General features: G+C 71.1%; 40 protein-coding genes, 1 tRNA gene and 3 pseudogenes. 27 read left to right on the plus strand and 17 right to left on the minus strand.

Annotated elements, in window-relative coordinates:
- The first annotated feature begins 131 nt into the window (after window positions 1-131).
- Together LADH09A_RS29910 and LADH09A_RS29915 are read left to right on the plus strand one after the other, a co-directional pair.
- On the plus strand, window positions 132-2,312 hold the full coding sequence (locus LADH09A_RS29910; RefSeq protein WP_238649015.1) for an SseB family protein: 2,181 nt from the start codon (window positions 132-134) through the stop codon (window positions 2,310-2,312).
- The gene (locus LADH09A_RS29915; protein WP_238649016.1) at window positions 2,309-2,674 is read left to right on the plus strand and encodes a UCP033725 family protein; all 366 of its coding nucleotides are present in this window, start codon (window positions 2,309-2,311) and stop codon (window positions 2,672-2,674) included. Before LADH09A_RS29910 ends, LADH09A_RS29915 begins: the two co-directional genes overlap by 4 nt.
- A gap of 4 nt (window positions 2,675-2,678) precedes the next feature.
- Here LADH09A_RS29915 and LADH09A_RS29920 read toward each other — a convergent pair whose 3' ends face one another.
- From LADH09A_RS29920 to acs, 5 genes are all read right to left on the minus strand, one after another.
- Window positions 2,679-3,611 carry an alpha/beta fold hydrolase gene (locus tag LADH09A_RS29920; protein ID WP_238649017.1) on the minus strand — a complete coding sequence of 311 codons (933 nt, stop codon included), beginning with the start codon at window positions 3,609-3,611 and terminating at the stop codon, window positions 2,679-2,681.
- A gap of 105 nt (window positions 3,612-3,716) precedes the next feature.
- Complete coding sequence (locus LADH09A_RS29925; protein ID WP_238649018.1) at window positions 3,717-4,193, minus strand: hypothetical protein; 477 nt, start codon at window positions 4,191-4,193, stop codon at window positions 3,717-3,719.
- A 110-nt stretch (window positions 4,194-4,303) separates the two neighbouring features.
- Window positions 4,304-6,736 (minus strand): immune inhibitor A domain-containing protein, encoded by a 2,433-nt coding sequence (locus LADH09A_RS29930; protein ID WP_238649046.1) that lies wholly within the window; start codon window positions 6,734-6,736, stop codon window positions 4,304-4,306.
- 332 nt (window positions 6,737-7,068) lie between these two features.
- Window positions 7,069-9,864, minus strand: a complete 2,796-nt coding sequence (locus LADH09A_RS29935; protein WP_238649019.1) for an immune inhibitor A domain-containing protein — start codon at window positions 9,862-9,864, stop codon at window positions 7,069-7,071.
- A gap of 269 nt (window positions 9,865-10,133) precedes the next feature.
- Window positions 10,134-12,098: an acetate--CoA ligase gene (acs, locus tag LADH09A_RS29940; protein ID WP_238649020.1), complete on the minus strand. Its 1,965-nt coding sequence runs from the start codon at window positions 12,096-12,098 to the stop codon at window positions 10,134-10,136.
- Between the two features lie 527 nt (window positions 12,099-12,625).
- On the opposite strand from acs, the gene LADH09A_RS29945 reads away from it, so the two are divergent.
- A complete protein-coding gene (locus LADH09A_RS29945; protein WP_238649021.1) occupies window positions 12,626-13,372 on the plus strand; it encodes a Fic family protein in 747 nt (248 codons plus the stop codon).
- A 7-nt stretch (window positions 13,373-13,379) separates the two neighbouring features.
- Here the strand turns inward: LADH09A_RS29945 and LADH09A_RS32015 are convergent.
- Window positions 13,380-13,567, minus strand: a pseudogene (locus LADH09A_RS32015) (TetR/AcrR family transcriptional regulator); the annotation flags it as partial.
- Between the two features lie 2 nt (window positions 13,568-13,569).
- The gene (locus tag LADH09A_RS29950; protein ID WP_238649022.1) at window positions 13,570-14,376 is read right to left on the minus strand and encodes an HAD family hydrolase; all 807 of its coding nucleotides are present in this window, start codon (window positions 14,374-14,376) and stop codon (window positions 13,570-13,572) included.
- Between the two features lie 1,029 nt (window positions 14,377-15,405).
- Here LADH09A_RS29950 and ssd point away from each other — a divergent pair.
- The 7 genes and pseudogenes from ssd to LADH09A_RS29985 form a co-directional block, all read left to right on the plus strand.
- Entirely contained in the window at window positions 15,406-16,509 is a 1,104-nt protein-coding gene (gene ssd / locus LADH09A_RS29955) for a septum site-determining protein Ssd (protein WP_238649023.1), read from the plus strand.
- Window positions 16,506-17,714, plus strand: coding sequence for a TadA family conjugal transfer-associated ATPase (locus tag LADH09A_RS29960; protein WP_238649024.1), 1,209 nt, complete (start codon window positions 16,506-16,508; stop codon window positions 17,712-17,714). Before ssd ends, LADH09A_RS29960 begins: the two co-directional genes overlap by 4 nt.
- A 467-nt stretch (window positions 17,715-18,181) precedes the next feature.
- Entirely contained in the window at window positions 18,182-19,006 is an 825-nt protein-coding gene (locus LADH09A_RS29965; protein ID WP_238649025.1) for a type II secretion system F family protein, read from the plus strand.
- Window positions 19,003-19,644 (plus strand): type II secretion system F family protein, encoded by a 642-nt coding sequence (locus tag LADH09A_RS29970; RefSeq protein WP_238649026.1) that lies wholly within the window; start codon window positions 19,003-19,005, stop codon window positions 19,642-19,644. Before LADH09A_RS29965 ends, LADH09A_RS29970 begins: the two co-directional genes overlap by 4 nt.
- 22 nt (window positions 19,645-19,666) lie before the next feature.
- Complete coding sequence (locus LADH09A_RS29975; RefSeq protein WP_081883916.1) at window positions 19,667-19,834, plus strand: DUF4244 domain-containing protein; 168 nt, start codon at window positions 19,667-19,669, stop codon at window positions 19,832-19,834.
- 68 nt (window positions 19,835-19,902) lie between these two features.
- Entirely contained in the window at window positions 19,903-20,274 is a 372-nt protein-coding gene (locus tag LADH09A_RS29980) for a TadE family type IV pilus minor pilin (protein WP_238649047.1), read from the plus strand.
- Window positions 20,274-20,675: pseudogene (locus tag LADH09A_RS29985) on the plus strand (Rv3654c family TadE-like protein); the annotation flags it as partial. The gene LADH09A_RS29980 and the pseudogene LADH09A_RS29985, both read left to right, overlap by 1 nt.
- 462 nt (window positions 20,676-21,137) lie before the next feature.
- Here the strand turns inward: LADH09A_RS29985 and LADH09A_RS29990 are convergent.
- The 3 genes from LADH09A_RS29990 to sftH form a co-directional block, all read right to left on the minus strand.
- A complete protein-coding gene (locus LADH09A_RS29990) occupies window positions 21,138-21,716 on the minus strand; it encodes an LURP-one-related family protein (protein WP_238649027.1) in 579 nt (192 codons plus the stop codon).
- A 142-nt stretch (window positions 21,717-21,858) separates the two neighbouring features.
- Window positions 21,859-22,068, minus strand: coding sequence for a hypothetical protein (locus tag LADH09A_RS29995; RefSeq protein WP_238649028.1), 210 nt, complete (start codon window positions 22,066-22,068; stop codon window positions 21,859-21,861).
- A 98-nt stretch (window positions 22,069-22,166) separates the two neighbouring features.
- The gene (gene sftH, locus LADH09A_RS30000; protein WP_372492380.1) at window positions 22,167-24,587 is read right to left on the minus strand and encodes a DEAD/DEAH box helicase; all 2,421 of its coding nucleotides are present in this window, start codon (window positions 24,585-24,587) and stop codon (window positions 22,167-22,169) included.
- 140 nt (window positions 24,588-24,727) lie between these two features.
- On the opposite strand from sftH, the gene LADH09A_RS30005 reads away from it, so the two are divergent.
- The 9 genes from LADH09A_RS30005 to LADH09A_RS30045 all read left to right on the plus strand — a co-directional run bounded on the left by LADH09A_RS30005 (window position 24,728) and on the right by LADH09A_RS30045 (window position 35,230).
- Window positions 24,728-25,084 carry an STAS domain-containing protein gene (locus LADH09A_RS30005; protein WP_088986718.1) on the plus strand — a complete coding sequence of 119 codons (357 nt, stop codon included), beginning with the start codon at window positions 24,728-24,730 and terminating at the stop codon, window positions 25,082-25,084.
- A complete protein-coding gene (locus LADH09A_RS30010; protein WP_172862142.1) occupies window positions 25,084-25,518 on the plus strand; it encodes an ATP-binding protein in 435 nt (144 codons plus the stop codon). The genes LADH09A_RS30005 and LADH09A_RS30010 overlap by 1 nt, the downstream gene beginning before the upstream one ends.
- A gap of 315 nt (window positions 25,519-25,833) precedes the next feature.
- Window positions 25,834-28,194 carry a sodium-translocating pyrophosphatase gene (locus LADH09A_RS30015; protein WP_238649029.1) on the plus strand — a complete coding sequence of 787 codons (2,361 nt, stop codon included), beginning with the start codon at window positions 25,834-25,836 and terminating at the stop codon, window positions 28,192-28,194.
- A 102-nt stretch (window positions 28,195-28,296) separates the two neighbouring features.
- A complete protein-coding gene (locus LADH09A_RS30020) occupies window positions 28,297-28,839 on the plus strand; it encodes a hypothetical protein (protein WP_238649030.1) in 543 nt (180 codons plus the stop codon).
- Window positions 28,840-28,880: 41 nt separating this feature from the next.
- Window positions 28,881-29,702, plus strand: a complete 822-nt coding sequence (locus tag LADH09A_RS30025; protein ID WP_372492381.1) for a hypothetical protein — start codon at window positions 28,881-28,883, stop codon at window positions 29,700-29,702.
- 423 nt (window positions 29,703-30,125) lie between these two features.
- Window positions 30,126-32,969 (plus strand): type I DNA topoisomerase, encoded by a 2,844-nt coding sequence (topA, locus tag LADH09A_RS30030; RefSeq protein ID WP_238649031.1) that lies wholly within the window; start codon window positions 30,126-30,128, stop codon window positions 32,967-32,969.
- A gap of 157 nt (window positions 32,970-33,126) precedes the next feature.
- The gene (locus LADH09A_RS30035; protein ID WP_238649032.1) at window positions 33,127-33,789 is read left to right on the plus strand and encodes a TetR/AcrR family transcriptional regulator; all 663 of its coding nucleotides are present in this window, start codon (window positions 33,127-33,129) and stop codon (window positions 33,787-33,789) included.
- 6 nt (window positions 33,790-33,795) lie between these two features.
- Window positions 33,796-34,098 (plus strand): antibiotic biosynthesis monooxygenase, encoded by a 303-nt coding sequence (locus tag LADH09A_RS30040; protein WP_238649033.1) that lies wholly within the window; start codon window positions 33,796-33,798, stop codon window positions 34,096-34,098.
- Window positions 34,099-34,120: 22 nt separating this feature from the next.
- The gene (locus LADH09A_RS30045; RefSeq protein WP_238649034.1) at window positions 34,121-35,230 is read left to right on the plus strand and encodes an SGNH/GDSL hydrolase family protein; all 1,110 of its coding nucleotides are present in this window, start codon (window positions 34,121-34,123) and stop codon (window positions 35,228-35,230) included.
- A 15-nt stretch (window positions 35,231-35,245) separates the two neighbouring features.
- Here the strand turns inward: LADH09A_RS30045 and LADH09A_RS30050 are convergent, their stop codons facing one another.
- Complete coding sequence (locus tag LADH09A_RS30050; protein WP_238649035.1) at window positions 35,246-36,562, minus strand: D-arabinono-1,4-lactone oxidase; 1,317 nt, start codon at window positions 36,560-36,562, stop codon at window positions 35,246-35,248.
- Window positions 36,563-36,788: 226 nt separating this feature from the next.
- On the opposite strand from LADH09A_RS30050, the gene LADH09A_RS30055 reads away from it, so the two are divergent.
- Window positions 36,789-37,394, plus strand: coding sequence for a TetR/AcrR family transcriptional regulator (locus LADH09A_RS30055; protein WP_238649050.1), 606 nt, complete (start codon window positions 36,789-36,791; stop codon window positions 37,392-37,394).
- 29 nt (window positions 37,395-37,423) lie between these two features.
- On the opposite strand, the gene LADH09A_RS30060 is transcribed toward LADH09A_RS30055, so the two are convergent.
- Entirely contained in the window at window positions 37,424-38,632 is a 1,209-nt protein-coding gene (locus LADH09A_RS30060) for an amino acid deaminase/aldolase (RefSeq protein WP_238649036.1), read from the minus strand.
- Window positions 38,633-38,940: 308 nt separating this feature from the next.
- Between LADH09A_RS30060 and tmk the strand changes: the two genes are divergently transcribed.
- The 6 genes from tmk to LADH09A_RS30090 all read left to right on the plus strand — a co-directional run bounded on the left by tmk (window position 38,941) and on the right by LADH09A_RS30090 (window position 44,922).
- Window positions 38,941-41,040 (plus strand): dTMP kinase, encoded by a 2,100-nt coding sequence (gene tmk, locus LADH09A_RS30065; RefSeq protein ID WP_308194716.1) that lies wholly within the window; start codon window positions 38,941-38,943, stop codon window positions 41,038-41,040.
- Window positions 41,040-42,305 carry a DNA polymerase III subunit delta' gene (locus LADH09A_RS30070; protein WP_238649037.1) on the plus strand — a complete coding sequence of 422 codons (1,266 nt, stop codon included), beginning with the start codon at window positions 41,040-41,042 and terminating at the stop codon, window positions 42,303-42,305. The genes tmk and LADH09A_RS30070 overlap by 1 nt, the downstream gene beginning before the upstream one ends.
- A gap of 149 nt (window positions 42,306-42,454) precedes the next feature.
- Entirely contained in the window at window positions 42,455-42,784 is a 330-nt protein-coding gene (locus LADH09A_RS30075) for a YbaB/EbfC family nucleoid-associated protein (protein WP_007454690.1), read from the plus strand.
- Between the two features lies 1 nt (window position 42,785).
- Window positions 42,786-43,091, plus strand: a complete 306-nt coding sequence (locus LADH09A_RS30080) for a hypothetical protein (RefSeq protein WP_238649038.1) — start codon at window positions 42,786-42,788, stop codon at window positions 43,089-43,091.
- Window positions 43,091-43,771 carry a hypothetical protein gene (locus tag LADH09A_RS30085; RefSeq protein ID WP_238649039.1) on the plus strand — a complete coding sequence of 227 codons (681 nt, stop codon included), beginning with the start codon at window positions 43,091-43,093 and terminating at the stop codon, window positions 43,769-43,771. The genes LADH09A_RS30080 and LADH09A_RS30085 overlap by 1 nt, the downstream gene beginning before the upstream one ends.
- 311 nt (window positions 43,772-44,082) lie before the next feature.
- Window positions 44,083-44,922 (plus strand): PSP1 domain-containing protein, encoded by an 840-nt coding sequence (locus LADH09A_RS30090; RefSeq protein WP_238649040.1) that lies wholly within the window; start codon window positions 44,083-44,085, stop codon window positions 44,920-44,922.
- Between the two features lie 103 nt (window positions 44,923-45,025).
- Here LADH09A_RS30090 and LADH09A_RS30095 read toward each other — a convergent pair whose 3' ends face one another.
- Complete coding sequence (locus tag LADH09A_RS30095) at window positions 45,026-46,768, minus strand: metallophosphoesterase family protein (RefSeq protein ID WP_238649041.1); 1,743 nt, start codon at window positions 46,766-46,768, stop codon at window positions 45,026-45,028.
- 145 nt (window positions 46,769-46,913) lie between these two features.
- On the opposite strand from LADH09A_RS30095, the gene LADH09A_RS30100 reads away from it, so the two are divergent.
- Window positions 46,914-46,987, plus strand: a tRNA-Thr gene (locus tag LADH09A_RS30100).
- 166 nt (window positions 46,988-47,153) lie between these two features.
- Here LADH09A_RS30100 and LADH09A_RS30105 read toward each other — a convergent pair.
- The 4 genes and pseudogenes from LADH09A_RS30105 to LADH09A_RS30120 all read right to left on the minus strand — a co-directional run.
- Window positions 47,154-47,870 carry an LPXTG cell wall anchor domain-containing protein gene (locus tag LADH09A_RS30105; RefSeq protein WP_238649043.1) on the minus strand — a complete coding sequence of 239 codons (717 nt, stop codon included), beginning with the start codon at window positions 47,868-47,870 and terminating at the stop codon, window positions 47,154-47,156.
- Between the two features lie 440 nt (window positions 47,871-48,310).
- Window positions 48,311-49,561: a glycosyltransferase gene (locus LADH09A_RS30110; protein WP_238649044.1), complete on the minus strand. Its 1,251-nt coding sequence runs from the start codon at window positions 49,559-49,561 to the stop codon at window positions 48,311-48,313.
- Between the two features lie 23 nt (window positions 49,562-49,584).
- Complete coding sequence (locus tag LADH09A_RS30115; RefSeq protein WP_238649045.1) at window positions 49,585-50,202, minus strand: tetratricopeptide repeat protein; 618 nt, start codon at window positions 50,200-50,202, stop codon at window positions 49,585-49,587.
- A 59-nt stretch (window positions 50,203-50,261) separates the two neighbouring features.
- Window positions 50,262-50,810 (minus strand): annotated as a pseudogene (locus tag LADH09A_RS30120) (hypothetical protein); the annotation flags it as partial.

The following is a 50,810-nucleotide window of genomic DNA, read 5'->3' on the forward strand; positions in this document are numbered from 1 at the left end:
CGGTGCCGCCCGCCGCGGTGCCATCTGCTGCGGTGCCGCCCGCCGCGGTGCCGTCTGCCGCAGTGCCGCCCGCTGCGGTCCCGTCTGCTTCGGCGTCCCCTCGGAGGCCCACGCAGGGCGCGGTTCCCCGGGTGGGCGCCCCGGCGTCCTGGACGCCCGGCCCCGCTGAACCGTCCCGCCGACCCGGCGAGGAGGACATGCCGGCCGCCGGTCAGCGCCACCCGACCGAGCCGCCGCGACCCGGTCTGCCGGGCGCCGGGGCTCTTCCCCGCAGCGGCCGGCCGTCCCGGTACACACCGTTGACACCCCCCGAGCGTCCCGCCGACCAGCCGAGGCCCGGCGCGGGCTGGCCGGGCGACGACGGCCCAGCCGGGGGCAACGGCAACGGCGGCCCCCAGGCCGCTCGGCGCTCCTTCTTCGAACCGACCCCCGTCCGGGACCGGGCAGCCGACCCGAACACGAGCGGGGGCCACCCCGGCGACCGGGCGGCACCACCGACGCGCTTCGGGCGAGGCAGCCAGCCCTTCCCACGCCGCCGTCCGGCCGACGCGCCGGCCGACGAGACCGCGACCCGGGCCTTCCCGATGGCGGATCCGGACGCCACCCGGCCACTTCGGCAGCCGGCGGGCGACCTCGGCACGTCCCGAGGGGTACGCGCGCCGGCACCCGGTGAGGAAGTCACCCAGCCGCTGCCTCCGCGCCGACCCGACCCGGCGGCGGAGGAGGCCACCCGTGCCTTCCGGATGACCGGCGAGCCCCCGCCGACCCGGTCGTCGGCACGGCCCAGCCCATCGGCGGACGAGACCCAGGCGATCCCACGCGACCTGCCGAGCCGGTTCGCCCCGGTGGAGGAGTTGTCGACCTCGGCCGCGGAGCCGGTCTCCGGCCCACCCGCACCACGCCGCGGCTTCACGCCCATCGTCATCGAGGGCACGATCATCGAGTCCCGTGACCTCACCGACCCGGTCGAGACCGGCGGCCCGGCTGACCCGTTCCGAGGGCCCCGTCCGGCCGAGGCCGCCCCGCCACTGTTCGGCTCGACGCACTCCGGGACGGGTCTGTTCGAGCCGTCATCGGCCGGTCCCCGTTCGTCCAGTCCGGCGTCGTTCATCCCCGCGCAGCCCGTTCCGAGCCCGCCCACCCCACGCCCCGCAGGTCCGGCGGAGGGCGACGACGCAAGCGGCGTGCGCGCCGACGCCCGCCCCGGCGACCCGGTCGGTGCCGACCGCGCCGACACCGGCAGCCCGTCGGTCGGTGTGACCAGCTCGGATCCGACCGTTGAGAGCGCCATCGGGGACGGCGACGGGCACCGCCCGCCGACCGACGAACCGGCGGTGGTCGAGTTCGACCCGGCCAACACGGTCGAGGAGGACCTGCTGGGCGCCGCCGGCTCCGGCAGCACCGACACGTTCCTGTCCACTTTGCTGCTGGCCCGGGTCCTGCTGCCGGCGGCACCCGAGTCACTGCGGGGCAGCCGCCCCGGCGATGCGGGCTTCGTCTGGCGTACGGCGCAACTCGACGGCGAGACGTACGTGGTGGTCTACACGTCGCCGGAGCGCCTCGCCGACCACTTCGAGGGCGACGTCGACACGGTCCGGGTGAAGTTCGCCCAACTGATCCGGCGCTGGCCGGCCGAAGACTGGTCGTTCGCCGTCAACCCGGGCACCCCGGTCGGTGCCAAGTTGCCCGGGGAGCAGATCATCGCGTTGGCGAACTGGGCCGCCGAGGTGGGGCTCGGTGACGACCTGGAGGTGGACCAGGAGGAAGCACCGGCCGTGGCGGAGCCCACCGCCCGCCCCCGGTACGCTCCGGCGGCCGTCGACCCGACCCGACCCACGGTCATGCAGAAGGCGATCGCGCCCAGCCAGCTCGCCTACTACCTGGATCGGGGGTACGACCGCGTCTCTGGGTTCGTGCACCGGGCCGGTGAGCTGGCGCACCTGACCACGCCGGCTCAGGTGCACGACGCGCTCGGTCTCAGCTACCCCGGTTCCCCGTTCTCCCGCGACGCCGAGGAGATCTACGTGCTGCGGTGGCCGGCGCACCGGCCGAGCCTCTACCGGATTCCGTACGGCGGTCAGAACGAGCCGGCGATGCGCGCCATGGAGGGCTGGGTCATCGAGCGCCCACCGTTCCGGGGCAACGGCTTCGCCCCGGGTGAGAGCAGCGACGTCGTGGCCGAGTTCAAGGTGGACAGCGCGCGTCTCCCGCACGGCGCGCAGCTGTGGCGGGTCGCCGCGGACGGCACCGAGCGGGTCATCGCGGAGCTCGACACCGACGCGGTGGTCTGGCGACGGGTCGGTGAGGTGTGATGCGCGACGGTTACGTGGCCCGTTGGCAGGGCCGGGAATACCAGGCCAGCCCGGACGGCGACAACATCCGCCTCTACCAGCCCGAGCCGGGCGAGGGCTTCGAGGAGGTTCGCGCGGGCCGGTACGTCCGGGTGCTGCCGGCGAGCGAGATCGAGGATCTGGCGTACGTGCGCACCACCTGCACGTGGCAGGGGCAGCCGTTCATCGTGCTCGGCGAGCACGACGCCTGGCTGCGGGTGGAATACACCGGTGGTCGCTGGCCGGTGGCGGAGGCGATGCGGCTGGAGGTCTTCGACTTCGGCGTCTACCAGGGCTGGGCGCCGGCCGCCGAGGTCAGCGACCTGCGGGAGCAGCGGGTCTGACCGGTCAGGTCTTGGCCCAGCGCAGGATCTCGCCGAGCACCAGCTCCGGTGCCTCCAGGTGCGGGAAGTGCCCCACCCCGTCGAGCAGCCGCCACTCGTACGGTGCGACGACGTAGCGGCCGGAGCCCAGGGCGGTGCGCGGCAGGGAGGCGACGTCCAGCGCGCCGTGCAGTTGCAGGGTCGGGGTGGACAGCGGCTTCTGCATCAGGCGGACGAAGCGGTAGCCGTGCAGCCGCAGCAGCGAGCGGAACGCCCACCGGTACCCCTCCAGGGCGCAGAACGCGGCCTGCGGGATGCACATCGCCTCCCGACACCGCTCGGCGTACGCCTCAAAGTCCGACCCGGCCACCCAGCGTGGGCCGCCCCAGCGGTGCAGGATCTCCCCGATGGCTGCCGCGCCGTCCCGGGTCAGCACGTGCTCGTAGCGGGGTAGTTGGAACTTCAGCGCCAGGGTGGAGGCGGTGAACTGCCCGCGCGGGTCGGCGAAGGTGGCGGTGCGCAGCCGCAGCGGGTGCGGTGCCCCCAGCACCACGAGCCGGCGGACCAGGGACGGGTGGAACGAGGCCACCGTCCAGGCGACCATGCCGCCGAGCCCGCTGCCGACGATCGTCGCCGACCGCTCACCAAGTGCGCGGATCAACCCGGCGATGTCGGCGGCGAGGGTGTAGCCGTCGTACCCCCGGGGTGGTTTGTCGCTGGCGCCGTAACCGCGCAGGTCGACGGCGACCGCCCGGAAGCCGGCGTCGGCGACCGCCGGGAGCATCTGGTGCCACGCCCACCAGTGCTCCGGGAAGCCGTGTAGGAAGAGCACCATCGGGCCGGTGCCGGCCTCGACCACATGGAACCGGCTGCCGTTGGCGCCGACGAAACGGTGTGTCCACGGCCCCTCGGTGAGGACACGGGACTCGTCGACGGTTCCGCCGCGCTGGTCGGTCATGGCAGACAGCCTAGGACCCGGGTGCCGCCGACGACCCCGGTGGTCGCGTTGAACAGGGAGAAGCCCGGGTTGTCCCCTACCGGCGGCAGGTGCCGGATCGCCGTGTCACGGCGCGACGATGCTGACGCGGATGCCGGGGCCGCAGTCGATGTCGGACGACCGGGAGGCGATGCGGAGGGTGACGAAGTTGCCCTCGGTCAGGTTTCCGTAACCCGGGCCGTGCAGGGCGTACGCGCGGCCGTCCTCGGCGACGAGCCCGTAGCAGGGGCCGGCACCGCCCCGGGTGACGTGGCCCGCGATCGTGTCGGTGGGCCGCAGGTCGGTGGGCGGTGTCGGCTTGGGCGGCTTCGGTGGAGTGCCGAGGGACGGCGGGAGCGTGCGCGACAGCGGCGGCGTGAAGGCTCCCGACGGCGGTGTTGCGGGTTGGGCGAGCCTGGGGGCCGCGGAGGTGGGTGCCCCCGGTGTCGGCGTGTCGGAGGCCGGGGGCGCCGCCAGGGGGCCGGCGCCCTGCGGGTCGGCGCACGCCGTCAGGGGCAGCAGGAGGAGCGCGGCGAGCAGGGTGACGCGTGAGGGGAGGGGCACGGCGATGGGACGTTCCAGCAGGTCGCCGGGTTCCGTCCGTTGGCGGGACAAAGGGCGGCGCCCGGGCAGGTGACCCGCCCGGGCGCCGCTGGGTGTTGCTGGATCAGTGGTCAGCTGACCCGGATCTTCATCGAGGTGCCGTCCTGCTCCAGAACCTTGATCTTGACACCGGCTGCGGGGAGCTTGACGCCGTGGTTCGGCAGCTCCTCGTAGAAGTACTTCTTGGTGTCGTCGAACAGCGGCTCGGCAGCCTGGCCACGGATGTACTGCGGCTGGCTGTTGAGGTGCAGGGTGAACGAGTCAGCCTTCTTGAGGCTGAACGGTGCGTCGTACACCTGGACGCGGGCGCGCCACGGTGCTCCGGTCAGGTTGTAGATCGGGCGCGGGTGCGCGTCGATGTACAGGTTCCGACCCTCACCCGGGTGACCACCCGGGTTGGTGGGCGACACCGGAGCGGTGTTGTTGTCCTCCCAGCGCAGGTTCCAGTACGAGATGAGCAGACCCTCCTGGTACGCGTAGTGGTCCACCCAGTCCGGGCGGGTGTTCGCGTAGCCGAAGAAGTACGGGCCCGTCTTCAGGTACTTGTCGTACGAGACGTACGACCGGTTGCCGGCGATGTAGTAGTTGTCGAACAGCTCGGTGTAGGTCGCGCCGACGACCTTCCACTCGTCGAGCGCCCAGCCCGCGTCGGACTCGGCACCGTCGCTGAACACCGTCTGACCGTCGGCCGTCACGGTGATCGCGTCACCGAAGAAGCCGCCCTCGGAGACACCACCGTCGGTGACGTAGTGCAGGCGGACCTGCGCCACCTTGCCGGCGAGGGAGTTGAGCGGGATGTTGATGTCCGCCCAGGCACCGTTGCTGGTGCCGTCGAGCGCCGGGCGGCCCGCGCCGTCGACGCCGATCGGCTGGCCGCCGACCGTGCCGTCCAGGTCGGTCCAGGTCTGACCACCGTCGGTCGACGCCTCGAAGTAGAGGTAGTCGTAGTTCTCCTCGATGCTGTACTTGCCCTTGAGCGACAGTGCCGCCGCGGACTTGCCGGTGAGGTCGAACGTCCTCGTCATGGTGCCGTCGAGGTTGTCCTTGTTACCGGTGAAGTACTGCTTGGAGCCCTCGAACGGCGTGCCGTAGTTGAAGGTGTATTCCCTCGGGGGCAGCACGACCACGACGGCCTGTGCCTTCTCCGAGTTGTACTCCTGCGGGCCGAGAGGCAGCGTGCGGGTCTGCCCCGCAACCACGACCTCGTAGTCGAGCCAGCCGAGCTGGAGCTTGTTCCAGGCGCCGAGGTCGCCGCCACGGTCACCGATGGCCGGGTCGTTCTTCGCACCGAGCCGGCTCTGGGCCATCAGGGTCCAGTGCTCGTTGCTGTTGTCCGCCGGGCCGTAGTCGTCCGGCAGGCCCAGGTCGTGGCCGTACTCGTGGTAGAAGACGCTGCGGCCGCCGTTTTCCGGCTGGATCGTGTAGTCGCGGATCCAGACGCCGGTGTTGCCGATCTGGGTGCCACCGATCGGGAAGTTCGGCGGGCCCACGGGCGAGCTGTTGAACGCCGACCAACGGTGGCTCCAGATCGCGTCCTCACCCTGCTGCGGGTCACCGTCGGCCTGGTCCCCGCCGGAGTGGACGATCTGGAAGTGGTCGATGTAGCCGTCCGACTCGTTGAAGTCGCCGTCACCGTCGAAGTCGAAGCGGTCCCACTGGTCGAAGGACTTCATCTCCGTGGCGATCTGCGCGTCCGTCCGGCCCTTGGCCTTCTGGTCGGCGACCCACTGGTTGGCGGCGTCGCGGATCAGGGCCCAGGTGTTCGAGCAGACGTTGTCGCCGCAGACGGCGGGGTCGCCGGTCAGGTCGTCGTCGGCCTTCGGGTCGTCGGAACGACCGTAGCGGGCCTCGTTGTACCGGACCTTGACCCAGTCGGTCACCTCACCCTCGACGGTGTAGCGACCCGAGGACTGAGCCTCGTAGTACTGCTTGAGCGACTCGTCGCCCGGGTTGGTGCCGAAGTAGACCTGGCGGAAGTGCTCCGGGCTGAAGTCCGGCTGCCAGATGGTGGAGTTGTCAACCGCCCGGTTCGGCTCCGGGATCTTGTTGTGCAGCGGACCCTCGAACGTCGCCGGTCCGGCGATGTCCGGGTTCATGTCCTTGTCCGGGTAGGACGGGTGCCGCTCGTCACCGAACTCGGCCAGGATCACGAAGATCTTGTCGGTGCGCTCACGCTTGAGCTCGACGTACTGATCCCTGGTCTCGCCGGTGCCGGCGGTGGTGCGGGCGCGGGCGTTGGTGCCCGTGCCGCTCGTCTCGCCGACCTTGACAACCGTGCTTCCGTTGCGCTCGATCGGCTTGCTCCGACCGCTCAGCACGTCGCTGAGACCCTGCTGACGCAGTGCGCGGCGCTTGTCCTCGAGCTTGTCGGGGAGTTCGTCCTGCAACGCCTGCGGTTCGGCAGCGGCCGGTGCTGCTACCGGCAGTTTGGGCTGAGGCGCCGCCGAGGCGGACGGGCCGAAAGCCAGGCCTGTCGCCGTCAGTGAGAGCCCGAGCAGACCCACTGCGACTTTGCGCACGTGGTACCTCCGGTGTGAGGGAACCGGCCCAACGGGGGTACGGGCCGGTGGGAGATCGATCCCACTAGTGGGACCAATGGTGAACATAGACACTGCTGGGACGGGTGGGAAGACGCCCGCGTCGATTTGTTGCAAGATTTTGTTGGGAATGCTTTTCACCGTCACACACCAGGGCTTCATCAGCCACGCTGACCAGCGAGGATTGGGCTGCCTCGGTATACAACGACCCATTTCGATCAATGTGATCGATGTACGACAGTGGGGCCGGCAGCGTCTCCGCCACCGGCCCCACCATCAGTTGTTGAACCGTGAAACCGTTACTTCCTCGCCGGGGTGACGAAGATCGTGGCGGACGAGTTGTCCCGCGCCGCCTTCTTGATGGTGAGCGAGACGCCGTAGTTCACGCCCTGGTCGCCGGGGTTACCGGTTCCCAGCACGATCGCGCCACCGCCGAGGGTCGTGCCGTAGAACTCCGGCGCCGGGCTGCCGTCCGGGTGGGTGACCCGGGTGGTGTACGGCGCGTTGTTCCGCGACGGCACGACCACCGAGGCGTCGTTGTCCCGCGCGTACGGAGCCCCGTCGCGCATCTCGATGCCCGGGTACCAGGTCTTGGCGTCGGTGAACGCCTTCACCGGCGCCTGCGCCTTGAACTTCGTGCAGTACGCGCTGTACGGCTCGTCCGCCGCCTCCAGGCACTCCGTGAAGGGGTACGTCCTGTTCAGCGAGAAGGCCGCGTTGGCCGACTGCGGACGGCTGGGCAGGTTGTCCGTCACCGACGGATCCTTCACCGCCGCCTCACCGGTACGCCGGTACGGGTCGAAGTGCGAGTCGACGATGAGCAACCCACCCTTCGCGCCGTAGCTGGGCAGTGCGGTCATCTGCCCGGTGACGTGGTTGACGTCGCCCAGAGCGCTGTCCCGGTACCAGACCAGCATGCCCGGCGCGTTGTAGGAGATCCGGTCGACCTTCCACGCGTCGTGCGAGTAGATGGTGTCGTAGGCGTACTTCAGGCCGTTGTCGAAGCCGTCGAAGTTGCGCCACTCCGCCAGGTAGAACTGGGCGTGGACCTCGGTGCCGGTGGAGACCTTCCAGCCCCCGCCGGTGGTGTCCACGAAGGTGCCGCCGGTGGCCGTCCACCCGTTGGCGCCGCCCTCGACGTCGTCACTCCAGGTGGTGGCGCCACCGCCGGTGACCGAGAAGTCGTCGACGAACCAGTTGCGCTCCTCGAACGCCTCGTCGGTGGCCTGACGCAACCGCAGCTGCACGGTCGTGCCGGCGTACGCCGACAGGTCGACGTAGTCGTGCCGCCAGCCGTTCGTGCTGCCGGTCAGGCCGTACTTCTTGCCGCCGAAGTCGTTCATCCGGCCGTTCGGGTCCGGGTAGCCGTCGGGCGTGGTGACCACGGTGCCACCCTCGTCGTACACCTTCTGCTCGGTCCAGGTCGTGCCGCCGTCGGTCGAGAGCTCGACGAAGCCGTAGTCCCAGTCCTCCTCGATGATGTAGTTGTTCCACATCCAGAACTTCGAGTCAGCTGCCGCCGGCACGTCCACCGAGCGAGTCAGCTTGACGTCGGCCCACTCCTGGTCGTTGTTGCTGTGCCACATCTTCGTGCCGCTGTGCGGCGTGGCCAGCGTCGTCACCTTGTCCGGCAGGTCGACCTTGATGCCGTCCTCGGAGTCGATCGGGGTACGCGACGTCTGGCCGAGCTTGACCTCACGCGGGTTCGACCCGGGACGGATGGTCAGCGGGTCGGCCCAACCGAGCACCCACTTGTCCCAGATGCCCATGTGCGTGGGCAGCGCCTGGAAGATCTCACCCGAGTGCGAGCCCGAGGCCATCAGGTCCCAGAAGTCCACGTCGGAGTCGGCGTTGCCGGACGTGTCGTAGAGGTCCGGCAGGCCCAGGTCGTGGCCGAACTCGTGGGCGAAGACGCCGACACCGGCGTCCTCCGGCTGCACGATGTAGTTCGACGCCTTGAGGTTGGTGCCCGGGATGGTGTAGCCACCCGCGACCGTGGAGGAGTGCGCCCACACGGCGTACACGCCCTCGGCGCCACCGCCGCGCGACTTGCCCTGACCGGCGTGCACCAGCACGAGGTGGTCGATCACGCCGTCCGGCTCGAAGACGTTGCCGTCACCGTCGCGGTCGGCCTGGTCCTCGATGTCGTAGTCGGCCCACGGGAAGCTCGGGTCCTTCGCGACGAGCGCGTCGATCGCGTCGGTCGCCAGGCGGCCCGCGCCGGCCGGGTTGTCCGGGTGGCCGTTCATCGACTGCTCACGGCCGGGGACCCAGGCGCCGGTCTCGTCCTGGAAGCAGCGGTTGGCGGCGTACCAGCCCTCCGAGTGCGGCACGGTGATCCACGGGCTGGCCTGCCCGTCCACCGTGTACGCGTTCTTGGACATCTCCAGGTACATGTTGTGCATGGTGCGACCGGAGAGGTCGACGCCCTTCTTACCGTCCGGGCCCCGCAGGTCGGTGCGGACCCGCTCGGTGATGCCCTTCTTGCTGTAGAGCATCTTGTTGTAGTGCGACGGCGAGAAGTCCGGCACCCACATCGAGTTGTTGTCCTCGTGGGACAGGTTCGCCGGGTTCGGGATGTTGTTGTGCTTCGGGCCGTTCTGCACGGTGCCGGGCACGCAGGTCCGGTCCTCGAACACCGTCTTCGGGACCATCACGCCGGTGAAGTCGTCGTTGGCCTTGTCGTTGAACTCCACCAGCAGCGTGAGCAGCTTCGCCGTCTGGGTGGTCGGCGCCTTCTTGAACTGCCGGGGGTTCTTGCCCGTCTTGAGCGACCGGGCTTCGTCCTTGGCGAGCTGCCGCGCGGTCACCGGGTTGCCCGGGGCGTGCTTCTGGTCGAACTCGCGCGCCGACTCCACGGCCGGGGTGTAGACGCCGCCCTTGCCCTTGACCTCACGGCCGGTGCTGTCCGGCTGTACCTCGGGCTCGGCGTAGTTGATGTAGTGCTCGTCGGCGCCGATCACCGCCCGGGGGGTGGGGGAGGACGACTGGGCGGCCGCACTGCCGGTCACGGTCAGTGACGTGGCCGCGAGGGCGATGGCGGGTAGCGCGACGAGTAGTCGTCGGCGCGCCCCGGACTGCGGTTTGTGGTTCATGCCGCTCCGTTTCTCGGGCATGGGGAGGAGGACGTTGGCGCGGCAGACCATCGATGTGATGGGTGTCGAACTCTGCCAACCTGCGTGAACCTAAATCACAACCGGCCGAAAGGACAGGGGTGGCCTGCCTCGTGTGTCCGTTCAGCTCTCCCAGCTCCACCCGACCGACCGATGTGACACTGGTCAGACCATGCGTGCCGTACCCGTAAGAAAATGACGGAGGGTGGCGGTCCGCGCGGACCACCACCCTCCGATGTGTACGCCTGCCGTCAGTCCTCGTCGGACTTGGTGCCACTCATCCCCGAGGAGATCATGTCCATCACCGACGAGTCCTGCAGGGTGGTGACGTCGCCCAGCGACCGGTTCTCCGCCACGTCCCGCAGCAACCGGCGCATGATCTTGCCGGAGCGGGTCTTCGGCAGCTCCGGCACCAGCATGATCTGCCGGGGCTTGGCGATCGGGCCGAGCGTCTTCGACACGTGGTTGCGCAGGTCGGCGATGAGCTGCTCACCCGCCTCGCCGGCGATGTCGGTGCTGCCGCGCGGGATCGCGAACGCGACGATCGCCTGACCGGTCGTCGGGTCGGTCGCGCCGACCACCGCCGCCTCGGCCACCGACGGGTGCGACACCAACGCCGACTCGACCTCGGTGGTCGAGATGTTGTGCCCGGACACCAGCATCACGTCGTCCACGCGACCGAGCAGCCAGATGTGCCCGTCGTCGTCCTTCTTCGCCCCGTCACCGGCGAAGTACATGCCCGGGAACCGCGACCAGTACGTGTCGATGAACCGGTCGTCGTCACCCCAGATGGTGCGCAGCATCGACGGCCACGGCTCACGCAGCACCAGGTAGCCGCCACCGCCGTTCGGCACCGACTGGCCCTGGTCGTCCACCACGTCGGCCACGATGCCCGGCAGCGGGGTCATCGCCGAACCCGGCTTGGCCGCGGTCACACCCGGCAACGGAGAGATCATGATGGCGCCGGTCTCGGTCTGCCACCAGGTGTCCACGACGGGCAGCTCGCCCCGGCCGACGAACTGCCTGTACCACATCCAGGCCTCGGGGTTGATCGGCTCACCGACGCTGCCCAGCAGGCGCAGCGAGGACAGGTCGAAACCGGCCGGGATGTCCTCGCCCCACTTCATCATGGTGCGGATCAGGGTGGGCGCGGTGTACAGGATGCTCACCCGGTACTTGTCGACGATCTCCCAGAACCGGCCCTTGTGCGGCGTGTCCGGCGTGCCCTCGTACATGACCTGGGTGGCGCCGTTGGAGAGCGGCCCGTACACGATGTAGGAGTGCCCGGTCACCCAGCCGATGTCCGCCGTGCACCAGTAGACGTCCGTCTCCGGCTTCAGGTCGAAGACCGCGTGCGTCGTGTACGACGCCTGGGTGAGGTAGCCGCCGGTGGTGTGCAGAATGCCCTTCGGCCGGGCCGTGGTGCCGCTGGTGTAGAGGATGAACAGCGGGTGCTCGGAGTCGAACGGCTGAGCGGTGTGCTCGGGCGACGCCGTCTCCACCGTCTCGTGCCACCAGTGGTCCTTGTCCGTCCACGCGACATCCTCGCCGGTGCGGCGGACCACCAGGACGTGCTCCACCGACGGGCTGTTCGCGACCGCCTCGTCCACGGTGGGCTTCAGCGCCGACGGCTTGCCCCGCCGGTAACCACCATCCGCGGTGATCACCACCTTGGCGCTGGCGTCCTGGATGCGGTTGCTCAGCGAGTCGGCCGAGAAGCCGCCGAAGACCACGCTGTGCGCCGCGCCCACCCGGGCGCACGCCAACATGGCCACCGCCGCCTCCGGGATCATCGGCAGGTAGATCGCCACCCGGTCGCCGGCGGTCACCCCCAGGTCGGTGAGCGCGTTCGCCGCCCGGCAGGTCAGTTCGTGCAGATCGGCGTACGTGAGGGTGCGCGTGTCGCCCGGCTCACCCTCCCAGTGGATCGCGACCTTGTCGCCGAGCCCCGCCTCGACGTGCCGGTCGAGGCAGTTGTACGCCACGTTGAGCTGCCCACCGACGAACCACTTCGCGAACGGCGGGTTCGACCAGTCGAGCACCTCGTCCCACTTCTTCGACCAGGCCAGACGGTCGGCCTGCTTCGCCCAGAAGGCGAGCCGGTCGGACTCGGCCTCGGCGTACGCGTCGACGGTGACGTTGGCGTGCGCGGCGAGTTCGGCCGGCGGGGGGAACTGGCGCGTCTCGTTCAGCAGATTTGCCAATGCCTCGCTCATGCCGTGACTCCTCGTCCTCGGGGTGACCTGGTCCTCGGGGTGACCTGCGTTGGCACGAGGGTAGTCGCGGGGCCCTCGACGGGCGACCGCTGCCCGCCACGTCGCGCCGAGCGGCCCTCACCACGCGCCCGACGGCCCAACCCGGTTGGCGAGCTGGGTTCGCGGGTTCGCCCGGCGCGCGGGCTTGCCGGGCCCGTAGGTTCGCCCGGCGCGGAGTCGTTAGTTAGGCCTTGATCAACACGGGTTCATTGAAATCGTGGTTTCGGGGTCGATGGGATACCCCGAGTTCACCAAACTCGTGTTGATCAAGGCGCGACGTCCGGCCGGGTCGGGTGCGGGGCTCAGTGGCGCCGGTCCGGTGAGACACCGGGTCGGGTGGGCCACCGGGTCGGGTGGTCCACCGGGTCGGGTGGTCCACCGGGTCGGGTGGGCCACCGGGTCGGGCGGGCCACCGGGTGGGGTGGTCCGGGTCGCGTTGCGGCCGGGTGCGACCCGACCGGTCCGGCCGGGTCGCTAGCGTGACGGGGGTGACCACCGACCCGCTCGCCCCGTTGCTCGCGCTCGCCGACATCACCGCTGCCGTCGAGCAGGCCCGTGAGCGGTTCGACCAGGCGCTCGGGCACCGCGCGCTGCGCCGGCACGGTGGCCAGGTCGCGGCCGAGGTCAGCCTGCGCTCCGCAGTGGCGAGCGCCGCCCTCGAAGGGGCTGTGCACGAACGCGAGGCGGTCCGCGCCGGCACGGTCACCGACCCGGTGCTCCAGGGGGCGCTGCGGGTCGCCGGTGCGCTCCCCGGCCTGAGTGAGCTCTGGCCGAAGGCCCCCCGGCAGGCGCTCGCGAAGCTGCACGTCCTCGCCGCCCGGGAGTTGGTGCCGGAAGCCGAGCTGGGCCGCCCGGTGGCCGACCCCGTGGTCGCCAGCAGGCTGGACGGGCTGGCCGGGCTGGTCGCCGGTGGCACCAAGGTGTCGCCGCTGGTGCTGGCCGCTGTCGTACACGGGGAGTTGTTGAACCTGCGTCCGTTCGCCGGGCCGTCGGGAGTGGTGGCCCGGGGGGCCGCCCGGCTGGTGCTGCTGGCCAGCGGCCTCGACCCGCGTGGCCTGCTCGCCGTCGACGTCGGGCACCGCGAGCGGGAGCCGGAGTACGTCGGCTCGGCGGGCGCCTTCGCCACCGGCACCCCGGACGGGCTGCGCTCCTGGTTGCGCCACTACATGGCGGCCGTCGAGGTCGGCGCCGACCAGCTCACCGTCATCGGCGACGAGATCCTCGCCGCCGCCTGAGCCGCGGTCAGTCTCGTCGGGTCGCCCGGTTGACCTTGGCCTGCAACGCCCGGCGGCGATCAGCCCGAGGTCGCCGACGATCTCCACGAGGAGCGCGAGCTGGTCGGGCGCGGCCATCGCCCGGTCGGCGCCGGCCGGGTCCACGCCGTCGTACAGTTCCAGCCCGATGAACGCGGCCGAGACCGCCTTGGTCAGGCTCAGGCGGTGGTGGCGGCGGCGCGGGTGCGACGGTGCCGGCCGTACCAGGCGATGCCGATGGCCACCCCGACCCCGACGCCGAGCGCCGCAGCGGCCACCGGGACAGCGGGTCGTTCCCGCAGTCGACGGCCCAGCGGAATCGGGTGCCGGAACTCCAGCACCGGCCACGCGTTCTCCGAGGCCAGCTTGCGCAGCTGTCGGTCCGGGTTGACCACGCTCGGGTGGCCGACGCACTCCAGCAGCGGACGATCGCTGTACGAGTCGGAGTAGGCGTACGAGTCGGCCAGGTCGTAGTCGCGGACGGCGGCCAGCTCATTGACCGCCTCCACCTTGCTCGGGCCGGCCGCGTAGAACTCGACCTCGCCGCTGTACCGGCCGTCCCGCACCGTCATCCGGGTGGCGATCACGTCGGTCACCCCGAGCAGCTCGCCGATCGGCCGGACCATCTCCTCACCCGACGCCGACACCAGGACCACGTCCCGCCCGGCCGCCTGGTGCTCCGCGATCAGGACGGCGGCTTCGGCGTACACATAAGGGTTGATCAGCTCGTGCAGCGTCTCCGCGACGATCTGGCGGACCTGCTCCACCTGCCAGCCCTTGCAGAGCGCAGCCAGGTAGTCCCGTGTTCGGGCCATGGTCTGCTCGTCGGTGCCGCCCAGCCGGAACATCAGCTGCGCGTACGCCGACTTGACCACGTCACGTCGAGTGATCAGCCCGTCCCGGTAGAACGGCCGACCAAACGCCAGGGCGCTCGACTTGGCGATGACGGTCTTGTCCAGATCGAAGAAAGCGGCACTTCGGCCCACGGCGCGAAAGTCTAGCCGGATGGTCTATCGTCGGCGGGTGCCCGGGGTCAGGCCACCCCTCAGACCTGCGGGCAGGCACCACCATCTCCGCTCCGCGTGATCGCGCTCACACTCCGCGAGGAGATTTTCGCAGTGAGTGGAGGCGGCACCACTCGACGTGACGGGCCCGCTCAGGCAGACTTGTCCGTACGACGAGATTTCACATCCTCGAAAACAGACAAGACCCTCAGCGGTTGCACCCCCCGTGACCGCTGAGTGGTTCGGCTCGACCCCCCCGGAGCCGAACCTTCGACGACCCCCGTCTCCCCCCGACGGGGGTCGTCCCTTTCTGCTGGAAACGCTCCACCGCTGGTCACAGGTCGTCCTCCGGTCCGTCCAGACCGTCGAGGGACGGCTTTTCTACGGTCGGAGGCAGCAGGGAGTCAGCAGAGCCTCGAACGCCTCCAGATTGCGGGCGGCGTAGTCCTCCGGGGTGTGGGTTGACCAGCCTGGTGGTAGGCGTGCCGTAGATCGTGGAACCACATCCCGCCTGCGGCCTTGGCCGCGACACAGGCAACGGCCTCCCGGCGTTCTGACCTCGTCGATCAGCGCCAGCCACAGGCTGACGCCCCGAGCAGGCAGCGGATCAGAGGATTCCTGAACCACGTGCCGATTGATCTGGCTGCTCCGGCACGCCGACACCATCACAGCGGGGCCCTCTCGACAGTAACGGCGACAGCAACCGGTCATGACGAGTACGGCCGGCAGTGACCTGACGCGGACAGCCGTCTGAGGTGGCGAACCGTCAGGGGCGAGGTTGAACCCGGCGAGCCTTCGATTTCCGGGGCTCCTTCCCCTGCCAACGGCCCCCTTCATGTCCGGCAGGCCGAGGAGCTGCGCAGCAGTCTTCGGGCATAGCAGATCAACCGCTTCAACGGGCGTTGTCCACAGGTCACCAAGTTGTCCACAGGCCACGCGGTTGGGGAGGCCGGCAGGGCGGATTCCGAGCAGGGTCGGCGGCATACCAGAGCCCGACCGCTGGAGGCCGCGATGCCACCCCGTACCTCCGTTCCGCCGATCCGCCGGCTTCCGCTGGTCGTCACCGGCGACGACGATCTGCTCGATGACGTGCTCCGGCTCGCCGCCGCAGGCGGGACCGAGGTTGACCTCGCCCGCGACCCGGCGGCCGCCCGCACCCGTTGGCTCACCGCGCCGCTGGTGGTGCTCGGCGCCGATCAGGCGCAGTCGTGTCTGCGTGCCCGGCTGCCGCAGCGGCCCCGGTTGGTGCTGGTCGGTAGGGCCGGTCAGCTCGACCCCGGCCGGCGGATCGCTGAGCTGATCGGGGCCGAGCATGTCGCCGTGCTGCCCACCGCGGAGCCGTGGCTGGTGGATCGGTTCGCCGAGCAGGCCCCGGACCGTCCGGACGGCGTTGGTGCCCGAATCGTCGCGGTCTTCGGTGGCCGGGGCGGTGCCGGTGCGAGTGTGCTGGCCGGTGGCCTCGCCGTGACGGCAGCCCGGGCCCGGTTGCGCACCCTGCTGGTCGACGCCGATCCGCTCGGCGGTGGCCTCGACCTCGTGCTGGGCTGGGAGCAGTTGGAAGGGCTGCGGTGGCCTGCCCTCACCGGTGCCGACGGGCGGGTCGATGCCCCGGCGCTCGTGCAGGCTCTGCCCAGCCGAGGTGACCTGGTGGTGCTCTCCTGGGACCGAGGCGAGATGCTGCCGTTGCCGGTGGCGGCGATGGCGGCGACCGTGGACGCCGCCCGCCGTGGGCGGGACTTCGTCGTGGTCGACCTGCCCCGACAGTTGGACGACGCCGCCGTGGTGGCGTTGCAGTCGGCCGACCAGGCGTTCGTCGTCGTCCCGGCCGAGCTGCGTGCCACGGCTGCGGCTGCTCGGGTCGTTGCCGCCGCCGCCCCACACTGCGCCGCGCTCTCGGTGGTGGTGCGCGGGCCCGCCCCGGGGCGGTTACGCGCGACCGAGGTGGCGCGGGCTCTTGGCCTTCCCCTGGCGGGCACGCTGCGTCCCGAGCCGGGGCTCTGCCGTGGGCTGGAACGGGGCGAGGCACCGGCCGCCGCAGGCAGGGGTCCGTTGGCCGCGCTCTGCCAACGGATCGTCACCGACCTCACCGGCTCGAAAGCCACGGGTGCGGCATGACCGGCCGGCCGGACGACGGCATCGCCGCCCGGGTGCGGCAGCGCATCGCCTCCGCCACCACCCCGGTCACACCGGCGGCGATCGTCTCCGCGGTACGCGCCGAACCCGCTGCTGCGGTGCTCGGCGACACCGCGGTGCTGCGGATCGCCGACCGGGTGCACGACGACCTCGTCGGCGCGGGACCGCTGGCCCCGCTGCTCGCCGATCCGGAGGTGACCGACGTCCTGGTCAACGGGACCCGAGTGTGGATCGACCGTGGTTCGGGGCTGCAACAGGTCGCGGTCCCGGTGGGCTCGGTCGAGGACGTCCGCCGATTGGCGCAGCGAATGATCGCGAGCGCCGGCCGGCGGCTCGACGACGGGTCCCCATACGCGGACGCCCGGCTCCCCGACGGCACTCGACTGCATGCCGTGCTGCCACCGGTGGCGACCGAGGGTCCGTACCTGTCCCTGCGAACCTTCCGGCACCGGCCGTTCACGCTCGATGAGTTGGTGCGCCAGGGCACCGTGCCGCGTCCGGTGGCACCGCTGCTCGCCGCCGTCGTCGCGGCCCGGCTGGCGTACCTGGTGACCGGGGGGACCGGGTCTGGCAAGACGACCCTGCTCAACACGCTGCTGGGCATGGTGCCGGCCACCGAGCGGATCGTGCTGGTGGAGGACGCCGCCGAGTTGCGTCCGGGGCATCCGCACGTGGTGGGGCTCCAGGCGCGGACCGCCAATGTCGAGGGCTCGGGTGTCGTCAGCCTCGGCGACCTGGTTCGGCAGGCGCTGCGGATGCGCCCGGACCGGCTGGTGGTCGGGGAGTGCCGGGGCGGTGAGGTGGTCGACCTGCTGGCCGCGCTCAACACCGGACACGACGGGGGCGCTGGCACGCTGCACGCCAACACCCCCTCCGACGTGCCGGCCCGGCTGGAGGCGTTGGGCATGCTGGGTGGGCTGCCCCGCGCTGCGCTGCACGCCCAGGTCGCCGCGGCGTTGCAGGTGCTGTTCCAGGTGCGGCGAGGCGCCCAGGGTCGCGTCCTGGAGTCCGTCTGCCTGCTGCTGCCCGAGGGGCCCGATCGGTTGGTGACCGTGGTGCCCGCCTGGGTGCGCGGCGGTGGGCTTGGGCTGGCCGCCCGTGCACTCGGAGCGCTGCTGCGGGCGCGCGGGGTCGCGGTGCCACCGATCCTCACCGAGCCGTGGCCCGGATCGGCAGGCCCGGAATGACGGGCGGGGCGCTGGTGGTGGCGGGGCTCCTTCTGGTCGCAGCCGCCCTGGTGGCGTGGCCTGTGCACAGCATTCGGGCCCGCCGACGTCGGGTGTTGACACCGGGACGCGGGAGCGCCGGTCCCGACCCGGACGACGCGCTGGTGGAGTGGATCCGGCAACTCGGTCGCACGGTGGACGGGCCGGTCGACGGTGCCGGGGACTCGCTGGCCTCGGGTCGTCCGATGGGCATCGCGAGCCAGCCGCAGCCCGGCGCGGGTTCCGGCGCGAGACCGACGGCGCTCGGCTGGCCTGCCCGGGACCTCACCGGGAAACCGAACTGGCCCGGAGCGCCGGGTGGGTCCGTGGGGTCGACGGGTCCGGCTGGGCCAACGCGTCCGCCGACCCGTCGGGATCCTCGGCGGCCTGCCGGCACCGCTCGGCCGGAGGCCACGGCCCTCGACGTGGGACCTGAGGGCGGTACGTCGGTGGCCTCGATCGCGACCGACATCGCAGGCGTGGAAGCGCCCCGCTGGGTCGACGCCCCAGGCTCGACGCCGACCGGTGTCCGCACCAACGCGGAGGCGGACAGCCGAGGTGGAGTGTTCGGCGCCGACGGGCGCGGCGACATCGACCGCCGCAACCATGCCGACCCGGCCGACGTGACGGCCGGCGAGCCGAGTGCGGTTGCGGCGGCGCCTGCCGTGCGACCGAGGGCACGTGTGTTACCGCTGGTCAGCCTCCTGGGAGGCGGTGTCGGTGCGGTGGTCGGCGGTCCGGTGGCCGCGGTCGTGCTGGCCAGCTACGGGACGCTGGGCGTACGCGCCGTGTTGCGCTGGAGGGCGAACCAGCGCACCGAGCGCATTCGACAACGTGGGCTGGATCAACTCTGCGGCCTCGCGGCCGACCTTCGGGCCGGTCTGCCCGTCCCGCACACGCTCGATGTCGCGCCCGGCGGTCCGAGGGAGTCGGACCGGCTGCGCCAGCTGACCTCAGCGGCGGTGCGACTGGCGGACCGCACCGGCGCACCGCTCGCCGAACTCGTTGAGCGGATCGAGGCCGACGCTCGGGCGACCGACCGAGGTCTGGCCGCCGCGGCGGCACAGGCGGCCGGTGCCCGGGCCACGGCCTGGTTGCTGGCGGCGCTGCCGGTCGGCGGTATCGCGCTCGGGTACGGGATAGGTGTCGACCCGGTGGCGGTGCTCCTGCACAGCAGGGTCGGGGGAGCCTGTGCGGTTCTCGCCGTCGCCCTGCAGGTCGTGGGTCTGCTCTGGGCAGAGCGGCTCGGCGCGGCACCGGGACGGGCCGGATGACGTCCCGGGCCCCGGCGACTCGACGCAGCCTGGTCAGCGGTCGCCGGCCGGATGCGATCCGGCTCGCCGCGGCGCTGTGCGGGCTCGCCGTAGCCGTGGTCGTCGGGGGGTGGCTCGGGCTGCTCGGTGCGGTCCCGACCGCATTCCTGCTGGACTTCCTCCTGCGTCGGATCGAGCCGCCGGCAGTGCGCAGGCGGCGGATCCAGGAGGCCGCCGACCTGCCGCTCGCCGCTGATCTGCTGGCTGCGGCGATGCGGGCGGGTGCCCCGGTGGATCGCTCGGTGCTGGCCGTCGCCGAGGCGCTGGACGGGCCACTGGCCAGCCGGTTGGCCCGGGTCGGCCGCACGCTGCTGCTCGGCGGCGGCCCGCCCGAGGCGTGGTCGGCGTTGGACGGGATCCCTGGCGCGGAGCGGCTGACCGCAGCGGCGTTGCGCTCAGCCAACAGCGGCGCCGCCCTGGCCGGTGCGTTGACCCGCCTCGCCGACGACCTGCGCGCCGACCGTGCCACCGCCGCCGAGGCGTCGGCGCGCCGGGCTGGCGTGCTCATCGTCCTGCCGCTGGGGCTCTGCTTCCTGCCGGCGTTCATTCTCGCCGGCCTGGTGCCGGTGATCGTCGCCGTTCTCGGCGACGTGCTCTGACCCATCGAGGAAGGGAACAGTCATGCGCAAACTCATCGCTCGCCTGCGCGGCGACGCCGGGATGAACACGGCCGAGTACGCCGTCGGCACGCTCGCGGCGGTCGCCTTCGCCGGAATCCTGTTGAAGGTGCTGACCTCCGGCAACGTCCAGTCGGCGTTGACCGCCGTCATCGACCGGGCGCTGAAGTGATCGGGCGCCGGCAGGCCGGTCGCGGTCCAAGGTCCGGGACCCCTGGGAGGGCAGGTGGTGAGCGGAAAATCCGCGTCGCCGAACGGGCCACTGGTGGGGACCGTGGGTCGTTCACCGCCGAACTGGCGGCCGGCCTGCCGGCGCTGCTCCTGCTCCTGCTGGCTGGGCTGACCGCGGTCAACGCTGTCACCGCGCAGGCGGGTTGCCTCCACGCGGCCCGGGAGGCGGCGCTGGCCGTCGCCCGTGGCGGTGACGGCAGCGCGGCGGCCGGGCGTGCGGCACCGCCGGGGGCGTCGGTGACGGTGTCCGTCGACGGCAACCGGGTGCTGGCGACGGTACGCGCGCCCGTCCGCACACTGGGCGGCCGGCTACCACGGGTCACCGTGGTAGCGACCGCCGTCGCCGCCGTGGAACCAGGCGCTGCCGAGGGGAGTTGGTGATGGGTTGGCGAACCCGCCTCGGCCACGGACCCGACGCCGAGCGGCTCCATGAGGGGCCGCCGGACGCGCAGCGGGGTGGAGCGACCGTCCTGCTGCTGGCAATCGGGCTGGCCCTGGTGCTGTTCGGGACGTTCGGCGCGGCCATCGCCGCCGCCGGCATGGCTGGTCAGCAAGCGATGGTGGCGGCCGATCTCGGTGCGCTGGCCGGGGCTGCCCGGGCGCTCGACGGCGACGCGATGGCCTGCGCGTCCGCTGCCGACATCGTCGGCCGCAACAGCGGTCGGATGATCGGCTGTCGAGTCGACGGGCTGGACGTGCTGGTGACCGTCGAGGTGGCGTTCACCCCTCTTCCCGGACTGACCCGGGTCGCGACGTCGACGGCCCGCGCCGGCCCAACTCGTGCGCCGGCTCAGCCTGCGTTCGCCGGCCCCGCGCCGGCCCAGCGCGCGCTTAACGGCTCCGCGCCGGCCCAGCGCGCGCTTGACGAGATCGGGTTGGGCGGTGCGTCGAGGAGCGCTGTGGAGCTGAATCGCTTACGACATCGGGCGCGGTGCGTTTACGACATCAGCTCCAAAGGGACCGCCGACCACCCGGGCTCCCGGCCGGAATTTCCGAACGCGGGCCCGAGCGGCGGCCCGAGCGGGTCGGCACGCAGAGCGGGCGGATGGGCAGCGCGGGCGGCACTCCGACCGAACGGATGCGGCGAGCGGACCGGCCGCCAGATGAGCCGGCGGCCCGGCGTGGAGGACCGGGCGTGGAGGACCAGAGCGCGACGGCCGACGGCCTGCTGGCCGGGACCAGGGCTGAGAGCCGTGTCCCGGCCAGCGGCCGAGGAGCAAATGGCTGGGTGGGCCGGGGGTGTGTCAGCGGGCCTGGAGCGCGTCGAGGGCGACGGCCATCGCGATGACCAGGCGGCGGTCGATCTGCGGGTGCTGCACCTCGACGACGTACTTGTCGCGCAGGCCCCACTTCTTGACCACGGTGAAGACCGGCTGGCCGCCCGCGGTGAAGTCGAAGTGGTACGGCAACCAGGACAGCGAGTCGACGAACCGGCGCAGCAGTGCCACCGGCATGCTGCGCTCCTGGCCGGTCACCTGCGGCAGGCCGTTCTGCTCGACGTGCCAGGTGGAGCGCAGCAGCGACTGGGCGAAGTCCTTGCGGAACAGGCCGATCGGGTTGCCGGCCGCGTCGGTGACGTCGTACGTGGCGCCGAGGTCGATGCGCTGGCGGGCCTTGAAGCCCAGCAGGGGCTGCTGCTTGGAGTCGTCCGTGTAGATCGTCACCTGCTCCTTGAAGGCCATCCGCTTCTGCTGCGCGAACGCCAGCAACTCGCCCTCGGTGCCGTCCGGGGAGACTGCCCGGACCTCGTACTGGTTGACCATCATGCGCAGTCGCTGCCGGATGTGGAACTGGTGCTGACCTTGCAAGTTGTCCAGCTGCATCTGATCTCCTCAGGGGGTTGGTGCGCCGGAGTCTCGCACAGCCCGACAACCGTCGCGCTCCCCGCCATCGATGATCACAGGATGCGGGGCGGTCCGGCGACCGCCCAGCGTCCCGGTGCCCGTGCCGACAGGGAAGGGAGGATCAGCGGCCGTCGGTGGTGGTCGCGGCGCGCAGCGCCCAGGCGTTGAGCACCTGGTGGATGACGCGCAGCCGTTCGTTGATCTGCTCCAGCCGTTCCGCCTGGGCCAGTGCGGCCAGCGCGGACCCGAGCGCGATCTGCTGGTCGAGGGTGAGTTTGTCCTGGTCGATGGTGTAGAGCAGGTCGACGGTCTCGGCGATGGTGTCGGCCACGGCTTCTCCTCGGGCACGGGGGGCGATCAGCAACAAAGGCATCGATGGAAGCGCTCCCACACATTGTGCCCCGCGTCGGGTCGATTCATGCAACCTGCTCACTCGGGCAGGTTCGCCAACACCACGTCGAGCACCCGGATGGCGTCCGGCTTGGAGAGCGGGTTGTTGCCGTTGCCGCACTTCGGCGACTGCACGCAGGACGGGCAGCCGGTCTCGCAGCCACACTCCGCGATCGCGTCCCGGGTGGCCCGCAGCCACGCCGACGCCGTCCCGTACGCCCGTTCGGCGAAACCGGCGCCGCCCGGATGCCCGTCGTAGACGAACACGGTCGGTGCCTCGGTGTCCGGGTGCACGGCGGTGGACAGCCCGCCGATGTCCCACCGGTCGCAGGTGGCCATCAGCGGCAGCAGGCCGATCGCGGCGTGTTCGGCGGCGTGCAGCGCACCGGGCACGTCGGCTGGCTGGACCCCGGCAAGAGTCAGCGACTGCGGAGACAGGGTGAACCAGACCGCCACCGTGCGCAGCTCCCGGGTGGGCAGGTCGAGCGGCCGCGTGTCGATCACCTCGCCGGTGGCGATCCGCCGGCGCTGGTACGAGACGACCTGACTGGTCACGTCCACCTCGCCGAGGAACATGCCGACCGGCCCGGCGTCCACGTAGGAGCGCACCGACACCACGGACAGGTCGGTGACGTCGCGGGCGTGCGTGGACCAGTCCGGCTCCTCGGCGTGCACCAGCGCGCACCCGTCGGCGAGGTCGAGGTCGTCGACTACGTACGAGACGCCCTGGTGCAGATAGACCGCGCCGGAGTGCAGCAGGAAGTGCGAGGAGCCACCGTCGACGGTCCCGAGCAGCCGGCCGGTCGACGACTCCACCACGCAGACCGGGGCGCCACCCTCACCGCGCAGGTCCACCTCGGGCCGCTCCCGGTGCCGCCAGTACCAGCCGGTGGGCCGCTGCCGAAGCGCCCCGGCGGTCATCAGCTGGTCGACGGCCTCCTTTGCCCCGTCACCGAAGAGCTCCAGGTCAGCCGGGGTGAGTGGTGCCTCGAACGCGGCGCAGGCGAGCTGCGGTGCCAGCACGTACGGGTTGGCCGGGTCGAGCACCGTGGCCTCCACCGGCGCACCGAAGATAGCCTCCGGGTGGTGCACCAGGTAGGTGTCCAGTGGGTCGTCCCGGGCCACCAGCACCGCGAGGGCCTCCTGCCCGGAACGCCCGGCGCGGCCCGCCTGCTGCCACAGTGACGCCCGGGTGCCCGGGTAGCCGCAGATCAGCACCGCGTCGAGCCCGACGAGGTCCACGCCCAGCTCCAGCGCGTTGGTGGAGGCCAGACCGAGCAGGTCGCCGTGCAGCAGTGCCCGTTCCAGTTCGCGCCGCTCCTCGCGCAGGTAGCCGCCCCGGTAGGCGGCCACCCGACCGCCGAGCCCCGGGACCGCGTCGTCCAGCGCCCGGCGCGCGTTGGCCGCCACGACCTCGGCGCCCTTGCGGGAGCGGACGAAGGCGAGTGTGCGTACCCCCTCGGCGACCGTGTCGGCCAGCAGGTCCGCGGTTTCGCGCAGCGCCGACCGGCGGACCTGCTGGAGGTCGTCGTGGTCGCCGGTCGACTGCGGTGGCACCGGGGCGGGGGAGCCCGAGTCGGGTGGCAGCAGCGGCGGCTCCCAGAGCGCGAAGGTCACCCCGCCGCGCGGCGACGCGTCCTCGGTGACCGCCGTCACCGGCAGGCCGGTCAGCCGCCCGGCTGCGGTCGCCGGGTCACCGGACGTCGCCGAGGCGAGCACGAAGACCGGGGTGGCACCGAACCGGGCGCACTGCCGCCGCAACCGACGCAGCACGTGCGCCACGTGCGAGCCGAACACCCCCCGGTAGGTGTGGCACTCGTCGATCACGACGTACGCGAGCCGGCGAAGGAAGCCTGACCACTGTGCGTGCCCGGGCAGGACGCCGTGGTGCAGCATGTCGGGGTTGGTCAGCACGAACCGGGAGTGCCGGCGGATCCACTCCCGCTCGGCGCGCGGGGTGTCGCCGTCGTAGCAGGCTGGGCGTACCCCCTCCAGTTCCAGCGCGGCGACGGCCCGCAGCTGGTCGGCGGCGAGTGCCTTGGTCGGCGCGAGGTAGAGCACGGTGGCCCGGGGGTCGGCGAGCAGGGTGGCCAGCGCCGGGAGCTGGTACGCCAGTGACTTGCCGGACGCGGTGCCGGTGGCGACCACGACGTGCTCACCCTCGTACGCCAGGGTGGCCGCCTGGGCCTGGTGCTGCCAGGGCGCGACCACGCCACGCCGGGCGAACGCGGCGCGCAGCTCCGGTTGGGCCCACGACGGCCACGGTGCGGGCACCCCGGGGCGGGCCGGCACCCGTTCGACGTGGGTGACCGGGTCGGCGGCACCGCGGGCCCGCAGCCGGCGCAGCAGGTCGGCCGGCGCTGGCCCGGGGCCGGGACCAGCGGATACGGTGGCCGCGGACGACGACTCCAGGTCAGGGCGCGACGTGGGATGCGCCGTGCTGAAGTCGTTGGAGGTCACGCCCTGCACTCTCGCACTGGTGTTCGGAGATGAAAAGTCGGACACCGGGGTAAGGGGAAGCCTCCACTGGCGTCCGCAGGTCGCGCAGGCGGTAGTGGTTAGATGCCCACGAGAGTTTACGGCTCTGGCGAGGAGGACCGATGGAGCTGTCGCTGGCGACGCGCACCGTGGGCGAGCACACGGTGCTCGAGGTCGGTGGTGAGGTGGACGTCTACACCGCGCCCCGGCTCCGCGAACGACTCCTCGAACTGATCGACGGTGGCGCCCGTCACGTGGTGGTCGACCTCGGTCGCGTGGACTTCCTCGACTCCACCGGGTTGGGCGTGCTGGTCGGCGCGCTCAAGCGGCTGCGCTCGGCCGGCGGCTCGTTCGCCCTGGTCTGCGACAAGGAGCCGTTGCTCAAGATCTTCCGGATCACCGCACTGGACCAGGTGTTTCCGTTGCACCCGACGGTCGACGCGGCGATCAGCGCCGACCCGGCGGGCGCCGGCGCGTGATGGCGACCGTCAAGCTCTCCTTCTCGCCCGCCCCGGTGCACGTGCGCACCGCCCGTCTGGTCGGCGTCGCCGTCGCCCGGCGTGCCGGGGTCCGGGAGGACCTGCTCGACGAGGTGCGCCTGGCCATCGGCGAGGCGTGCACCCGGGCCGTGGCCCTGCACCGGCAGTACGGCCTGGCCGATCCGGTGCTGGTGGAGATGTCCGACGGCGGTTCGTACGCGGTGCGGGTGGTGGACCGGGCGCCGATCGAGGCTGGCATCGGGCTGACCGCGCTGCCGCCGGACGAGCTGGCCAACGAGTCGCTGACCGACGAGGCGCTGACCACCGGAGTGGGGTTCGCGCTGCTCGCCGGCTTCGTGGAGGACCTGCAGGTGCGCCCGGTCGACGAGGGCATCGGCACCGAGGTGCGGATGGTGTGGCCGGTCGGCCACTGACCCGTTCCCGTTCGTGGGCCGCATCCCCTGTTGGGGGTGCGGCCTTGTCGCATGGATGGGGCCCTATATCAGATTTCGTTTCATAACACAGCGACGAAGATCATCGCGACACGGCGGCACCTGCGTGTGACCTCCGACACTGTGGAGGGCTACAGTACCCGGGTTGTCAGCAAGTGATCCATCCCGCAGCCAGCGGGTATGGGTGTTCATCGCTGGTCCGCTGGTGGGTTGGCGCGCGCTTGCGAGTCCGCAATCAGGCGTCGGTCAGTGCGTCTCCACTCACCGGCGCGAGTGTTCGGTAACAGGAGGACACAGATGTCCGAGACCTTGGCCGCCGACGGCGGCGGGCTTTCCCTTACCGGAAGCAATGTCACCTACGTCGTCATCGCCGCGGTAGTCGCGCTGGTGGCGCTCGGTTTCGCTGCCGCCCTGACTAAAACGGTGCTGGCCGCCGGCAAGGGCACCGAGAAGATGCAGGAGATCTCGGGGGCCGTCCAGGAGGGCGCCTCCGCCTACCTGCTCCGCCAGTTCCGCACCCTGGCGATCTTCGTTGTCGTTGCCGTGGTGCTGCTCTTCCTGCTGCCGGTGCACGACACCGACGGCAGCGAGCTGGCGGTGAAGATCGGTCGTTCGGTCTTCTTCGTGGTGGGTGCCCTGTTCAGCGCCTTCATCGGTGGCGCCGGCATGTGGCTGGCCACCCGCGCCAACCTGCGCGTGGCCGCAGCGGCGAGAGAGCGCGAAGGTGGCCGCGAAGCGGCCATGAAGATCGCGTTCCGGACCGGTGGTGTCGTCGGCTTCCTCACCGTCGGCCTCGGCCTCTTCGGCGCCGCGCTCGTCGTCCTCGTCTACCGGGGTGACGCGCCGACCGTGCTGGAGGGCTTCGGCTTCGGTGCCGCGCTGCTCGCGATGTTCATGCGGGTCGGCGGCGGCATCTTCACCAAGGCCGCCGACGTCGGCGCCGACCTGGTCGGCAAGGTCGAGCAGGGAATCCCCGAGGACGACCCGCGCAACGCCGCCACCATCGCCGACAACGTCGGCGACAACGTCGGTGACTGCGCCGGCATGGCCGCCGACCTGTTCGAGTCGTACGCGGTGACGCTGGTCGCCGCACTGATCCTCGGCCGCGCCGCGTTCGGCGAGGAGGGCCTGGTCTTCCCGCTGATCATCTCCACCATCGGCGTGCTGATCGCGATCGTCGGCGTCTTCATCACCCGGTTGCGCGCGTCCGACCGCAGTGGCCTGACCGCGATCAACCGGGCGTTCTACCTGTCCGCGGTGCTCTCCGCGGTGCTGGTGGCGATCGCCGCCTACGCGTACCTGCCGGCGACCTTCGGCGAGTTCGACGACGGCCTCACCGACGCCCCCGGCAACCCGCGACTGGTGGCCATCGGCGCGGTGGTGATCGGCATCGTGCTGGCCGCCGCGATCCAGGCGCTGACCGGCTACTTCACCGAGACCAACCGGCGGCCGGTGCAGGACATCGGCAAGAGCTCGCAGACCGGCGCGGCGACCGTGATCCTGGCCGGCATCAGCATCGGTCTGGAGTCGGCCGTCTACTCGGCGCTGCTGATCGGCGCCGGCGTCTTCGGCGCGTTCCTGCTCGGTGGCAGCTCCATCACGCTGTCGCTGTTCGCGGTGGCACTGGCCGGCACCGGTCTGCTCACCACGGTCGGTGTGATCGTCGCGATGGACACCTTCGGGCCCATCTCCGACAACGCCCAGGGCATCGCCGAGATGTCCGGCGACATCGACGAGCACGGCGCCCGTACGCTCACCGAGCTGGACGCGGTGGGCAACACCACCAAGGCGATCACCAAGGGCATCGCGATCGCCACGGCGGTCCTCGCCGCGACCGCGCTGTTCGGCTCGTACACCGACACGCTCACCAGCGCGTACGCGACGGCTGGCGTAAACGACGTCGGCAACGAGATCCTCAACGCGCTGAACGTGGCGAACCCGCGCAACCTGGTCGGCCTGATCATCGGGGCGGCGGTGGTCTTCCTCTTCTCCGGGCTGGCCATCAACGCGGTGTCCCGTTCGGCCGGTGCCGTGGTCATGGAGGTCCGCCGGCAGTTCCGTGAACTGCCCGGCATCATGGACTACACCCAGCGCCCGGAGTACGGCAAGGTCGTCGACATCTGCACCCGGGACGCTCAGCGCGAGCTGATGACCCCCGGCCTGCTGGCCATCCTGGCGCCGATCGCGGTCGGCTTCGGCCTCGGGCCCGGCGCGCTCGCGGCGTACCTGGCCGGTGCGATCGGTGCCGGCACCCTGATGGCGGTGTTCCTGTCCAACTCCGGTGGGGCCTGGGACAACGCCAAGAAGCTGGTCGAGGACGGCGCGTACGGCGGCAAGGGTTCCGAGTCGCACGCCGCCACGGTCATCGGCGACACCGTCGGTGACCCGTTCAAGGACACCGCCGGTCCGGCGATCAACCCGCTGATCAAGGTGATGAACCTGGTCTCGCTCCTGATCGCTCCCGCCGTGGTGGCGTGGAGCGTCGGCGACGAGCGCAACGTCGGCCTGCGGGTCGGCATCGCCCTGGTCGCGACGCTGATCATCGTGGCGTCGGTGGTGTTCAGCAAGCGCAAGGGCATCGCGATGTCCGACTCCGACGCCGACGGCAACACCGGTGCCGGCAGCGCAGGCCACCGTCCGGAGACGATCAACGCCTGACCCGTCAACGGCCCGGGGTCCCCGGTCGACGTCCACGTCGACCGGGGACCCCGGCCGTCCGGACCGGTGCCACACCTGGCCAAAGGCCGTACGCTGCAACGCATGCGTACGTGCCGGGCGTCTGCCGCCGGAAAGTTCACGGTGGTCCTGGCCACGATCGTCGTCGTGCTCGCCGGCTGCGGCGGGGGTCCCAGCCCACGGGCCTGGGCGGCCTCGGTCTGCGGCGCGCTCACGCCGTGGCGTTCCGAGATCAGCAAGTTGACCAGCAGCACCGACGAGCAGATGACCGCGCAGACCACGCCGGCGCAGGCCAAGGAGAACCTGGTGCGGCTCTTCGGTGGGGCGGAGAAGGCCAGCGAGGCCGCTCGCCGCAAGGTGGAGCAGGCGGGCGTCCCGGAGACCGACAACGGTGAGGCGATCTCCGCCGGTTTCCGCAGCTCACTGGGGAAGATGCGGGACGCCTACGGCCGGGCCCGGGACACCATCGACGGTCTGGGCACCGGCGAGCCGACCGCCTTCTACGACGGCGTGCGGGCCGCGGTGGAGACCCTCAACAAGGAGTACGACGCCAGCGCGCTGGACACCAGCAAGCTCAACTCCGAGGAGTTGAAACAGGCCTTCGACGAGGTGCCGGAGTGTCGCTGAGCGGGCTCGGTGACACCGGGAAGGCGGAGCCGCCCCCGGCGCTGTTCCCCGCACCCGAGCCGCCCCCGGCGCTGTTCCCCGCACCCGAGCCGCCCCCGGCGCTGTTCCCCGCACCCGAGTCGGACGCGTCCGAGCCCTCGCGCCGGCGTGGCGGCGCTTCCCGGAACGGCCCGGCTCAGGATGACTCGCCGGAGAACGGCTCGCCCCCTCGAAACAGCCCGACCCGGAGCGGCCAGACCCGGAACGGCCAGATCCGGAACGGCACGCCGCAGGGTGACGACGCGGGGCGGCAACTTGTCTTCTTCGGGGCGGAGGCGGCCGAACCGACGGTCGCCGACCTGGCCGGCCTGCTCGCCGGGCCGGGCGAGGTGGTGCGAATGGGGGGCACCGCCCGCCTGTCGGTGCAGGTGGACGCCGCGTGGCGGGTGCACGTGCTCGTCGCCGAGTTGGCGGCGCGGGGGCTGGCGGCGAGCTGGGCGCCGACCGAGGGCGAGCGACACGCCGTCCGTACGTCGTACACCCGGGTGTTGAAGCCGCTCGCGGCCGCCTGGCTGCACGGCTCGGCGAAACGCCCGCCGGCCACCTTTCATCTGACCGGCCGGCGGCTGCGGTTGTGGCTGGCCGCCGCCGGCACGCCCGAGCCTCCGGATGCTCTTCTACTGCGGCTCGGCGCGGACGACCAGGAGGAGTGCTGGGAGCGGATCGGCGTGGCGCTCGCCGCCGCCGGACTCGCCGGCACGTTGTTGAACCCGAGCGAGGGCGGCCCCGCCTACCGGATCACCGGCCGGCGCCGGCTCGCCCGGCTGGCTGAGCTGGTCGGCGAGCCCCCGCAAGCGGCACCCCCACAAGCCTGGCCGACCTGACCCTCCGCTCTGCGTCGATCTTGGATTTGTGCTGGTGGACGTACTTCTCGTCCGGGGTTAAAACGCCCACCACAAGTCCTTGATCGACCCGGCTGGGGTGAGGGCTTCCGGTGTCCGGTGCCGGACAGCTGGCGGGTTGATTCAGGCGGTGGACGGGCGCGTTGGACCTCGGTCGTCAGCCCGCCATCGTCACAGTGACCCGCTTCGAGCCCTACCCACGGTGTACGGTGGCGCCGTCCGGCAGTGCCGAACGCGGCGAGGCGGCGTCCATCGCCGCGTCGAAGCGGATTGCGGCCCGCGAAACCCGAAACGCGGGCGGCGCGTTACGTTGGACATCCGGACCGCCGGTGCGACGGCGGGGTCGAAAGCGGTCGCTGTCCGGGCGCCGGAAGGCCACGAGCAGGAGTGAGGTCGGGGAGAGACGTGCCAAACGAAGCTGGAACCACCCGTCTGGTCATCGTCGAGTCACCGGCGAAGGCCAAGACGATCTCGGGCTACCTTGGCCCGGGGTACGTCGTGGAGGCCAGCTTCGGTCACGTCCGCGACCTGCCGCGCAACGCCGCCGACGTGCCGGCCAAATACAAGAAGGAGCCCTGGGCCCGCCTCGGGGTGGACGTGGACAACGGCTTCCAGGCGCTCTATGTCGTCTCGGCCGATCGCCGGCAGCAGATCAGCAAGCTGGTGAAGCTGGCCAAGGAAGTCGACGAGATCTTCCTGGCGACGGATGAGGACCGCGAGGGCGAGGCCATCGCCTGGCACCTGGTCGAGACGCTCAAGCCCAAGGTCCCGGTCAAGCGGATGGTCTTCCACGAGATCACCAAGCCGGCGATCCAGGCGGCCGTGGCCAACCCCCGGGAGATCGACCGCGACCTGGTCGACGCCCAGGAGGCCCGGCGGATCCTCGACCGGCTCTACGGCTACGAGGTCTCCCCGGTGCTGTGGAAGAAGGTCATGCCGAGGCTCTCGGCGGGCCGGGTGCAGTCGGTGGCGACCCGCATCGTGGTCGAGCGGGAGCGGCAGCGGATGGCCTTCCGCACCGCCGAATACTGGGACATCCTGGCCACCCTCGCCGTGGCCAACGCCGGCGAGGGCCCGCGTGCCTTCAACGCCACCCTGATCGCGTTGAACGGCGACCGGATCGCCACCGGTAAGGACTTCGAGCCGACGACCGGTCGGGTCCGGGCCGGCGCCGGGGTGGTCCACCTCGACGAGAGTGGCGCCCGCGGTCTCGCGGCCCGACTCGACGGACGGCCGTTCACCGTCACCCGGGTCGAGGAGAAGCCCTACCGTCGTCGCCCGTACGCGCCGTTCATCACCTCGACCCTCCAGCAGGAGGCGGCCCGCAAGCTGCGCCTGTCCTCGCAGCAGACGATGCGCACCGCGCAGCGGCTCTACGAGAACGGCTACATCACCTATATGCGTACCGACTCGGTGAACCTGTCGGAGACCGCCATCTCGGCGGCCCGCCGACAGATCGTCGAGCTGTACGGCGAGCGCAGTGTGCCGCCGGAGCCGCGTCGCTACACCGGCAAGGTGAAGAACGCGCAGGAGGCGCACGAGGCGATCCGCCCGGCGGGGGACAACTTCCGCACCCCGGGCGAGGTGGCCAAGGAGCTGTCGACCGAGGAGTTCAAGCTCTACGAGCTGATCTGGCGGCGGACCATCGCCTCGCAGATGACCGACGCGGTCGGCTCCAGCGTCTCGGTGCGGATCCGGGCGGTCTCCACCTCCCAGGAGGAAGCCGACTTCGGCGCGACCGGCAAGACGATCACGGACCCGGGCTTCCTGCGCGCGTACGTCGAGTCCAGCGACGACGAGAACGCCGAGGCCGAGGACGCCGAGCGCCGGCTGCCGACCCTGGTCAAGGACCAGAAGCTGACCGCCGACGAGCTGGCCGCGCAGGGTCACCACACCCAGCCGCCGTCGCGCTACACCGAGGCGTCGCTGGTCAAGGCCCTGGAAGAGCTGGGCATCGGCCGCCCGTCGACCTACGCGTCGATCATGCAGACGATCCAGGACCGGGGGTACGTCACCAAGCGCGGCCAGGCGATGATCCCGACCTTCCTGGCCTTCGCGGTGATCGGCCTGATGGAGCGGCACTACCCCCGCCTCATCGACTACGACTTCACCGCCACGATGGAAAACGAGCTGGACGAGATCGCCGGCGGTGACCACGCGGCGGTCGACTTCCTCACCGCGTTCTACTTCGGCAGCTCCAACGGTGCCGGCGACCAGGACATCGCCCGCTCCGGTGGGCTCAAGAAGCTGGTCACCGAGAACCTCAGCGACATCGACGCCCGCAGCGTCAACTCCATCCCGCTCTTCGTCGACGACGACGGCCGCGAGGTCGTGGTGCGGGTCGGCCGGTACGGGCCGTACCTGCAACGGGAACTGCCCGGCGGCGAGCAGCCGGCACCGGCTGCCGAGGGCGAGGAGGGCGGCTCCCAGGGCGACCGGGCGCCGATCCCCGAGGGCCTGGCCCCGGACGAGCTGACGCCGGAGAAGGTGCACGAGCTGTTCCTCGGCGGCAGCGGCGAGCGCAAGCTCGGCGACGACCCCGCCACCGGCGAGCCGATCGTGCTCAAGTCCGGCCGGTTCGGCCCGTACGTGTCCAGCGGTGAGCGCAAGTCGTCGCTGCTGCGGACGCAGACGCCGGACTCGCTGACCCTGGAGGAGGCGCTCAAGCTGCTCAGCCTTCCCCGGCTGATCGGTGTCGCCCCGGACGGCGTCGAGGTGTTCGCCAACAACGGCCGCTACGGCCCGTACGTCAAGCAGGGCGAGGAGTTCCGTTCGCTGGACTCCGAGGACAAGATGTTCACCGTCACGTTGGACGAGGCGCTGGCTCTGCTGGCCGCCCCGAAGGCGCGTGGACGGCGGGCGGCGGCGCCACCCCTGCGCGAGATGGGCGTGGACCCGGCGACCGAGAAGCCGATGGTGATCAAGGACGGTCGGTTCGGTCCGTACGTCACCGACGGGGAGTTCAACGCGTCGCTGCGGCGCGGGCAGACCCCCGAGGCGCTGACCATCGAGGAAGCGTCCGAGATGCTGGCCGAGAAGCGGGCGAAGGGTCCGGCGCCGCGGAAGAAGGCGGCGGCGAAGAAGGCCCCCGCCAAGAAGGCCACGGCGACGAAGAAGACGGCTGCCGCCAGCAAGTCCACGGCCGCGAAGAAGACCACGACGGCCAAGGCGACGACGGCCAAGGCGGCGGCCAAGAAGGGCCCGGCGAAGAAGGCCGCCCCACGCAAGGCGGCCACCAGCACGGAGTAGGCCGTCTGATCTTTCTGGCGCTGTACCAGCGCTCCAGATCTTGGACAGTTTCCGTTCAGACAGGACGGAAACTGTCCAAGATCTTTTTTGTGGTGTTCCGGGTCACCAGCGAGGCGAGGTATTCGCGATCTCACCGGTACCGCCGTACCGTATGACCATGCCGGCAAGCCGCGAGCCCGTGCCCGCCGAGGTCACGATCACCCGCAGGAGGCGTGCCGGCGGCGAGAAGCGGAGCGCTGTTCTCGACGCCGTGGCGGACGTGCTCGCCGTCCGTGGATACGAGAACACGCGGTTCGCGGACGTGTCGGCGGCCGGCGGGGTGGCGATCAGTACCCTCCAGACCTACTTCGGTTCGCGCGAGGACATGGTCATCGAGGCCATGCGGGTGTTCACCGACCGGGAGGTCGATGCCCTGCGGGCGGTGTCCGCCGCCGAAGCCGACCCGTGGCGACGACTGGTCGCGCTGGCGGACCGGAGTCTGCACAACTCGGAGCGCACCAGGCAGGTTCTGGTCGAGTTCTGGCGGTCCGCGATGCGCGACGACGAACTCCGCGCCTACAGCGCCGAGGTGCAGACGCGTTACCGGGCACCCTTCCTGGCCGCCGTGCGGGAGGGCGTCGAGCGGGGTGCGTTCACGCCGACCCACGACGCCGAGACGGTGACGGATCTTCTGCTCTCGGCGCTGGCCGGTCTGATCATCTTTCGCGTCCAGCGCGAACCCAGGCCGATGCCCGCGGAATTCCGCGACGTCCTGCTGGCCCAGCTCAGGCTGACGCTGGGCGTCCCGGCGTCCGCGGAGCCCCACACCCGAACGGATTGAGGAACGATGACCACCACCGTCGAGATCACCCGCTTCCGGGCGTCCGCGGGGCGCGCCGAGGCGCTGCTGGCCGCGCGGCCGGCGATGCTGCGCGACTTCGAGACCGACCGTGCCGGCTTCCTCGGCGCGCGACTGATCCGACTGGCGAACGACGAATGGCTGGACATCGTCTTCTGGGCATCGTCCGAGGACTTCGCCGAGTCCCGGCGTCGCGGCGGTGACCGGCCCGGCATCCAGGCGTTCTTCTCGCTGATCGACGCGGTGATCAGCAGCGAGGAGGGCACCACGACCGGCGAGGTGGGCGCGTGACGGCCGCGGCGTGGTGCGAGCGGTGGATGGTACGACCATGATCTGGGCAGCCGGTTTCCGTACCGCGGTCATCAGCCCCCACGAACAGCTCCAGTTCAGCGAACCCCGTGGCTTCGCCGACCAGACCGTTCGTCAGGTGCTGCACCTGGCCGGCGGCGGAGAGGCTTTCCGCGTACGGCTGACGAACCGCTTCGGACACACCCCGTTGACGGTCGGGGCGGCGGCGGTGGCCGTCGGTCACCGTCAGGCCGCGCTCGCCTTCGGCGGCGCCGAGCGCTGCGTCATCCCGGCGGGCGCAGAGGTCGTCACGGACCCGGTCGCCCTTCCCGTCGCGGCTGGCGCGGATCTGGTCCTGAGCCTCTACTTTCCCGAGAGGACCGGGCTGGTCACCCACTCCCACAAACCAGCGGAGGTGGCTCGCGTCGCCGCCGGCAACCAGGTCACGTCTCCCACTCTCCCGTGGACCGAGCAGGTCGAGGCCAGGTTCGCGGTCACCGGTGTCGACGTGCTCGCCGCACCGGGCACCGCGGTCGCCGTGGCCTTCGGTGACTCCTGGTTCGAGGGGGTCGGCACCACGACGAGCGCAAACCATCGCTCGGTCGATTACCTCAACCGCAGGCTGAAGCGCGGCTGGACCGTCAACCAGGGCATCGCCGGGAACCGCCTGCTGCGCGACGGTGTCGGCGAACACGCTCTGTCCCGCTTCGACCGGGACGTCCTCTCGATGCCGGCCCTGACCCATGTCCTGGTCCACTTCGGCATCAACGACCTCGGTCTTCCCGGCATGTTGGGCGAACCTCCCGTCACCGCCGGCGAGCTGGTCGAAGGCTTCCGCGCCCTGGCCGACCGTGCCCACGGCGCCGGCCTGCGGATCCTCGCCGCCACCATCGGTCCCTTCGGCGGCGCCGGCATCAGCACGCCGGAGGGTCTTGCCGTCCGGCGCGAGGTGAACGACTGGATCCGCACGACCGACACCTTCGACTCCGTGTTCGACGTGGCACGGGCCGTAGCGAACCCGGACGCCCCCGACCGCATCCACCCGGCTCTGGACAGCGGCGACGGGATGCACCTGAACGACAGGGGCGCCGAGGCCATGGCCGGTGCCGTCGACCTGGACGACCTCGCGCTCTAGCCTCCGTCGACGCCGTCAGACCCCGAGGACGTGGGTCAGGTGCGGGTTGGTGAAGACCCGGTGCGGGTCCAGCCGGTCGCGGACGGCCTGGAAGTCCGCGAAGCGGGGGTACGCGTCGGCCAGCGAGGCCGCGTCGCGGTAGTGCAGCTTGCCCCAGTGCGGGCGTCCGCCCAGCTCGGCGGCCACCTTCTCGAAGGCCTGGAAGTACGGCTCGTACGGCATTCCGACGTACTGGTGTACGGCGATGTAGGCGTTGTCCCGCCCGTAGCCGTGCGAGAGCCAGATGTCGTCGGCGGCGGTGAAGCGCACCTCCACCGGGAAGAGCACCTTGAACGGCAGCCCGTCCACGATCCGCCGGAGGGCGGCGAGCGCCTCGGGCAGCGCCTCGCGGGGCAGGCCGTACTCCATCTCCACGAAGCGGACCCGGCGCGGGGTGCAGAACACCCGGTCCGAGCGGCCGGTGTAGTGGCGTTCGGTGAGGGCGCGGGCGGAGACCGCGCTGATCCCCGGTGCCAGCGCGGGCATGGCGCGGCCGAGGCGGCAGGCGCCCGCGAAGACGGTGTTGGACAGGAAGTCGTCGTCCAACCAGCCGCGCCAGCGGGGCAGTGGCCGGTCGTTGGCGGGTACCCGGTCGTTGGTCTTGACCTGCACCCGGGAGGTGTAGGGGAACCAGTAGAACTCGACGTGGTCGTGCGCGCCGACAAGGGTGGGCAGGTCACCGAGCACGTCGGCCATCTCGGCCGGACGTTCGTGGGCGTGCAGGACGAAGGCGTCCACGCAGCGCAGGGTGACCTCGACCAGGACGCCGAGCGCGCCGAGTGACACCCGGGCGGCGGCGAGGACGTCGGGGTTCTCGTCGGCGGAGCAGCGCAGCACCTCGCCGGTGCCGGTGACCAGGGTGACCGCCTCCACGAAGGTGGACAGGCACCCGTAGCCGGCGCCGGTGCCGTGGGTGCCCGTGGAGATCGCCCCGGCGACCGTCTGTGCGTCGATGTCGCCGAGGTTCGGCAGCGCGAGGCCGTGCCGGGCGAGCAGGCCGTTGAGCGCGTGCAGGGTCATTCCGGCCGGTACGGTGACCAGTCGGTGGGCTACGTCGACGCTGACGACGGTGTCCAGCTCGGACAGCTCCATCCGGCGGTCGTCGGCGAGCGCGACGGCGGTGAACGAGTGGCCGCTGCCGGTGACCCGGATCCGACCACCGTCGGCCGCGACCGATCGGACGGCTTCCGCGACCTCGGTCGGCGAGCCGGGGCGCAGGATGGCGGTGGCGCTGCCACGCTGGTTGCCGGCCCAGTTGGACCACTTGGCGGTGAGCGATGCGGTGCCGACCATGCGCGCTCCTCATTCATGAATATGAACTGACTTCATATCAGGAACGTTCTACCTGGTAAATACCGCAATTGCGATCCGCTCGTTGTACCGGTAGTCACGGACTCGTGACGTATAGATATGTTCATCCGTCGAAGGGGGGTGGCACCGAGTGTCCACACCAGCCGCCACGACCGGGCCGCTGCGCCGCGTACCGGTGCAGGGTCGAAGTGTCGCGCGGGTACAGCGCATGTTGGATGCCTGCGCCGAACTCGTCGACGAGGTGGGGTACGAGGGGCTGACCACGACCCTGCTCGCCGAACGGGCCGAAGTGGCGATCGGGTCGGTCTACCAGTTCTTCCCGGACAAACGGGCGATCGTGCAGGCGTTGACCCTGCGAACGATGGAGTCCTACCTCCAGCGCCTCGACGAGCGGTTCGCCTCCGACGAGATGACCCACTGGTGGGACGGCGTCGACGCGGGGATCGACGAGTACATCACGATGCACCGCACCGTCCCGGGCTTCCGTACCCTGCACTTCGGCGACGTGGTCGACCTGCACCTGCTCGACGAGCAGCGGGACAACAACGGCGTGATCGCCGACCAGTTGGCCCGGGTGCTCACCGAGCGTTTCGGGCTCACCGACGTACCGAAGCTGCGCTTCGTCCTGGAGATCGCGGTCGAGGCGGCGGACGCGCTGATCAAGCTCGCGTTCCGGCGCAGGTCCGACGGCGACGAGCGGGTGCTGCTGGAGGCGAAGGCGCTGATCCGGGAGTACCTGCATCGCCAGGTCGACGGCCCGGACAGCGGTCGGGCCATCGCCGAGCAACCGACCGAGGCGGCCCAGCCCGCCTGAGCCCTGCTCGCGGGCCCGGGGTGGGCGGGTCAGAGGAACGCCTGCCCCTCGCCCCGGTAGGTCGGGACGGTCGCCACCACCGCGTCCCCCTCGACCAGGTGCAGCTCGTTGACCCGTTCACACAGCTCACCAGCCTTGGCGTGCCGGAACCACACCCGGTCGCCGACCTGGAGGGTGGCCGCGGCCGCACCGGACAACGGGGTCTGCACCTCGCCGGCGCCCTCGCTGCCGACCAGTTTGAGCCCGGCCGGCAGCCACGGTCGGGGCAACCGGCTGTCGGCGGCCGGGCCGGAGGCGATCCAGCCGCCACCGAGCACCGTCGCCAACTCCGGCGTCGGCCGGCGGACCACCGCACAGGCGAAGAACGCCGCCGGGGTGGGCCGCCAGGCGCGGTACGCGTCGAACAGCGTCGGCCCGTACAGGCCCGATCCCGCGGTGACCTCGGTGACCGCGGGATCGGCGCTGGTCGCCGCCACGCTGCCGGTGCCGCCGCCGTTGACGAACTCCAGGTCGGCGTGCTCGCGTACCGCGGCCACCGCCGCACCCCGGCGGGCCAGCAACTCGCGGTACGACCCGCGCTGGGCCAGCCTGATCGCGCCCGCCAGCAGCGTCCGCCCCGGCGGCGCGTCGCCCAGGCCGGCGATCTGCGCCTCGTACGACATGAGCCCGGCCAGCCGGAAGCCCGGCCGCCCGGCGATGGTGGCGGCGAGCGCGCCGGCGGCCCGTGCGCTGTGCACCGGTGAGCGGCGGACGCCGACGTGCACCCGCCCGCGCATCGGCCGCCAGGAGGCGTCCAGATCCAGGCAGAGCCGCAGCTCGGCGCGCTGCCCGGGGGCGCGGACGTCGTCGATCAGGTCGAGCTGCCCGGTGCCGTCGATCATCAGGGTGATCGCGGCGGCCAGCGCCGGGTCGGCGGACAGCTCGGCGAGTGCCGCCCGGTCCACGCTCGGGTACGCGACCAGCACGTCGTCGCTGACACCGGCGCGGACCAGCCAGATCGCCTCGGGGAGGGTGAACGCCATCACTCCCCGCCAGCCGGGTCGGGCGAGCGCTCTGTCGATCAACTCCCGGGAGCGGACCGACTTGCTGGCCAGCCGGAGCGGTTTGCCGGCGGCGCGGTCGGCCAGGGCGGCCGAGTTGGCGTCGAAGGCGGTGAGGTCGACCACCGCGTACGGCGGGTCGAGGTGTGCGGTTGCCCGATCCAGGCGCTCGCGAAGTTTGTCGCTTTCGATGGCCACGTGTGCACGCTAACTGTCCGACGGAGAATGCGAAATACCCTCGCGTACGTCCGGGCTGCGGCCGGTAGCTCCGGCGGCCTAGGCTCAGCGAGCAGGAGAATGTCGCCCGTGGGGTGGCCCCCCACCGGGTCTAGAGTGTTCCACCGGAGGTGCCCAGCGATGGGCCGGCACGTGGAGGTACGGCCATCGAAAGCCAGAACAGCGGCGAGTCGCCCGGCGTGTCGCGCTCGGGCGACCAGTCGGGCAACGCCGCCAAGCAGCCCAACGGCGGTCAGGTTGATCCGTCCGGTTACGCCGCCATCCGCTCCGTGCTGCGCATCCGGCCGTTCCGCCGGCTCTGGATCGTGCTCGGCGCGGCCTCCTTCGGTGACTGGCTCGGCCTGCTGGCGACCTCGGTCTTCGCCGCGTCCCAGGTCCAGGGCAGCACCGCCAAGGGCGCTGCCTTCGGTGTCGTCATCGCGATCCGTCTGCTCCCCGCGCTGGTGCTCGGGCCGATCGCCGGCGTGCTCGCCGACCGGTTCGACAGACGCTGGACGATGGTCATCTGCGACCTGCTCCGCTTCGTGCTCTTCGCCTCGATCCCGATCGTGGCGCTGGCCGGCGCCAATGGCGGACTGGTGGTCCTCTGGGCGACCGTCGCCACCTTCCTGATCGAGTCGATCACCCTGATCTGGATCCCGGCCAAGGAGGCCGCGGTTCCCAACCTGATCCCGCGCGCCCGGCTGGAGGCGGCCAACCAGCTCACGCTGATCACCACGTACGGCCTCACCCCGATCCTCGCGGCGCTGGTGGCCGCGGCGCTCGACCGCAGCGTCCGGGCCCTCGTCCCCGGCGGTGACCTCGGCTGGGCGGAGCCCGCCCAACTCGCACTCTGGGTCAACTCCTTCTCCCGGCTGGCCACCGCCCTCGTGGTGGCGTTCGGGATCAAGGAGATCAGCGCGGCGCAACGCGGTGAGACCGAGCGTGCCGAAAAGAGCATGTTCCGGCAGTTCGCCGAGGGCTGGAAGTACATCGGCCAGACCCGGCTCGTCCGCGGCCTGGTGCTCGGCATCTTCGGCGCGTTCGCCGGCGGCGGCATCGTGATCGGCACTGCCAAGTTCTTCGCCGCCTCGCTCGGCGCCGGCGACGCCGCCTTCTTCCTGCTTTTCGGCGCCATCTTCATCGGCCTGGCGCTCGGCATCGGCCTCGGCCCGATGGTCGTCAAGGAGATGTCCCGGCGGCGGTGGTTCGGCATGAGCATCGTGCTGGCCAGCGCCGCCGTGATGACCCTCGCCTTCGCCATCCACCTGTCCATGGCGATCGTCGGCGCGGTACTTGTCGGTACCGGTGCCGGCATGGCCTTCCTGGCCGGCACCACCCTGCTCGGTGGCGAGATCAAGGACGAGGTGCGCGGCCGGGTCTTCGCCGTGGTGCAGATCGGCACCCGGCTGGTGCTGATCCTGGCCATCGGGCTGAGCAGCCTGCTGGTCGGTGTCGGCGGCTCTCGCAAGCTGACCATCGCCGACCTCGGCATCTCCGTGTCCTCCACCCGACTGCTGCTGCTCGCCGCCGGTGCCGCCGGCATCTTCGCCGGGATCAGCGCCTTCGGCCAGATGGACGACAAGAAGGGCGTGCCGGTCCTCGCCGACCTCTGGGGATCCATCCGGGGCCGTCCGCTGATGCCGGCCGAGCCGTTCGTCTCCGCCGGGCTCTTCGTGGTCTTCGAGGGTGGCGAGGGTGCGGGCAAGTCCACCCAGCTCACCGCGCTCGCCGAGCGGCTGCGCGGTCACGGACGCGAGGTCGTGGTCACCCGCGAGCCGGGGGCGACCGGCGTCGGTCGACGGATCCGGTCGCTCGTGCTGGACACCTCCGGCGACGACGCGCCGTCGCCGCGCGCCGAGGCGCTGCTCTACGCCGCCGACCGGGCACACCACGTGGCCACCGTCGTCCGGCCCGCGCTGGTCCGGGGCGGCGTGGTGATCAGCGACCGGTACGTCGACTCGTCCCTGGCATACCAGGGGGCCGGGCGGACACTCCCGGTCGACGAGGTTTCCTGGCTCTCCTCGTGGGCCACCGGTGGGCTCAAGCCCGACCTGGTGGTGCTGCTGGACGTCGAGCCGAAGACCGGCCTGTCCCGGGTGGCCTCGCGCAACACCGGCACGGACCGGCTGGAGGCCGAGTCGGTCGCCTTCCACGAGCGGGTCCGGTACGCGTTCCTGGACCTCGCCGCCGCCGACCCGAAGCGCTACCTGGTGCTCGACGCGTCCCGGTCGGTCGAGGAGATCAACCGGCAGGTGGTCCGCCGGGTCGAGGAGATGCTCGGCAAGCCGGGCGGCATCGTGCACCCCCGGCCGGCGCAGGGCCCGGACACGTCGGTGCAGCCTGAGTTATCCGACGCGGAGCTTGTGACGATGGAGCACAAGACTTGATGCCGGACGTCTTCGCCGACCTCGTTGGTCAGGACGAGGCGGTGACCGAGCTGCGCCGGGCCGCCGCCGCCGCGGCAGCCGTGCTGCGCGCCGGCGCCGCCGACCGGGCACCCGCGCTGGTCGCCGCCGGCCCGGCCGGCGCCGCCGAGCCCGCGAGCGCGCCCGACGGGGTGGACCCGTCCGCCGGGATGACGCACGCCTGGATCTTCACCGGGCCGCCCGGCTCCGGTCGCTCGGTCGCCGCCCGGGCCTTCGCCGCCGCACTCCAGTGCGTGCACGGCACCGGCTGCGGCGAGTGCCCCGGCTGCCGCACCACCACGGGTGGCACCCACGCCGACGTCCGACTGGTGGTGCCGGAAGGGCTCTCCATCGGCGTCAACGAGATGCGCGCGCTGGTGCTCCGCGCGGCCAGCACCCCGTCCGGCGGGCGCTGGCAGGTGGTCGTCATCGAGGACGCCGACCGGCTCACCGAGGCTGCCGGCAACGCGCTGCTCAAGGCGATCGAGGAGCCTCCCCCGCGTACGGTCTTCCTGCTCTGCGCCCCGTCCACCCACCCGGACGACATCTCGGTGACCATCCGGTCGCGCTGTCGGGTCGTACCCCTGCGGCAGCCCCCGGCCACCGCGGTGGCCGAGGTGCTGGTCCGTCGGGACGGCATCGCGCCCGACGTGGCGCAGTGGGCGGCGGCGGCCGCGCAGGGGCACGTGGGTCGGGCCCGCCGCCTGGCCCGCGACCCGGAGGCCCGCAAACGGCGCGAGGCGGTGCTCGCGGTGCCGCGCCGGCTGACCGGTGTCGGCGCGGCGTTCGACGCGGCGTCCGCGCTGATCGAGGCGGCCGAGGCGGAGGCCGAGGCGTCGGTCACCGAATCCGACACGACCGAGCGGGCGGCACTGGAGACCGCGCTCGGCGCGGGCGGCACCGGGCGGGGCGCGTCCGGTGCGATCCGGGGTGCCGCCGGCCAGCTCAAGGAGCTGGAGAAGCGGCAGAAGTCCCGGGCCACCCGGGCCCAGCGGGACGCGCTCGACCGGGCGCTGGTCGACCTGGCGGGCTTCTACCGGGACGCGCTCACCATGGCGCTGCGCGCGCCCGTCGCCCCGGTGCACACCGACACCGCCGCACTGGCCGGCGCCGGCGCGCAGAAGTGGGACGCCGAGGGGTCGCTGCGGCGGTTGGAGGCCGTGCTCGCCTGCCGGGCGGCGATCGAGGCGAACGTCAAACCGCGGATCGCGGTCGAGGCGATGATGCTCGCCCTCTGGAAGGGCTGACCCGCACCTTCGGGGGCCGTGGTCCCGCTCGCCGGACTGGTCATCCACAGGCATCGACACGCGCAATTGCTGTGCGGTACGGTCCGGTGTGCCGTGGTGACGGTGGCGGCACGCTGAGTGAGGGGTCACCCGGGGGGAGGAGTCGGCCGATGCCGCGGGGGGAGATCGACGAAGCCTGGATCGAGGAGGCGGTGCGGCGCTATCGCCGGATCGAGTCGCTCCAGGCCGAGTTCGACCAGGCGGTGTCCACCGTCGAGGTGACCGTCCGGTCGCCGGACGGCCTGGTCGAGGTGGTGGTCACCGCTGGTGGGCGCATCACCGACGTCCGCTTCCTCGGGCCGCTGCACACCCGCAGCCCCCGGGATGTGGCCGGCTCCGTGCAGGCCGCGGTCACCGCGGCGGCCGACGCCGCCGAGTGGGCCCGGGAAAAGCTGCACAACGAGACGTTCGCCGCCTACCGACCGCTCGCGGGAGCCTGAGATGGACACACTGCGCGCGCTCTCCGCCCGGCTGGACGAGGCGAGCGCGACGCTCACCGCCGTCTCGCGCACCGTCACCGCCACCGACCCGGCCCAGGCCGCGTTCGGCGCCGACGCCCCGGGTCGCCCCGGCGAGATCGGCCGCGCGCTGCACCGGCAGTGGACCACCGCCACCGACGACCGGGCGCGCGAGGCCCGCGCCGCCGCCGGTCGACTGGCCACCGCCGCCGCGGCGGTGCGGGAGGCCGCCGACCGCTATGCCGAGGTCGACCGGGCGGCGCGTCGCCGGCTCGCCGGGGAGCCCTGATGGACGCGCTGGACCGGCTTGCCGAGCCCGGCCTCGACCTGCTGCGCCGGGTGGACGCGCTGATCGCCGCGGGTGTCCCCGAGGGGCACCGGGTCTGGCCACTGCTGCGCCGGATGCAGGTGCTGCCGGGCGACGCCGTCCGTGGCTTCCTCGATCTCCACCCCGCGCCGCTCGCCGGTGCCGGGCACGCGGTGCGCCGGCTCGTCCGAGGGTACGACGACGTCTCCGCCGCGCTCACCGACGCGGTGCTCTGGTCCGGCCCGGCCGCCACGGCGTACGGGCAGCAGCGGGCGGCACTGCTGCGCCACCTCGACGAGGGGCCGGACAGCCTGGTCGGGCGACTCGAATCCACGGCCGGGTACGCCGACGCGCTCGCCGACTGGGTGGAGGGCAGCCGTCTCGCCCTGGCCCGGACGCTGGCCGACGTGCTCCGCTCGGCCGAGGCGGTCGCCGTGGTCGCCGCCACCGCCGCCGGTGTGTCGACACGCCCCGGGCCGATCGGGCCCGGTGTGGCCGACGCCGCCGAGATCGCCGCGCGGGTGCTGGCGGTGCTGTGCGTCGCGTACGACGGCGCGGAGACGCTGCTGCGTCAGTGGGCGCCGAGCCTCGCCGAGGCGGCGTGGCGGCCACCGACGGACGGGCGGCCCCACTACGACCAGCCCACCCGGGTCGGCTGGTAGCCAGATCCTCCGGCCGGGGCCACCAGGTCCCGGACAGGCCACGGCGTCGCTCGCGGGCGCCTGACCTGAGCCGGCCCCACGGCGACGCCGTGGTCTTCCCCCTGCACCCCCCGCAGGTATGCCTCCACTCAACGCCTCAAGGCGCGTCTTGTCTCCTGCCCAGGCCCGGAATCAACCGTCCGGGCGAGGAGCAACGGCACGTCGGGCCGCCCGGCAATAGGTCAAGTCGACGGTCATGAATGGCAGCGGGGCGTAGTCGTCTGGCGACGGCCGACGTGCCCCTCGGCCCGGGACCGTCGTAGGGTGGGGGGATGGGCATGCTCTGCGCGGTCAGCTTCAACCGGTACGGGCGCCTCTACTACCTCGACCCCGGCGAGTTGCGCCCGCAGGTGGGCGACAAGGTGCTGGTGCCCACCGACGACGGGCCCGAGGTGGCGGAGTGCGTGTGGGCCGCCCAGTGGGTGACCGAGGAAACCGACGGCTTTCCCCGCCTGGTGGGGCTGGCCGTCGACGACGACCTCCGCCGGGACGAGGCGCTGCGTCGCCGCAAGGCCGAGGCCAAGGTGGCCGCCAAGCGGCTGATCCGCTCGCACGGCCTGCCGATGAAGGTGGTGGCCGTCGACCACGTGCTCGGCTCCGCCGAGGGCGGCGGCGAGCGCAGCACGGTCTACTTCACCGCACCGCACCGGGTGGACTTCCGTTCCCTGGTCCGCGACCTGGGCGCCACCCTGCACTGCCGGGTCGAGCTGCGTCAGCTCTCCGCGCGTGACTCGGCGCGGGTGCAGGGCGGCATCGGCTCCTGCGGTCGGGACCTGTGCTGCGCGACGTTCCTCACCGACTTCGAGCCGGTGACCATCCGGATGGCGAAGGACCAGGACCTGCCGCTGAACCCGCTGCGCATCTCCGGCGCGTGCGGCCGGTTGATGTGCTGCCTGAAGTACGAACATCCCCTGTACCAGCGCTTCCAGGAGACCGCCCCGGCAGTTGGCAGCCGGGTCTCCACACCCGAGGGCGAGGGCCGGGTGGTCGGTCACAGCGTCCCGCGCGACGCGGTGACGGTCCGGCTCGACGCCGACGGCTCCCGCTGCTCCTGTTCCCGCGCCTCCGTCTGCGCCCCGCGCCAAGCCCACGACCAGCACTACACCCCCTGACCCGGCCCCCGCCATCCCCGTTGATCATGAAGTTATTGCCAGCCAGATCGGCGTGTCGGGGCAATAACTTCATGATCAACGGGCGGCTCTGGGTGGGGGTGGGTTAGCGCAGGACTGTGGGGGGTTCGGGTAGGCGGGGGGTCAGGCGGGTTTTCGGGGTCAGCCAGCTCTGCGTGGGGGACTGGTCGGGGTTCACCTGCCAGTCGCGGGAAACCCGGTCCACCGCGATCGGGTAGATCGTCAGCGTGCCGTCCGGGTCGATGCGCAGCCGCAGGAACACCTTCGAGTCCTCGATGCCCTGCCCGGCGAAGAGTTCGTTGACGTTCACCCCGAACGAGCCCGCCACCAGCAGGTACGCCGCCACCAGCTGACTGGCCACCAGGCCGATCACCGGGCCGTAGAGCACTGCCGCGGCGACCGCCGGCAACGGCCACGGCCAGTCGTAGAACGGCAGCGCCAACCACGCCCAGGTGCCGGCCGCCGCCAGGGCCACGTGCGCCACGCCGTGGCTGACGCCGAGGATGCCGTGCCGTGCGTGGCGTTTGCCGCTCGCGCTGGGCGGCTTGGCGAAGAGGATCGCCGCGAGCACCGTCACGAGCACCATCAACACCAGGGGAACGCTGAACAGCCGCTGGTTGGTGCTGTCGGCCCAGTTCGCGGTGGCACCCGCCATGGCCAGCATCAGCAGGGTGTGCAGGGTGCCGAGCAGCGTCGTGAAGCCGGGATTGCGGAACGGCAGCCGGGGGAAGATGCCCCAGCCGTAGCGCCGGGAGCGGGCCGCGTCCGGGTAGCGGGCCACCAGGTCGTACGGCTGGGCCGAGCTGGCCCGGCGGGCCAGCGTGTCCCGCGGTGGCACCTCGATGCGCTCGGGCAGCTTGTGCGTGGGGTAGAGGTACGCCCCGCCGCCGCCGCAGGTGATCAGTTGCCGGTCCGGCCCGGAATAGCGCGCGTAGTGGTGCAGGTCGCCGGAGAGCAGCAGCCGCACCCGCGCCCCGGTCGGGTCGATGATCGTCCGGATGAAGTAGTCGATCGAGTCGTACGCCGTGGGGTTGTCGGCCGCCTTGACCCAGGTCGGCGCCGGCGCCGCGATGATCACCTTCGACTCCGGGCCGAGCTGCCGGGCAACCTCGTCGAAGTAGGCCAACTGCGGGTCGTCCAGGTACGAGCCGGACTGGTCGTCCACGCCGAGCAGCCACCAGCCGGCCGGCAGCTCCACCGCGAAGTACGACCGTGACTGCCCGGTGCCCCACCCGGCGAAGTTGCGGTCCCGGGAGCGGACGAACAGCCGCAGGAAAGCGGTCAGGCCGTCGTACCAGTCGTGGTTGCCCGGCACCGCGAAGAGCGTGGGCTTCTCGGGCGGCGCGACCGGCAGCGCGGCCTGGTAGGGGCCCTTGCACCGGTCCTCGTACGAGGCGTAGGCCGCCGACGGGTAGACCTGGTCGCCGCCCATCACCAGGGTCTGCGCCCGGGGCAGCCGATGCCCGTCCACCGTCAGCTCCGGCTGCGCCAGCAGGTACGCCACCGAGTAGGTGGCGTTGAAGCCGTCGCCCAGATCGGCCACGTAGTCCAGCCACAGCCCGCCGTCCGGCCCGACCTGGCGGAAGACGCCGTCGCCGAACGCGTTCTGCAACTCGCGTTTGTCCAGGTACGCCCCGAAGAGCACGGCCAGCAGCGTACGGATGCCCGTGCTGATCAGCAGGAACGGCGCCAGCCACGGCACCGGTTTGCGCGGCGTGAAGCCCAGCTCCAGCGGGTCGGTGCTGCGCGGACGGTGGGCGGCGCGTTCTCCGCCCGGCGGGTGGGCAGGACGCTCCTGGTGGGGGGAATCGTCGCGTTCGTCGCTCACCCGCCGCAGCGTAGTCCCGCACCCGATCATCCGCTGTCCGGTAAACGGCTAGATGGCGGCCGATGTCCGGTTGGCGACGGCGGGATCCGACAGGGGTATCCCGTTCGAGCGGTGGGCGGGTGGTGCCGTACACTTGCTGATCGTTGCCGCCTTAGCTCAGTCGGCTAGAGCGACGCACTCGTAATGCGTAGGTCGACGGTTCGATTCCGTCAGGCGGCTCGGCACGGAAGCCCAGGTCATCGACCTGGGCTTCGCCATTTCCAAGCTCAACCATGCCGCCGCCACGCCGAGGCGTGACCCGGCGTCCGTTGCACCGCCCCCGCCTCACCATGACAGCGCCGACGCGCCCGGCCCGACGAAGCGTCGAGCCGGGCGCGTCGGGTTGCTATGCCACGAAGCTGGAACGGCGTCGCCGTCCGATCAGGTAGCCCACGCCGCCGAGGAGCAGAAGCGCACCGCCAATGCCGGCCACGGTCGCGGTGTTGGCACCGGTCACGGGCAGACCACCGCCCTCACCACCTTCGCCACCGGGAGCGGCCAGGCTGGCGGAGGAGGTGGGGGTCGGCACAGCGGTCGTCGTCGCGCTGGGCGTGACACTGGGGGTGGCGCTCGGTGTCGGTGACGCGCAGTCGAGCGCACGTGCGGCGTAGAAGCCGTCGTTCAGGTAGGCCAGGTAAGCGTCGACGGCCGCCTCGTCGAGGACCTTCTGCGCGGCCGCCATCACGTTGGTGCCGGCGTCCGTCATCGTCCGGCCCACCGAGACCCGCAGATCCGTCAACCAGGCCTTCTGCACGTCCGTCTTGAGGTACGCGCGGAGATCGTCCGTGGTGCCCTCCAGCCGCTTCCGTAGGGCATCGGGCAGAACGGGGAACTCTTTGGCGTCTGCCTCGTTCAGGATCCGGTAGGCCAGCAGCCGCAGCTCCCCATCGTTGGCGGTGTCCAGGTCGAAGGTGACGAGCTTGCGGATGTCCAGGTACACCTTGCGCTCGTCCGTCTGGCAGGCTGCGCCCAGCCTGGGCGATTCGGTCTGAGCCACAGCCGGCGCGGCCGGAATCAGAAAGGCCAGCGCTATGAGGGCGCCAGCCAGGGTCTTCGATCGCATGTGGTCTTCCTCCCCGTGTCACGTCAAAACACGGGGATATTACCGTCAATGAACGGAAAGACAAGAAGTAATGGGCGGCCGTGAACTGAGCAATGAGCAAATCCCCTGGGCGACATCACTGCTCGAACCCCTCCACAAGGGATAAAAGACCCGCAGTAGAGATCATTTCGTGAGCGGAGTTGTGGACGAGCTTGCCGGCACTCGGGGCAGGTGGAGGCGGGTCGCCGAGTGTGATTACCACCCAAGCCCTCACCGTCAGCTCGATGCGTCTCGCGGTGAAGCTGGGGTTCTCGGAGGTGGAGCGGTTCGAGGCCTGAGACGCCGAGCAGCAGCTCGGCCTGCGGTCCCCGGTCACGCCGTCTGCGTGAGTTTCCTGGCGAGCGGCGTCATCGGGTAACAGTCGACAACGATGGGGCCTCCCGCCCTGCGCGGCCGATCAATCATATGTTCAGCGGACCACCGTTGCGTAGGGCGTCGTTCTTGATCGCGATGAGATTCGCTGAGACGTACGGGATGTTGTGCTTCTTGTGCCATTCACTCGGGAAGTACGTGACCAGGCGCGACGACTGGAATCGGCACTTTATTTCTGGTACGAACCGAGAATAGTTGGCGTCCGTGAAATACCAGAACGAGTTCTCGTTGTAGAACGCCACGTGCGTCGGATCCTGGTAGGCGCCCCGGCCGTCGGTGCTGGGTGTCAACGACAACAGCATCCCGTTCGGCGCGAGCAGTCGGTACAACTCGTTGAACAGTGCGATTTTGTCCGGGATGTGTTCCAGGAAATCGACGGCCCGAATGACCCCGACACTGTTGTCCGGAAGGTCGACTCCCTTCGTAACGTCGCAGACCATGTCGACGCTCGGCCCGTCGTGGTAGTCCAGGCCGAGATACCCTTCCGGTTTGTTGTGAGCGGCACCGAGGTCGAGCGCCAGAAGTCCCTGTCGTCGTGACCAGGTCAGCGCATTCTGCTGAATATTTCGGTCGTAGATCTCCACAGTGCGCTGCTGGATCCGGGCGTTGAGATCTGGAACGCGCTGCGTGTTCTTGGCATGCATTCGCTGTAGATAAAGGCACTTCTGAATGTGATGGAACTCGCTCACCTGGTAGATCCGAGCCATGAGATCGGCGTCGTCCGCGACGTCGAGTGACTCGTCGTAGCCGCCGACCTTCTCGTAGATGTCCCGCCGGAAGGCCCGCACATGGTTGGGGGCGTACCAGATGTAGCTCACATTGTGCGGCGTCGGCGGTAACGCCCGGCAGGCCAGCACGTCGCGGCCGTCCACCTTCTCGTCGTAGTGCTGCCAGCCGAATGAACTCGCGAAACGGTCTTCACAGCGACCGCCGTCCTCCTGGATCTGCGCGGTGTCGCTGTAGACGAACCCCGCCGCCGGGTGGGCGTCGAAGGCGTCAACGATGTGTTGCAGGCAGTCGCTGCTGAGCAGGTCGTCGTCGTCAAGCTCGACCAGGATCTCTCCGGCAGCCTGGGCGCAGGCGAACCCCTTCACTGCGCCAACGCCGTTCAGGTTGTCCTGGACAATGAGGCGAATTCGGTCGTCCTGCGTCTCGGGCCGCCATCGAGACCCCTGGTTGAGAATGACCACCCACTCCCAGTCGGTGAAGGTCTGCGCGAGCATCGACCGGAAGCATTCATCGATGAAACGGGTGCGATTGCTCCCCGTGAAGACCGTCACGCGCGGTGTACGCATTGGAGCGATCACCTACCCGCCGGTGTCGAGGACTTAGGGGTAGGGGTCGCGCGGTACTTCGCCGGAACGGCTGAGGTGAGCCCCTTGTCCAGCCGCATCGCCGCCTTGAAGGCGTCCCGCGCCGCTCCCTCGTCACCGGATTGGGACAGCAACATGCCGAGCCGGAGGTAGGCGGTTGACGACTTGTCATCGATCGACACCAGCTTGCGGTAGATGTCTACCGACGTCGTCGGAGCCTTGCTCTCCAAGACGATGGCCTTGTTGTAGAGAGCCGGCTTGTAGTTGGCGTCAGCTGCCAATGCCTTGTCGTAGTTGCCGATCGCCTCGTCAGGCTGGTTGCGCGACTGCGCGATGAAGCCCAGGTTGAACCAGGCGAACTTGTTGCCGGCCTCGGCGGCGACCACCTTCTCGAAGGTGGCCTTCGCCGCGTCGATGTTGCCGGCCTGGCCCTGTTCGACACCCAGCTTCAGCAGGTCCGCCGGCGTACCCCCGGTGTTGCTGCCGTCGTTCGCGCTGTCGCTGTTGCTGGTTTGCGGCTTGTCCGCAGGCTTCTCGCTGCATGCCGCGACCCCGCTCAGCAGAACCGCGCCGCAGGCGAGTGACCCGAATATTTGGCGCATGCTCATTTCTTCTCCTCGACGGTAACGGGGCGGTCCGACTTGCTGTTCCGACGGCTGCCCCACAGCTATTGGCCGTCCGCCCGGCCCGGCGTGTTGGCCGGAGCATTCAACGCCACTGGCACGCTGAGCGAGATGCAGGACAACCAAATGTCGGCACCTCCGCCGGTGAAGGTGAACTGGTAGCCGCTGGTCGACAGCGGCTGGATCAGCACCGGGTTGACGCCTGCACCCGACAGCTGATAGCCGGTTCCGACAGCAATGTCGCCGGGATCGCACCCGAAATTAACGGGGGTGTCCGCAATGACGGTCAGCGGGCCCTGAATGTAGGCGGCCTGGATTCCGTTGCCCGCCACTCCTTGCGGGCCCTGGGCACCCGTGGCGCCCTGCGGACCCGGTACGCCCTGCAAACCTGGGGCACCTTGAGCGCCCGCGTCGCCCTGGACGCCTTGGAAGCCTTGTGCGCCTTGTGCGCCTTGCGCGCCGGTGGCGCCTTGGGCCCCTTGGAAGCCTTGCGCACCTGCGTCGCCTTGAGCGCCCTGGAAACCTTGAGCGCCCTGAGCGCCGGTGTCGCCTTGGGCACCTTGCGCGCCAGCCTCGCCCTGGGCGCCTTGGAA

It is taken from the genome of Micromonospora cabrerizensis, assembly GCF_022230955.1.
Taxonomy (GTDB): domain Bacteria; phylum Actinomycetota; class Actinomycetes; order Mycobacteriales; family Micromonosporaceae; genus Micromonospora; species Micromonospora cabrerizensis.

Excerpts from the sequence above, each read along its gene's own strand:
- LADH09A_RS29970 (WP_238649026.1), top strand. The coding sequence starts at position 19,003 with ATGACGTCCCGGGCCCCGGCGACTCGACGCAGCCTGGTCAGCGGTCGC.
- LADH09A_RS29975 (WP_081883916.1), top strand. The coding sequence starts at position 19,667 with ATGCGCAAACTCATCGCTCGCCTGCGCGGCGACGCCGGGATGAACACG.
- LADH09A_RS30040 (WP_238649033.1), top strand. The coding sequence starts at position 33,796 with ATGACCACCACCGTCGAGATCACCCGCTTCCGGGCGTCCGCGGGGCGC.
- LADH09A_RS30050 (WP_238649035.1), bottom strand. The coding sequence starts at position 36,562 with ATGGTCGGCACCGCATCGCTCACCGCCAAGTGGTCCAACTGGGCCGGC.
- LADH09A_RS30115 (WP_238649045.1), bottom strand. The coding sequence starts at position 50,202 with ATGAGCATGCGCCAAATATTCGGGTCACTCGCCTGCGGCGCGGTTCTG.
- LADH09A_RS30080 (WP_238649038.1), top strand. The coding sequence starts at position 42,786 with ATGGACACACTGCGCGCGCTCTCCGCCCGGCTGGACGAGGCGAGCGCG.
- LADH09A_RS29920 (WP_238649017.1), bottom strand. The coding sequence starts at position 3,611 with ATGACCGACCAGCGCGGCGGAACCGTCGACGAGTCCCGTGTCCTCACC.
- LADH09A_RS30075 (WP_007454690.1), top strand. The coding sequence starts at position 42,455 with ATGCCGCGGGGGGAGATCGACGAAGCCTGGATCGAGGAGGCGGTGCGG.
- ssd (WP_238649023.1), top strand. The coding sequence starts at position 15,406 with ATGCCACCCCGTACCTCCGTTCCGCCGATCCGCCGGCTTCCGCTGGTC.
- LADH09A_RS30090 (WP_238649040.1), top strand. The coding sequence starts at position 44,083 with ATGGGCATGCTCTGCGCGGTCAGCTTCAACCGGTACGGGCGCCTCTAC.
- LADH09A_RS29935 (WP_238649019.1), bottom strand. The coding sequence starts at position 9,864 with ATGAACCACAAACCGCAGTCCGGGGCGCGCCGACGACTACTCGTCGCG.
- acs (WP_238649020.1), bottom strand. The coding sequence starts at position 12,098 with ATGAGCGAGGCATTGGCAAATCTGCTGAACGAGACGCGCCAGTTCCCC.
- LADH09A_RS29990 (WP_238649027.1), bottom strand. The coding sequence starts at position 21,716 with ATGCAGCTGGACAACTTGCAAGGTCAGCACCAGTTCCACATCCGGCAG.
- LADH09A_RS30015 (WP_238649029.1), top strand. The coding sequence starts at position 25,834 with ATGTCCGAGACCTTGGCCGCCGACGGCGGCGGGCTTTCCCTTACCGGA.
- LADH09A_RS30070 (WP_238649037.1), top strand. The coding sequence starts at position 41,040 with ATGCCGGACGTCTTCGCCGACCTCGTTGGTCAGGACGAGGCGGTGACC.
- LADH09A_RS30010 (WP_172862142.1), top strand. The coding sequence starts at position 25,084 with ATGGCGACCGTCAAGCTCTCCTTCTCGCCCGCCCCGGTGCACGTGCGC.
- LADH09A_RS29960 (WP_238649024.1), top strand. The coding sequence starts at position 16,506 with ATGACCGGCCGGCCGGACGACGGCATCGCCGCCCGGGTGCGGCAGCGC.
- LADH09A_RS30035 (WP_238649032.1), top strand. The coding sequence starts at position 33,127 with ATGCCGGCAAGCCGCGAGCCCGTGCCCGCCGAGGTCACGATCACCCGC.
- LADH09A_RS30105 (WP_238649043.1), bottom strand. The coding sequence starts at position 47,870 with ATGCGATCGAAGACCCTGGCTGGCGCCCTCATAGCGCTGGCCTTTCTG.
- LADH09A_RS30020 (WP_238649030.1), top strand. The coding sequence starts at position 28,297 with ATGCGTACGTGCCGGGCGTCTGCCGCCGGAAAGTTCACGGTGGTCCTG.
- LADH09A_RS30055 (WP_238649050.1), top strand. The coding sequence starts at position 36,789 with ATGTTGGATGCCTGCGCCGAACTCGTCGACGAGGTGGGGTACGAGGGG.
- LADH09A_RS30005 (WP_088986718.1), top strand. The coding sequence starts at position 24,728 with ATGGAGCTGTCGCTGGCGACGCGCACCGTGGGCGAGCACACGGTGCTC.
- LADH09A_RS30085 (WP_238649039.1), top strand. The coding sequence starts at position 43,091 with ATGGACGCGCTGGACCGGCTTGCCGAGCCCGGCCTCGACCTGCTGCGC.